Origin of the sequence: Paenibacillus sp. FSL P4-0127, assembly GCF_038007325.1 — a bacterium.
Classification (GTDB): Bacteria; Bacillota; Bacilli; order Paenibacillales; family Paenibacillaceae; genus Fontibacillus; species Fontibacillus macerans.
The window spans coordinates 5,678,751-5,735,134 of the sequence record NZ_JBBOWY010000001.1; the positions used below are offsets into that span (position 1 = coordinate 5,678,751).

The following is a 56,384-nucleotide window of genomic DNA, read 5'->3' on the forward strand; positions in this document are numbered from 1 at the left end:
CCGCTCCCTGGCCGATTTCTCCGTCATCCCTACCGAGGCCAGCTCCGGTCTCGTGTAGACGCAATACGGGATCGTGCGGAAATCGATGTCCGCAGGCGCGCCCATGATCGCTTCTGCGGCAATCATCCCCTCGGCGGAGGCGACATGCGCGAGCATGACTCCACCGGTGCAATCGCCGATCGCATAGATGTGCGCAAGGTTCGTCTGCATGCGCCGGTTAACCTTGATTCCGTTTCTGTCCGCATCGACTCCGATGCGCTCCAGCCCCAATCCGTCGGTAACCGGCCTCCGCCCGGTCGAAATCAGCACCTTGTCGGCCTCAATCGTGCGGCTGCCTGCGGACGACGCCGTACTTACGACCAATCCTCCGCCCGTTTTCTCGATACTCTCCACTCTTGTCTCTGTATGGATTTGTATTCCCTCTTTGGCAAACTGCTTCTTCAGGCAGCTTACCGCATCCTGATCCATGGCCGCGATCAGTTCGGGCAACATTTCGACGATCGTCACCCGGCACCCGAGGCTGCTGTATACGCTGGCGAATTCGCAGCCGATCACCCCGCCGCCAATGATGCACAGCCTGCCCGGCACTTCGGGCAGGGAAAGCGCCTCATCGCTGGTGATCACCCCGTCCAAATCCGCGCCCGGAATCGGAATTTGCGCCGGCTCGGAGCCGGTGGCGATAATCGCCCGGTCAAAATGCCTCGTTTGCTTGCTTCCATCCGCCGCTGTCACCTGCAGCTCATGCTCGCCGGTAAAGGTTGCGCTGCCCATCACTTTGGCGATTCTGTGCTTTTTCAGCAGAGCGTCGATGCCCCCTGCGTTCAGTTTGATCATGTGATCCTTTCTTTTTTGAAGCTGCGGCCAATTGAACGAAATGTCCCCCGCCTCCAGCCCGAGTTCTTTTCCGTCCCGTTTGAGCTGCGCGTAAAGCTCCGCCGTGTGCAGCAGCACCTTGGTCGGGATGCAGCCGACATTCAGGCAGGTCCCTCCGAGCGCTTTTCTCTCCACCAGCGTTACGTCCGCGCCAAGCTGTGCCGCCCGGATCGCCGCTACGTAGCCGCCGGGACCGCCTCCTAGCACCACGATCTTCATTTTTTCTCCCCCCGTTTATAGTAGAAGCAGTGCCGGCGTTTCGACATACTGTTTCAACTTTTGCATAAAAGCGGCCGCCACCGCGCCGTCCACCGCTCTGTGGTCGGCGGTGAGGCTCAGGTTCATCAGCGGCTTCACGGCGACTTGGCCGTTGACGGCCACCGGCGTCTCAAGGATCGCGTTAACGCCCAGAATCGCCACTTCGGGCTGATTAATGATCGGAGTAAATGATTCCATCCCGTACATCCCCAAGTTGGTAATCGTAAACGTGCCGCCCGACATATCGCTTGAAGCAAGCCCGTTATTTCTCGCTTTGCCAACCAGTGCCCGCGCTTCCTCCGCGATTTCCCGCAGGCCTTTGCGGTCGGCGTTTTTGATGACCGGTACGACCAAGCCGTCCTCCAGCCCGACGGCAACGCCGATATTGGCATAGCTTCTTAGCACCAATTCATCATTTTCTATGGAGCAGTTTAACAACGGATGTTCGATCAGCGCTTTCGCGGCGATTTTTACCAGCAGATCGGTGTAAGTTACTTTGCAGCTGTCTTTCAATTGCTCCCGGAGCAGCCCCAAATTCGTCGTATCCACCTTCAGATTGTAGGTAACCGCAGGCGAAATCTCCTGGCTTTCCCGCATTCGCTTGGCGATGACTTTCCGCATGGCGTTCATCGGCACGCGGCGCGTCATTTCTGCCGGCTCCGAACCGGCATCGCCCGGTTGGGCGTTTGCCTTGGCGAAGTGGGCCTGCACATCGGACTTCATAATTCTCCCATCTTTCTGGATGCCGGAGATATCCACGCCTAAAGCGGCAGCGGTTTTTACGGCGGCAGGCGATGCCTTCGCCTTCTTTTCGCCTGTTAAAACCGACGTAAACCGCTGAACGTCCGCTGCGGTGATCCGTCCTCCCGGACCGGTTCCCGGAATACGCGTCAGATCCGCGCCAAGTTCGGCCGCCGTTTTTTTGGCGAGCGGCGAAGCTTTGATTCTGCCTTCCACCGCCGCCGCTTCGACCGCATCAGAGAGCGGGGCGTCCCCCGCCTCCGCCCCTTCCGGCCGGTTCAGCTCGCCGGTCCCGGCTTGCGGTACGCTGCCGCCGGCTTCGGCCAACAATGCGGAAATATCCTCATCCTCCGTACCGACGATCGCGACCGGACGAAGCACTTCGACCTCGCCGTCGCGAACGAGGATTTTTCGCAGCACTCCGCTTACTTTTGCCTCGATTTCATTGGACAATTTGTCGGTCTCCACGTCGAACAGGATGTCCCCCTGCTCGATGCGGTCTCCCTCCGCTTTGCGCCAGTTGGACAGGTTTCCTTCCGTCATGGTCAGTCCCAGCTTGGGCATCACGATAATTTCGGCCATTTTCGTCCCTCCATGTTTGAGCTCGTTCTACAGGATCGCTTTGTTCAACCCCATGCTTTTGACTCCGTTGACGATGTCCGCGGCATTCGGAAGCACAACCGTTTCCAGATCGGGAGCATACGGAACCGGGGTATTCAGCGCGCCTATCCTTACCACCGGGGCATCAAGCTCATCGAACATTTCCTCGGAAATCATCGCGGAAAGCTCCCCGCCATATCCGCCCCGCTTCACTTCTTCCGTAACGACGACCGCCCGGTGGGTCTTGGCTACAGTAGCGCGGATCATATCCTTATCGAGCGGATACAGCGATCTTAAGTCGATCACCTCGGCTTCGATCCCCTCCCGCGCAAGCTGCTCCGCCGCCGTCAACGCATCGTGGACCTGCTTTCCGTAAGTGATCACCGAAACATCGCGGCCTTCCCGTTTTACTTTGGCCACTCCGAAAGGAATCGGGGCGACATGGTCCGGCACCTCGCTCTTGCGCGCATACAACGCCTTGCTCTCCAAATAACAGACCGGGTTATTGTCTTCGATCGCGGTCAGCATCAACCCCCAGGCATCCTCCGCATTGGATGGAAACACCACTTTCAGGCCGGGGATATGGGTCACCCAGGCTTCAAGCGATTGGGAATGCTGCGCGCCCGCGTTCATCCCGCCGCCCGTCGGCAGGCGCAGGACCATCGGGACGGAGATTTTGCCGCCGAACATATATCTCATCTTGGCCGCCTGATTGACCAGACTGTCCATCCCGAACGCCAGAAAGTCCATGAACATCAGCTCGGGAACAGGGCGCAGTCCCGTCGCGGCCGCCCCGACCGACGCACCGACAATGATGCCTTCGGAGATCGGGGTGTCGCGGACCCGCTTCTCGCCGAATTCCTCCCACAGCCCTTTGGTCACGCCAAACGTGCCGCCGTACGGCCCTACATCTTCTCCCAGCAGCACGACGTTCGGGTCTTCCAGCATTTTGATGCGCAGTGCTTCCCGGATTCCTTCGCCATAAGTCATTTTTTTCATCGTACGCGCGCCTCCTCGATCAAGTCAGAGTAAATATTCTCAACCGATGTCCCGATCGCCGGCACCTGGCTGCCGGAGGCAAAATCGAGCGCCTCCTGAAGTTCGGCATCCACTTCCGAGCGGATTTTTTCCAATCCTTGCGCATCGGCTATTTTTTGGTCCAGCAGGTATCGTTCCAGCTTCGGAATCGGATCTCTCTTAAGCCACTCCTCGACCTCTTCCGCCGGTCTGTATGCGGCCGGGTCCCCTTCAAAATGGCCCCGGTGACGGTAGGTTTTAAATTCCAGCAAGCTGGGGCCCAGGCCGGATCTTGCCCTTTCAACGGCCGCTTTCACATGCTCATACACCGCGAAGACATCGTTGCCGTCTGCGGTTACGGCAGGAATGTTGTACCCCGCCGCGCGCAGCGAGATATCCTTAATCGCCTGATGCCTTTCCTGGCTAACCGAGATGCCGTAAAGATTGTTTTCGCACACGAAGATAACCGGCAGCTTCCACACGCTGGCCAGATTCAGCGCCTCATGAAATGAACCGATATTCGTGGAAGCGTCTCCAAAAAAGCAAACGCTAACCTGGTCAGTCCCCCTGTACTGCGCGCTCCAGCCCGCGCCAACCGCAATATTGTGGCCTGCCCCGACGATGCCGTTCGCCCCCAGAATGCCAAGCTCCGCATCCGCAATATGCATCGAGCCGCCTTTGCCTTTGCAGTATCCGGTTTCTCTGCCGAACAGCTCCGCCATCATTAGCTTCAGATTGCCGCCTTTGGCAACGATATGCCCATGGCCGCGATGCGTGCTCGTAATGAAATCGTCGTCTCTTAAATTTGCGCAGGCCCCTACGGCTATCGCTTCCTCGCCGATATACAAGTGCACGAATCCCGGTATCTTCCCTTCGGAAAAAAACGCCCCCGCCGTTTCTTCAAACTTGCGGATCCGCTGCATTTTTGTATACATCTCTATCACAAGTTCATTCGGAATATTTAATGCCTTCCCGCTCAAAACAATCCCCTCCCGGTTCGCTTCGTTTGGACAATACCGCTTGTCATACCGGGCCCAGCCGTCCCCGGATTCACAGCCCCCCTCCCTTCCCCGGCCGCGTCTTCCCCACAAGAAAAGCTTCTGTACGACGAAAATTAAAGGGAAACAAACCGCAATTTAGCGGCAGCTTTTCTTACGCGATTATTGAACGCTTCTGCTCGGCCGAAAAATGATGCATTTTAAAATCTAACAACAAGCGGTTCACCTTTATAACAAGCAATTTCCGTGCCAACATGCCACGGCGGGCAGAAATTTTTGAGTTTTCCGCGCCAACAGGAACATTTCGCACGGCTGCCCTACCGGCGCGCAATCAACCGGGTGCAAAAAAATTCCCAAAACGGGAATCTCGAGTGCGAGAATCGTCCCATTTTGGGAATTCTAAAATGGCGAACTTAACACATAAACCGAACTGAACCGAATAATTAATGATTTCCGTGATTGCCTTTGGACGGGTTGGTGATGACGAAGCCTTCCTCCGGAAAATACAAGTAATCGATCTTCACGCCGTCAAGCAGCGGATCGGTACCTTCCACGAGCACGTCGATCTCCTTGTCCGTTTTTACGATTTGTCCCTTCTCGTCCGGTTTCACCAGATCCAGGCCATAGTGGGCGTGATCGCCATGCGAGTGGGTGATGAATACTTTAAGCACCAGGCCTTGGTTTTCTTCCTTTTCCAATTCTTTTTTTATCACTTTCGCCGCGTTGCGGGTAATTTTCACGTTCATACGATCGCTCCTATATCAAGTTAATGGGTAGACATCCAACATTCCTATTGTAAAGAAACCCAGCTAAACAAGCAAGGCTGTCTACTAAAAATTGCCCGCTGCAAACTGTCTGCTATAAATCCGCCTTGCACCATCAGTTCATCAAATCTGATCTAACAAGATACATTTCTAAACACGAAATTATTCTAACGGTTGCCACAGCACCGATAATCTCCCAGCAACACCGCCGGGAAGACTTAACCGAAAAAAGCCCCCCGGCGTACGCCGGGCGAGGCCATAGCTAAACTCCCGGATATTTCCGTTCGGCCCGGGTGACGAACCAATTCATCAACAGCATCGTCACGGCCATATCGTCGATCGGGATAAACGGCAGCACGTCCGGCAGAAACCAATACAACAGTGCCGGCGCGACCAGCAGCAGTTTGTCGGTGAACGGCACGTTCCCGGAGGTCAGGAGCGGCAGAGTACGGCGAAAAATATGGGACCAATGCCGAAGCGATAACATTTTCGTCCATCTCATATGACTTCCCCCTCCTCTTTGAATCCTTATTTCCTACTATATAGTTTATCCCAAATCGTTGATTTCAGCATCCGGAACCTTCCCGGCGCAAAATTTATAGCTCGGGTGACTTCGATAAACCGGCGGATGTCGTAACCTGCGACAGTTGCTTGGCCTTCTCCGGATTGTTTTGATTCAAGATCAAGCCAAATACGAGCGAATGAACGCGGCGGCCGTTTCCCGGCACGAACCGGCCGCCGTTTATTAACGCGGGCACGGGGGAGCCTCCTCCCCCGTGCTGTTCGGTTTTTTCCGTTATATCCTTAAAATATACACCACCACCGCCAAAACAGCCAGATGCGCCGGATAAAAAGCCCGCCATACCCAGCGCGGCAGCGTCCAGGACTCCAATCTTCTCCACAGCCCGGGCCCGTACGCAATCACCAGGGTCGGAACGATGCTGGCCAGTTGAATCACCCAGCCGTAGGCGAAAAGATAGGCCAAGTTCAGGAGCAGATGCATCACGACCATCCTGCCCTGGCCCGCATACTTGAAAATCAGCACGAGAAGCAGTCCGTAGGCGCCGTAGTCGAACGGCAGAACCTCCATAATGACGCAGGCCGCCGCGATCGTGAGAGCGGATACAATCCCCGGTTTGACCGAATCCAGCAGCCTGAGTATCAGAGAAGAGACGAATAACGTGGCGACGACGTTCAGGCCGTTGGTGTCGAAAGCGAGCTGATAGGGGATTTGCGACAAAACGGCGATGATAAACAAACGGCAAGCATATTTCCGGTAATTTGAAGTGTAGACGTGCCCCTGTACCAGCGCGTAGGCATAAAGGGGGAACGCGATTCGCCCGATGATCCGCCACAGCATTTCTCCGGGAAAAAACAGCAGCCCGACATGGTCGATCAACATTGTGATCATCGCTATGAATTGCATGGCCCACCTCTTTTCTTAGACAGTTTTGAAAAAAACCTTTGGCCGGGAGAACATCCCGCCAAAGGTTTCAAGGCATGATCAGATTGCGCTGAACACCTGCCACACGATGGGCGTCAGCTCGATCTGCTCCCCCAGCCATTGCCGGGCGATTTTGCGAAAGATCCCCGGATCGCCGCTGCAGAAAAACTGATGCACCGGAATTTCGTCCCTGTGCGCCAAGCAGCCTCTTTGATGCAAAACCGTGCTGATTTCCCTGGCCGTTTCATCCGCCGAACTGATCAGTTTGACTTTGGGACCCATGACTTGCTGAATCGGCCGTTTTAAAAAAGGATAATGAGTGCAGCCCAGAATCAGGCAATCGATCGGATGTTCCTTCATATCCCGCAGCGAGTCCTGGACGACGTACAAGGCCTCCGGATTTTCATAGAGCCCTCGCTCAACAAGGGGGACAAAGTCGGGACAAGCTTCGCTGACGATCTCGATTTGCGGGTTGAGTTCGCGGAGGGCCTTGTCGTAAGCGCCGCTGCAAATGGTGCCGATCGTGCCGATGACCCCGACTTTCCCCGTTTTGGTGGCGCTGATGGCTGCCCTGGAACCGGGATGAATCACGCCGATAACAGGAATTTTAACCTTCGCCTTAATATAATCCAGCGCAGCCGCCGTTGCCGTGTTACAGGCGATGACGATCATTTTCGGATCGAACTGAATGAGATAATCGACGATTTGCTCGGTAAACAAGCGGACTTCTTCGGGAGAACGGGGACCGTAGGGAGCTCTGGCCGTATCTCCGAAGTAAATAATTTTCTCTCTGGGAAGCTGCCGCATCACTTCCTTGCAGACGGTGAGGCCTCCCACTCCCGAGTCTAGTATAGCGATGGCTTGCTGCACGAACATACCGCATCCTTCATGTGTAGTTTACTTCTCTCCCGTTACTTTATGAAATTGGCGCACAAAGCGTACCTAAATATTAACTCAATTTAGAGGGCGGAACAAGGAATAAGCCGTGCCCCGGACATAGAAAAAGACCCGCAAATGGGGGTCCTCTTCGCTGGATTAGGATTCTTCTTTAGGCGCGGCGCCAGCCAGTAACGCGACCTTTTCCGCTTCGCCTGCGGTATCGTCCGCAAATCCCGACGCTTGTGCCGTCTGCGCTTCTTCCTCTTCCGGAACATGGCCGGCACGGCGCGCTTGAATTTCGCCGATGATTCCTTCGGCTTTGTCTTTAATTTTGCCGACCAAGGCAGCGCTCTGCTCCGTCACCTTGCCGGCGATCTCCTGCGTCTTCTCGCCGACCTGCCGGGCCCCGTCCGCGATATCCTTGCGCAGCTCGCGTCCGGGTTTCGGAGCGAACAACAGCGCGGCCACCGAACCGACGATCGTGCCGACAGCGGCCCCCCACAACCAACCTTTGTTTCCTTTGCTCACGGCTCATCTCTCCCTTGCCGGCATCTCCCTGCCCACACGGGGGCGGCGCGGAGCCGCTTTACGGACTTCCGGTCAACCATGGATCAGGGCGAATGCCTATATAGTTAATTTATATATAAGCAGCTGCGCCCAAATTGGTCACACCGGACGAGTCTCAATTTTTGCCGGCTTGTCAATGATTAGCCCGTTTGCTTCAGGAAGTAATGTCCTCACGGGTCAAATAGTCCCGTACGCTATCCGCAAAAGCGGCGAGAACGCCGGGAAGCCGGTCCGCCAGCCCGCGAACCTGCGAACGGTCCCAGGCATAATAATCCTGTACCAGCGGTTTTCGGAGGCGTACCAATTCCGTTAACACCGCATGCTGTCCGGAATCGATCACCTTCTCGTCAAAAATGATGTCCACGATGTCCTCATAGCTGCTGGCGTCGCGCATAATAAAGCCGTCGATCAAGTAGCTGCCGACGTCGGTGACGATTTCCACCGCCAAGTGCAGGGCGCGTTCCTCCGCGTAACGCTCCAGCAAAGAAGGCTGCGGCGCCTTGGCCGCCCCCCGCAACACCTTGGTCAGTTCCGGCAAAAGTTCCAGCCTGCGTTCGATTTGTTCCCGGTTTACGTAATACACGGCGATCCCTCCTTCAGCCGTAGCGACTGTTTTTGTATAGACGAACGGTTCGGTTCCCCTGTGGAGACGCTAAAATTCAAAATCGACGGCCACTTGGCTTTCCCGGACCTGGGTTATATGTTCAATTACTTTTTTATGCTCCGGATGAACCTGATATCCTTCCAGATCCTCCAGCGAATCGAAGGTGGCGATCAGCGCGATGTCATAGGAACGCTGGGAGCGGACCACGTCAATGCCGACCTCAAGCCCCCGCAGCTGTTCCACCTTGCCTTCCAATCCGCGCAGCACCGCGGCCGTACGCTCCACGCTTTGCGGCGACGCGTCTTTTAATTTAAACAAAACGATATGCTTTATCATCTTTAAACGTCTCTCCCTATGCTCAAATTCGGTATCTGTACAAAATATAACATAACCGCTATCCGCAGGAAAGACGAGCACCCGCACGCTATGAATCTATCAACATACTATATATTGTCTCTTTTGATAGAGACCATATTTGATAGAGGAGGTGACACCTAATGAGCCTTCTTCGCTTCTTTCTTAACGGCCCGCTGCGCAGACGGATTCGCAGGCTTCAGGCGCAGTTGGAACTGCTGACCGGCCGCGTCGAGCGGCTGGAGGAAAGCATCGCCGCCGCCTCTTTTCCCGATCCCGGCACGCAGCAAAAACTGTCGCAATCGGTGGGCCAAAACATTTCGATCGAAACGTCAAACTCGGCCCTGCGCGGAATTTTAATCTCCGTGCAAAGCGATTCCCTGGACCTGAGCGACGAGCTTGGGCAGCGCGTAATCGTGCCCGCCGCCAGAATTACGGCGATTCGGTTGAGAGAGAACTGATCTTTTTCACCTTTTGCTTCCGGCTAATCATTGCCGGATTTTTTTTGCGAGAATACAAAACAATTCAGGCCACTGCCCTTTGCCCCAAATTTGGTGCCGCATCGTTATCCTATCGAGCCGTCCGCGATGCTCGGCGATCTTGCCGTCCACAACGCGATATTGACAATATAACGTAACATATTGATCATCGTCCGACAAAAAACGATTCGCACAATCCAGCTCGCTTTAATTTTCATAGAATATTTTTTTTAAAAATAGCTTGACACCCAGCACTCACTTTTATATAATAAAATAGTCGCTCACGGGGCCATAGCTCAGCTGGGAGAGCGCATCGCTGGCAGCGATTCCGCTAGAATTACGTAATTTTTACGTTAATTATGCGGTGACTGTAGGCGTTGACTGTCCGTTGACATATACGGATATCTGCTATAAATTAACGGTGATATACGCGCAACAATTCGGCTTCTTTCCGTAATCTATCGGAAAGGGGCTTTTTGATTTGAGCGAAAATAAGCGTAAGGGCCGCGCGGTTAAAAACGACCGAACCTCGGACCGGTTGCGCTACTCCCTCGACTATTTGTTCGAATACTACTATCAAGCAAAAAAGTCGGAGGGGCGCGCAGCCAACACGCTTAAAACGTATGCGGAGAACTATAAGTATTTTTGCGAGTACCTGGACCTGCGCGGCATTGCGCGAGACATCCGAAATATTAACGTTGAGCTCGGGCGCGAGTATGTTATTTGGCTCCGCGACGAAAAGGTTAAGTTTAGCGACAACTGCAACGTGCCGGAGTACGTGCGCACCATCGGGTTGGAGCCAAAATCGATCAACACTCGCATTAAAAACTTAAAAACGATGTTTAAATTTTTGCACGAGGAGGGGGTTATCGATTCGAACCCTTTCGCGTACTTAAAAAACGTCCAAGACATCGGGCGCGATATTAAGGTTCTGGCCGCAGAGGAATTGAAGCGGCTGCTCGACGCGCCAAACCAACGGAAATATAGCGGTTTTCGCGATTTTGTAGTGCTAAACCTTCTTATTGACGGGATGTTGAGGGTTGACGAAGCTTTGACTCTCCGCCGCGAAGACGTAGACCTGTCGTCCTGTTGCGTGTTTCTGCGCCGAGACGTAACGAAATCACGAAAGTCGCGTATCGTCCCCATAACGAAAAGGACTGCGAAACTGCTGCAAGAGTTGATGCGCGAAACAGACGAGTTCGATAATGAGTACATCTTTTTAAGCAATTATGGGGAAAAACTCACGCCGAACCACTTCCGCCACCAAATAAAAAAATACGCGGACAAGGCCGGAATAGATAAGCGCACATACCCGCACTTGCTGCGTCACTCCGGGGCAACGCTTTACCTTGAGGAGGGCGGATCGCAGCGACATTTACAAGCCATCCTCGGGCACGCAGACGGGCGGATGACGGCTCACTATACGCACCTTTCGGATAAAAACGTGAAGAAAAACCACGAAGAATTTTCGCCCATGAACGCGGTTGTGGGGAAGTTAGAGCGTAGCAGAAAGATAAAGAGATAAACGCAAAAATGCGCAGGCTTGCGGAATAACTCCGTTGAGCCTGCGCTTATTTTATCGTACCGCCCCTCCCTTCCGCCAGTATCCCGCGTAATATTTACCATTTATTACCTCCCGAGTTCATTTTGCTATGCGTCTTGTGCGGGGTCCAGATTTGGCCGCCGGCGGAGGGGGCCTTGGGGGTCTGGCGCTTTAACGCAATGAATCGTTAAATAATCGTACTGAATACGATATACATCGTTATGCAAAGACATGTTCACAAAACACGGCTTTTATGCACATGTCTCGCCCGAGAACCCGCGCCACTACTGCGTTTGTGGATTCGTGCATAAACACGCTTTATGCATTGCATATACATTTCCAGTACAAACCGCACAACCACGCGGTTTTTCGGTGTTTCCGCTGGGAATTTATACATTGCGGTCATTCACCGTTCGTATACCGTTTATGCATACGGTATGCATAGAATATGCACCCATGACCGGCGCAAAATTACCGCCCGACCCCCGATTTTGCGAGCGGGCACGCGCCGGGAGCGCGCAGCAGGAAATCCGCACCTAGTCCGAATAAATCCGAAATAAAAACGCCTGTAATCCGCATGGTTACACGCGAACACAGGCGCAAACGTTCCGGACTCTTCCGATTATTTACCGTTAACCATCGCGTCCAGTTCCTCGATCTCCGCGCGAATCTCCTCGTCTGTCTTACGGCGCGCCTCGACCGTATCGCGCATATCCTCGACGACGGTCCGGTCGGTAAGCAACCCGTAGCGGCGCATAAACAGGTCGAGCGCTTTAACGGAAGGAATCCCGTTCGCTCCGCCACGGATCGCGCGCATGAGCTGAACGTAAACCTCCGATCGCATAGCGTCAAGGTTGCGCTCGGCCAGATAGTTCACGTATGCCGCAAAATGCTCCTGCGATTTCCACTCAAAAAGCGTACTGCGCGCGATTCCGATTTCGTCCGCTAGTTCCTGCATGGTCTTTTTCTTGCCGTCATCGCCGAGCAACTCGCCCCATTCGTTCGCGACCAAAAGCTCCGCAGCCTTCCGTTGTTGCGGCGTTAATTGCGCTTCAAGCGCTTTCCGTTGTTTGCTCATCAATATCGTCCTCCTCTAGTTTCCTCTTCGCTGCATCAACCGCAGCCCGCAGCGCGTCCGGATTGGATAATAGGTGCTCGGCTTCTTTCCGCGCGTCCATATCGTATTTGCCGTGTTGGTCAAAAAGGTCGTGGCGGAGCCCCTCGTCCTTCGTCATACACTCGATACAATAATGAACTCCGCGCATTTCCTTATTCGTATTAATTTCGTCTGATCTTCCCGCGTCAATCAGCGCGTTTATGCGCTTCATAGCCGCAAGGACTCCGTTAGCCCCGAGCGCATGAAGACTGCAGAAGAAACCGACCGAGCGATTCAGTACGCGCGCCATTTCCGCGTATTCGGCGAGTTTGTCCATATCAATCCTCGCAACTTGGCCGGCCGCAAGGATCGACGCGTATCTGACCGCAATCGCCCGAAACGGCTGCAGGCGCTCAACCAACGCGAGCGATAGCGGAATCTCTACGAAATCCTCTCGCTCTGGCGGGTCCGGCGGGAGCCCCTCCTCAATACGGATTTGGCGCAAGCGCTCCGTTAATCCCGCGACGTCGAGGCGTATTTCATCGTTGGTCATATTTCTCATTCGCAAGTCTCCTTTCGTATCAAAATGTGCGGAGCCCCAGCGCAACTATAACGCCGTGACTCCGCCATGAAACCGTTATTGCGCTTATGCGTACGCAAGTGCTTTCGCAATTTTTGCGCACATTGCGTCAACGTCCGTGTCGTTATTGATTGTTACGCCGCCGAGGTTGACTACGACTTGACGACCGCCGCCGCCGTTTCCGCCGGATTCGCGGTAAGCCTGCGCCTCGCCGCGCGTAAGGACCATTTCATCCTTGTGCAACCGAGCTGCATAGCCGTTAAACGGCACTCTATCAAGGCCGGCGGAATGGCTTTTTGCGTCACCAAAAGAGCCGCTTGTCCCCGAGTAGTTGTGGCCTCCTGGCGTCGTGCCTGTCGGCGGCTTAACGTACTTTTGAGGCTTGCCGTTCTCGTCGTAGTAGATGCCCGTTTTACTGGCGTAATAGCCTTCGCCGTAAACACTATCCCAAAATTTCGCCAGCTGACGGTCGAGAGGGTTATCGGCGTGATACAGATTGAACGACTCGACCATCCCTTTAAAAAAGGACCCAATGGCATCTTTGCCGATAGTCGCCATTAAATCAGAGATACGCGGCCCGTAGGTTTCCAGCGAGTTCAGTATAAGGTTCGTAACGGCCTCCCCGGCTGCCTTAATTTGCTCACTCCCCCCGCTGTCTAGCCACTGCTTAAGTGAGGTGTTAAACTCATCAAACACAAACTTGACCTTTCCCTCAATGGTGGGGATCTTCTGGAACTCTGGATTGCTAAAAAAGTGCGAATCCAGATAGTTCGCGGCTTTTCTGACGCTCTTTGCCGCACCGTCGAACAGTCCCGTAAAGGCCTTAACGCCGGCATCCCTAAACCGCTTAAAGTCCGCACTCTCCAACCACTTGTTAAAATCTCGCAACAAAGGCGTAATCTTTTCAAGACCGGCTGTGCCCATTTCGCGCAGCGCCTTCGCCGTCTTGGCGGTGGATTTACGCCATTCGCCCATCGCAGTAGAGGATTGCGCTTCAATAAGTTCGTTGGTTGCTCCGATTTTATTAAGGTATTTATCAAGCTCTTTTAACTGCTGATCGAGCGAGAGATTTTTGATGTCGTTCATTACTTTACGCGGCAATTCGAAACGCTCGACGAGTGACACGGCATCGCCGGAGAAGAACTCTTTTAATGCGTAGGCCGCGCCTTCAAGCCCTTGTTCCGGATCAATCGCCCCGAGCCGCTCGGCCAGGTTAACCATCTTTTCGAGTTGCGAATTGTCCTTCGAGGTCGGTATGAACGATTTGCCCGCCGTTAGAAACTCGTCCATCGAAAACTGCGAAACGGCAGCGCGCTCCTCAACGAAATCGAGGTATTTCTGCGCGTTTTTTGAATATTCATCGCTGAACATCGCTTTTACGGTAACTTCCCGCATCTCGTAGTTTGCTGCTGCGCCTATCGTTTTGTCGAATAGACTCACCGCAGCCTTAGCGGAGAGGAAGGCCGCAGCAATACCGCCTACTGCAGCGGTTGCGGACGCAGCTTTGGCCCCAAGTGCGCCAAATGAGCCCATCGCCTTACGGAGCGGTCTGGATGCCTCGTCTAACAAGCGCAATTTTGCGACTATATCAATTGCCAACGTCCACCACCGCCTCGGTGATTAGGCGCGAAGTTAACTTCTTCCCCGCGCTCACCAGCGTTTTAGTAGCCTGATCCAGAGCCGCCACTTTGCGCCGTACCCGCCGCACGTCACCGCTTGCAGCCGCCTCGTCTACCTCTCTTAAATAGCGCGTGACATCCGCCATTGATCGGCCGAGGGCCCGCACATCTTTAACGCCGGATCGCCGGAAGATAGTGACGATCTCCGTCCAAGCCGCGTATTCTGCTAGAAAATCGGCCGCAAAATGATACTGGCCCGGCCGTCGATACAATACGATTTGCTCAAGTAACCGCAGGATCGGAACGGCGCGCTCGGCTGCTGTAATTTTTGCGTCTGTGATCTTGATATTCATGACCCCCTTTATAATGAAAGAAGCCGGCGCAATTACGCACCAGCCTCATCTAAAAGCGTCTCATAGTCGTAAAGGATGTTTTGGTACTGGTCCCCAAGCGCAGACGTCAGCCCAAGCGTAATCATCGAGTTAACCGGCGGCATGTTGCGCAACCTCTCGACAGTTTCCAAAGCTTCGCGGGCCTGGGCGCGGCTGTCCGTTTCGGCGATCCTCCTCAAACCGTCGTATGCTGCACGCACGAGCATCCCATCGGTAACGTGGCCGTTAAGTGCCGGTCCAATGGCAGCAAGGTCGTCGAGGATTAACCGCGCCAGATACGGGTCGTCCGTCTCTCGCATAAGATCGAGCATTTTGCCGGCGGAACTGCGGTCGCTGAATACGAACAACTCCGTTTTAAGTGTGTCGTACCGCTCTGTAAAATCGCGAATGACCTCGTCGGCCGGTTTGGCGGCGGTTTGGTCGATGGCGGCCCGGGCGCTTTTTTCGGCGGCGTCCAGTTCTTTACCAACCTCGCTTTTAGCTGCCTGGATAATCTTCGCGACCTCGACCGCACCCTGTTTCCGGATTTCATTTTGCTTTTGGATAATCCCGGTATTTGACAGCGACTTGTCTTTATAGACCTCCCCGGCTTCTTTTTTAACCCGTTGGAAGATTACCCCGGCGGCCTGCAACGATGAATCACCGTAAATCAAGGCTTTTGCGTTTTGGATGTGCTGTTGATATGACATTAATTGGACCTCTCCTTGTTATTCGATTTCGCGACCCTCGGCGACGCTGGTGTGCAATATTTTACCGTGGCGTAATGCGCGGTTGACCTCGGTTTCGGACACGCCGTGAACCTGTCGAGCCCCCCCACGCCAATGAACCGCAAGCTCTGCAAAATAGGGCCGTCCTATTTGCTCGGCGCGTACCGGGTTTGTTTCGTCTGCCGCAGTACGGTAAATGTCGTATGCCTCGCGCTCCAACGCGTGTAGACCGACCAACGCACTAAGGTACGCGTATTTAGCGTCCTCAACCGCTTTGAGCCTCGCGTCGTAATGCTCCTTATGGTAGCTGACGGCCTCCTCCCGGCCGGCCTGAATCGCCGCGTCTGCTAGTTCCGCTAACCGCCGACTCTCTCCGCTAAAAGCGCGGCTTTTCCGGTCTTCTGCGGCTCTTTTGTCCATACTAAGCTCCGCCAGTCTGCGTTGCAGCTCCGTTTCGCGAGCGATATTCGCCGACGTAGGCTCTTCAAGTGCGGCGTCTGATGCAGCGGCAAGTCCCGCCTGAACCTTCGCGATTTCGGCGGCGAGTTCGTCTGCGCGCTGTTGGTGCGCCTCTTTTAGCGCGGCGCCCTTTGCCTGCAACGCTTTATATGCGTCGATTGCCTCTTGTACTCTTTTGGGGATTTTAACCATTTACTTAGCTCCTTTACTTGATAATCCGGCCCGCGCCTGTAATGATGTCAAAAAGCAGCCGCCACTTCCCGCGAACAGTCCGTGCTCCCTCAAGCGCAGCGATACAGTCGTCAAAGGCTGCGGCCTCTTCTGGCGACAACTCTTCGTTATCCTTCTTCATCGCAGCAAGCTCGCACTTGTTAAACCGTTTCATGATGCGCTTTGTTGTTCGGCACAACGCTGGATAAAGCGGCGGATTAATGTCCAACAACTCAAACGCGACGTCTACAATGTTTTCGTCGAGCATAACGGTTAAGTCAACGACGCCCTCCGCACTCTTGGCCGCCGCACGTAACGCCCGCTGCAGCGCAACATGTCCGCAAAACGATTCGTCGAACTTGCGTTTGCCGACCGTCAAATACGTACCCTGCGCGACTACTGATTTATAGTCGGCCAGAACATACGTGTACGCGATCCGGTGGTCATCGGAGGCCGCCGCGAGGTATAACGTATATTTCACGCTAGCCGAACCTCCTTCGCGCACAGACGGCCGCACTTATCCTCTCCGACATCAAACGTTACGCGATCCCCCCGCATCAGGCGCGCCCCATTCGCGGCCGAAACGTGAAAAAATACGTCATCCGCGCCGTAAAGCGAGATGAAGCCGAACCCCTTCTCTGCGTTAATGTGCTTGATCCGGCCTTGCTTACGGCTGGACTCCGCTTTCTTGCGTCTTTGCCTCGGCGGTGCAACTGGTGATTTAGCGATGCTCGGGCCGATCCGCGAATAAACCTCCTCCATACCCTCACCCAGCCCCTGCCACGTTTTTACTGCTGAATACAACATTGTCATTCCTCCGATTCTTCTTTGTCTTCTTCCGGTTCCTCCGGCGCTGGCTCCGCCCATTGCAGGCGCGGCCCCTTAACGTCACCAAAGCGCGGATGCCAAACCAGTTCGCCTTTAAATCCACCGCCCGGCGTCGCTGTGTATTCGACGCGGCCTCGCACGTTGCAGTCAATAATCACCTTTTCAGCGTCCAGGCTGCAGCCGATTACACGGAGCAAGTGGCGCGCGTGCTCGTCAGCGATTTGCTTGAGCGGGTATGGTTCGTAACCGCAAAATCTGCGATCGAGTACCGCGCCGGACCCGTCTACGATTGTTACGTGAACTCGCGTTTTGTCCCGGTCCGCAAAAACTTGCTGATAAACGGTGATGGTCATTCCGCGTCATCCCCTTTTGCAAACTTGAGTATCCAAGTAACGGCAGCGAACCGACTCGGCCCCACGATAAACCTTGCAACGGACGTCCGCCTTGTTCATCGCTTTGAATAAAACGCACGTACAATCTCCGCAAAAATAAGGACAGTGACGCTTTGCATCCTCTCGTTTCTCATCCAATGTCCGGCCTCCTTCCGTCGATTTCTCGCTAATTTAACCACGCCAAAAAGCCCGGCAAGGTGGTCCACCTCCGAGCGATAGGAGCGCTTATTTCGCGCATTATTTACGTTATTTGCCGGCACCGTTACGGACGAACGTTTCGCTAGTAATCTCGTACGCCTCCGGCCAAACGCCCGCAGCGATGGCGGCCCTCAACGTAAACAGAACGATCCCGCGAATTTGTGCCTTGCTCACGCCCCAGGTCGCGGCCGGCGAGAACCGACGGCAAACCATGACGGACAGGCGCTCGACCAACGCGTAAAACTTCGATTCCTCCATTTTTGCGAGGTGCTGCGGCGCGTTTGCGTTGGCTTCGACAAAAAAGATAACGTCCCACATGGCGTCGTAGTCGCCCGGGTTCGTGAGGACAAACGGCTCGATCTTGAGCGGGCGCTTGTCTTCCGCATACATTACGATTGTGACGTGCTCGTCCTGGCTTATGGTAACAGCCATGTATTTCATCCATTCAGCGGCCTAGCAGTTTTGCCGTGGATTTTTCCTGCGTGTTGCCCGAGGATTTGCCGCCTCGTACGGCTTAATTAAAAAGCACCGCGAGCGCTCTACATGCCTGCAATCCCTCATAGTTGCCCGCGAAAATGATGCGCGGATTAACGACGATACGACGCTTACGGCTGTTGTGAATATCCTCAACAAAAGCGAATACCGGCTGCTCGTTTATTTCAATCGCCCGTAAAGCCCCCTTAAATTTGGTCGCGTTCTGATAGCCAAGAAGCAGCGCCAATTTGTCCAGCGTGATCGGTTTTATATCTTCGTCGTGCTTTTCAAGTGGATTGTAACAAACGATATTCATATTCCGGTGCACAAACGGAATCACCGAATACACTATGCCTAGCTGGCGAACCGATCGCCCCTTGCCGTATTTTTCATATAGGCTGCGCACCGTATCGCGGTAAACCCGAATGCGGTCGGCGTATTCACCTTTCGCAATTTTGCCGCGTTGGAAAACGTCCGGGCTCATGTAGATAGCGCCGTCTTCCGGAACTTTGATAATTGACGCGGCGAGCAGCTTCGAGAAAAACTCGTCAAATTTCGTCCGATGCAGGCCGATTAGCTCCGACATGGATTCGCGCGTTATCGGTCGGCCGTTAGGATGACGCAAAACTCCCTCGTAATCCGTATAGGTTCCGATGAACATGAGGCGCGCGAGGTCCGATTGAGTTAAGCCGTATTCCGCCCACTGCGCTTCCATCGTTACGCTCGACTTAAACAGGCCCCATACGTAGCCGCCATTTTCCGCCGAAAACTCGCCGATCGCCGAGCGGTTCCGTGCATAACGCTGCGCACTCTCCGCCTTAACCGGTAAAATCTCGAACCGGTGCGACATATCGACGCCGTCGGGCGAGATAACGCGGCCGTTACGGATTGATCCCCCGTTTAAAGTTGCGTTGATACGGCGGCCGTGGCGCTTTTCGATGCGGCGTGCGATCTGTTTTTCGAGGCGACGGTCGCGCCGCGCTTGTTCGCTCATAAGATACCTCCCTTTCGGGTCAGATTCGCAATATTTCATAGCCCTTTCAGGTCAAACATAAAACGACGAAAACCCCCGCCAAATAAAGCATCGCAGCATTTTGCTGGTTGTCTTGTGCTTATTATCTATTCTTTAATTTCTATTTCTTCGACGCGCACAGAATCTATTACGCCACCATGAGTTACTTCGGTGATTTCGCATCATGAATATTGTGGGACGAATCAAAGACGTGTCGCCGTCGCCTGTCGGCTCCGTCGGCCTTGTTGCTTACGCACCTGCGGCACCATATCCATTTCAACCGCGATTAAATTATCTATAAACTTCTGACGCGGCAGAAGATATGATGATTCCACAAGGCCCGGTTTTGGCCGCAGTGGTGAGGAGCGCAGCGACTCAAGCCTGTTCACGCTCGTTCATTGTGAACGTACGGGAACATACGCAATAGCCCGGCTTTTGCAGCGTCTTACCGCGCAAGTACAACGAGCTTCCGCCGCGCAAGTTCTTTCGCGGTATCTGCCGCATCGTACGCCGCAATGAGGGACGCAAGCCTTTCCGGCGTAAGGCCGATTTCGCGAATCAACAACGCAATTTGTTCGCCTCTTAGTGGGCGGCTTCCCTTTTCGATGTAATGCAGATGCGGGCCGGATACGTTCATGAGCGCGCCCATTTCGTCCAACGTCAATCCAAGTGCTTTCCGGATTTTGTGCAGCCCTTTGTGATCGATCCCCACTATCGTCTTCTCCTTTCGTGTTAATAAATTTTCTTACTATATGAACAAATAAAAAGAACCGCTCCCGTACCGCCGAGCATCCGGCGCGGTTGCGATTTTGCTTTAAATAGTACGTTCGTTATTTTTCTCGTAACATTTAATTAATACGTCAATGTTTAGCAGTTCTAATACCACGCAAGGCCCGGCTCAAGCTCGCCTCATGCATACCGAGACGCCCCGCAATATGGCGGTTCTTTATTCGATAGCCGCCGCGCAGGTCAACGGCGTATTCTTCCGTCCGTCCTCCCGCGAAATCCTCCTCTATGATCGCGCAAATCCGGCCAACGAGCGCCCGCTGCCTGCTCGACAAGTGGTTCATACCGGGATTAGCCCGGCCAAATAACGCGTAGAGCGGTCCGTAGTACCTCGGCGTCACGTATCGCGTTTCCCCGCCCCTTCTGACGCGGCGCATCCCGTCAAACTGATTTCGGTAATAGGCCGTCTTTGTGGCGCGATTGATGTAGCGGACGACCTCCCGCTCGGATCGGCAAGTGTCGACGCGGTTGAGTGCGTATTCTAGTGCCGCCTGCAACGCCGGCCAGTTCTCATTGACGACTTCCTCCGTCAGTAACTGCCACAGCGTAGGCCGCACGCCAATAATCCGCTCATAGGCCCGGCGCAACTCGTAGAACGTCGGAAGGTAGCCCGCGAGGTACTTCTCGTGTTTCGGGAAGTTTTCGACGGTTAATTTAATGCCGGTCCATTCTTCGATTGTAATCGCGAACTCCGAAAAGATGTACTCCGGCGTGTCCCGGCGCGTATGTAATCCGTGTTCCGCGAGTGTGTATTTGATTGTCGCCAGGCGGCCTCCGATGAGCCGCAAGCACCGAAACGCCACGTACATTTCCGGTTTCCCGAACGCCATGCCGGCCGGAGAACGAAGATAATCGTAGCTCATTGCTTCGCGTATCATACCAAAAATGCCCCGGTCCCCGGCCTCCTGGAACTTTTTGATCGCGTCGATAAAATTCAAGGCGATCCCCCCTCACTTTTAATTTAATACCGAGTCCCTGTTTTGTTAACGTCGGTATAAAAAATTTTTGAAACCACGCGAACGCACATTCGTATTATACCATATAAAACGCAAGCAAGCGGTGCCCGAACCGGATTGAACCGGCCGCCCGCTTGCGCAGCTTATATCGAAAACGCGGTGTTACCACCGAAATTAGCGTTGCCGGCCGGAACTGTTGGCGCAGAACCGACCGGAGAGGTACGGAACGAGATTCCGCCCCTTTTTGCCGAGCATTTGGCGCTACTCGGCTCTCTAAGTTGAACTTGGGTCGTCGCAAATTGCGACAAACGTCCCGCATGGCGTTGTATCACGCGTTTGGCTTCGCGGACACTACGGGCCTGAAACAATGGCCTGGCTGGGCCTTTACACTGTATATCCCCTCCGCTCATCAGCCGTTGGCGCGGCTGGCATCATCGGAGAGCGGTGGTTCGTTCGGCCAGGATTTGCCGCGTTACTGCTGCCTTGTACGCCATCAAGCGCTTGAAGCGGAGGGCCGGCGGCCTCTTGGCGGAGCGACCGCGTAGGAAGTCGAAACGCAACGCCCCGTACTGGTTCGCCTTTCGCGTGAAATAGGCGATGCGGTCAATAGCTGATTTTTGCATGTGCAAGCACCTCCAATAATTCGAGCGCGGACATGGCGGCGATTTCCTGGATCGTTAGTTTTTGCGGTAGATTGGCGTCAAACAATACGCTACCGGGATCGCTGACCGTCCGCAGCCCGCTCTCCGTTTCAATGACTCTCTCAACAACGAGATACGTGCCTGTGCCGGATCGATCCACGTAGACCGCGATATTTCCGTTTAATCTAATCCCGTCGTGGACAAGCACAAACGGTTCGCCAAAAACGTCGAGGTCTTCGCAAATCTCCGTGATTTTTACGAGGTTCACTCTAATCATCCCTCCAATGCCGCGATTAATATGTCTAGCTCGTTGTCGGCGGTGTAGATTTTATGGAGCGCCTTTAAACTAATTGGACTTTCCAGGCAAAGGCCGTCAGGGTCCGGCCCACTCTCCGACAACCGCGAAATAACCGCACACTCGGCCTCAAGATCGATCAATACTGCCAGGTCATCCCTAATCAAAAAAGCGTCGCATCCGTCAATTTTAATTTTCCGCATAGTTACGTCCTCCTTAAATTTGAAATAATAACCGTAATTCAATCCAATTCCCGCCTCGTGTACGGACGTATAGCCGCCTGTTGATAACTTTACCGACGCGGAACCTCATAGGCCCACGTCCTCTATCGTGAGTGTGACGTTCAAGGTTCGGCGAATCTCTTCGGATTTCTCCACACGCTTTCGGTAGTCTTCGCGCAGCGCATCAGTATGGTCGTTCAGGAACCGATGGAGCGGGGACATGCGTGCAACTTCGTCTTTGACAACGCGCCGCTGGCGGAGCACTTCTTGCAGACAAACGGCAGCCGCGTACCCCGAATCACTATCGAGGTCGTGCGCTTCAATGTCGTGGTAAATGGCAGTGACTTGACGGTCAAGTTCGGACTGTTTGCGGCTCAAGATCGAGAATGCCGAGTTTACTTCTTCCTGGAGAGTGAGCAGCGCGTCGAAATAAGTCTTGGAGTTGGACATTTTTGAAACCTCCTATACTTATATACGTATATTCGTTTATCTGAATCAAAGTATATACGCCTTTTAGTATAGAGTCAACAACTAATTTACGGATATACGGATATTCGGTTATAATTACAAAGAGGAGGCATGAACGTGCGAAAAATAACGATCCGATTAAATGAGGTTATGCAAGAGCGGGGATTAACTCAAACAAGACTCGCGGAGATGACAGGAGTACGCCAAGCGGCAATATCTGAAATGTCCCGGAATATTCGTGAACAAATCAATCTAAAAACATTGGAGAGGATTGCCGACGCGCTTGAGATAGACGACATATCGGAGTTGCTTTCGATCGATAAGCACTAGACTCTGTTTAAATAATCTCAAAGCGGTAAATTTAATCAATGGGGACGGGTACATACCGGCCGCCGACCGTTGAGGTTTGCGGCTATTTTTTTTTTACGGGGATGCCCTAACGGACCAGGAGGTCATCGATTCACTCGGCCGGCAAAACGAAAAGGAGAACGGGAAATGACGCAGCAGGTTTCTCATCTCTCCTCCGACCTACCAACAATAACGGCCGAAATCAACGCCTATAAGCGCGTCGCTGGCGAAGCAATTTTCGAGATTGGTCGTCGGCTCAAATCTGTTCGCGACGCTAAATCGGACAGCGCCAAGGCCGACGTAAGAAATCTCGCCCGACAACGTGAAGAGGCCGGCGGCTGGATTCGATGGCTTGAGGAGAGCGTTGATTTCAAACGAACGCAGGCGCACAGATTTATAACCGTCTACGAGGAGCTTGGTTGCGATGTTCCCACGTGGGAACACGTTAGCCTGCGGGTTCTTGACGAAATAGCAACGCTCCCTCCCGAAGAACGAACCCGGGGCCATACGCTTAAATCCGGGGAAACGAAAACCCCGGACGAAATGACCGTACGCGAGTTGCGCGAAGTCAAAGCGGCATTGAAAGAAGAACGCGAACGATGTGAGCGAGAACGGGAGGCGCGAGAACAAGCGGAATCTCACGCACAAAAAGCGGAGGCGGATTACGAAACGGTGCGCGATTTCACCGCACGTTTCCCGTGGAATTTACGGCGATATGGGCATTTTGGACGTGGAGGAGTACTAGCGGAAGGGTAAGCGATCGAGGGCGGTATTTTGACGCAAGAAAAACGCCAGCTTACGGAGAGTGTCCGTATGTGCTGGCGTTTAAAATTACGATGAAATTCGAATGAAGAAGCCGTTCAGGAATCCGATAAACTTGGCGGAAAGCGGGCCGTCCGTTATGGTAAACGTTGAGAAGATTACGTAGTTATCGCGCTCTGTCGCCGCTTCAATGTACGCCTTTCCTAACGTGTTTACGATCCCCTTTTCTAACGCGTTATCACCGTCGGCTGACATTCCCTTTGCCATGTGTTCGCTAAAATCAGCAGTCGACGGATTTGTCACAGCAAAGAGTATCGCAACTAATAATATAACGACAATCGCGCCGACGCGTCCTTTGCCGCTTTTTCGCGTTACCTGCGGCCCTGGCAACATATTCTCTTCCAAATTTTGGCCTCCTCTTAATTATTGGTTATATTTTACTATACTTCCACCGCGAATTGAACGAGAAAAAAAAGAAAAAAGCCCCCTGACGCAGTCCCTACGTATGTTACGCAAGAACCCGCCAGAGGGCTTCATATTATTTCGTTTTGAACGTACTATACACGCCAGTCCCGATCAGCGCGTACGTCGCAATATCCACGCCGATTTGCCACATGCCGAAGTCAGGCGCAACGCCGTATTTTTCGAGGATTTGGTACGCAAGACCGACGACAGCCGCGATAAACAGCGGATTTGTTAAACGCTCCTTCATCGTATTATTTCGCCTCCTTAAAGATTCCAGCGCGATCCAGCACCGTAATCATGCGGTAGAAATCGTAACTTCCGTCAGCGGTTGTGTCCAATACGCCGGCCTTCTTCGCATTCTCACACGCGGCCAGATTACGCGAAATTAGCGTCTTATTGCGTCGACCTAACGTTACCCCTCGGTCTGGAATAGAGCGGCTGATTTCGCGTAAAAGACACGGAATACGGGCGGGAGCCGGCCACCCCCGAAGAGACGCGCGGCTTTGAAAAAATTTCGCAGATATCAGCTTTTGGTACTTGCAGCGATGCGCTCCCGTGTGGTATATTATTTGGGCGGGAAGAAATTGTCGAAATGACTGTGCGGTGACAAACCGTTGATATAGCTGGTTTTACGATGACTGTGCGTCGACATTTCGGAATAAATTTGCGGGGCCATAGCTCAGCTGGGAGAGCGCATCGCTGGCAGCGATGAGGTCAGGGGTTCGATCCCCCTTGGCTCCACCATAATTACACCTTAAGGATCGTTAGCTCAGTTGGTAGAGCAGTTGACTCTTAATCATCTGGTCCAGGGTTCGAGTCCCTGACGATCCATAGAGTAAAACGGCAGAGATGCCGTTTTTTATTTATCTCGTGTTTTGCGGTGGTCACGGAAATAACGGTAATAAAGGTCCCTATTTAGACCAAAGAAGAAAGTTAACTTCTGCTCAAGTTTTCCCGCAGGCAGCGTCCCGAAATCTAACGGTTGTGATCGTCGTTATTTGCCTGGATCTAAGCAAAAAAGCCGGATTTTAGCGAAATAAGCGCCATGGCAACCGTTACGATTTGAAATCAACGTTCTTGGGACAAATAGCGGCCATGGCATCCGTTAGCATATTTGTGCGACTAGACGATGCAACGCTAGTAAAAAGAAGCCCCCTTATAACGGTTGCTTACCGCTTCCGCCTAAGGGGGCTTCTTTTTTTCATATATTAATCGATAAACCCAAGGTATTCCAGCATACGCTTCAGCAAAACGGCGCTTTGGGCGCGGGTAGCGAATTCGCCGGGAGCAAACGCGTTGTTTTTCGCGCCTTCGATCATCCCTGCCGCAAGCAGTTGCTTGACGGGTTCCTGAGCCCAGCCCGCGATGCCGGAATGGTCGAAAAAGCGCTCGAGCGAAAGGGGATCCGTTCCCGGCAATTCCCCGGCGAAGCTTACGGCGCGGGCGATCATGACCGCCATTTGTTCGCGGGTGATCGGCGAGTTCGGCTTAAACGATCCGTTCGGATACCCGTTAATGAGCCCGCCAGCAACGGCAGCTTCCACCGCCCCTGCATACCAGGCCCCCTCCGGAACGTCGTTAAAAGCGGATGGGCCCGTTTTTTCAAGAAGCCCTAAGGACCGTACGAGCATCGCTGAAAATTCGGCGCGGGTGACTTGACCGTCGGGCGTAAAACGCCCGTCAAAGCCGCCGGTCAGGACAAGCTTGTTCGCGAGCAGCTCAATTTCGGATTTCGCCCAGTGCCCATCCTGGACATCCGAAAAAGTGCGTTCCGATTGAACCACGGTGTACGTGCCGTTATGCGGCGCATAGATGAAAGCTTCGGTTCCGTCCCCTGCCGCTTGAAATACCGAAGGGACAAAATGCGCCCACCCGTTTGCATCGACCCGCACCGCGGTGGACTTGGCGGAATTAACCCCGGCGTCAAGCCTGATCGAGCGTTCCGTGTAAACCGCTCCCGTATCGGCCAGCTCCTTGCCGTCTAAGGAAAGCGAGAAATCTACCGGTGCCGCAAGCATTTGGCAGCCTTGTCCGGCCAGCGCTTCTTGCAGTTCCCCGGCTGCGGCATCCGTCTGTTTGCCGATGGCGGCGCTTAGGACCAAACCGCCCGGTATGCTGTCCATGACGTGCAGCGGCAAGCCGTAACTCGCCCCATTGGCGCGTATCCGCAGCATTCCCTCGGGCTGCCTCAGGAGCGACTCCCGCAGCGCTTCCGCGGGAAAATCGGTCACCATGATCGGATCCGAGCCGTTAACGGTTATGATAACTTCGCGTTCTGCACCAAATGCGGCGCTTAAGAGAGGGCCGTCCAGGATAAACCGCGTGACGGCTCTGCCGTCGCCCGCCGTTTCTTTTACGATAGCTGTCTGAACTTCCTTGCCGTTTATATAAATCCGTTCCCCCGCACTCTCCCCCGGAGCATTTACCGTTTTATCCGCCACGCCTGAAGAACCGTCGCGATGCGATCCCGAGGAGCCGGAACTCCCCGGGGTGCCCGGATCTGCAGGATCGGTCGGGTCAGTCGGATTATCCGGATCATCGGGGCCGCCCGGATTTTCCGCTGTGTCTTCGACCGTCATCACGATACGGCCCGTATCCGTGATCTCGCCCGCAGTTACATTAACGGTCAGGGAATAAGGTTTATAGCCTGAAGCCGTAAATGAAACGGTTTGCTTGCCTTCGGGAATGTTAAACAACGTAAAATTCCCTTGGCTGTCGGTCGTGGCGCTGCTGCCGTACACGGCAGCCGTGACCCCGGGAAGCGGGGCGTCCCCCGTTCCGTAAACGGTTCCCGTCACCGTTCCGGCGGTGGCCGGAGGCGGCGTTACGGTCACCTTTGCAGCTGCCGCAAAGGAGCCGTCCACGGTCGTGACCGTGATGTCGGCTTCGCCGGCCGCCACAGGAGCGACTTCGCCGTTTTGGCTAACCTCGGCCACCCCCGGAGCGCTGGAGCTCCAAATTACCGCAGGCTCGGTCGCGCCTTCGGGTTCGACGATAGCCGCAAGCTTCTGCGGCCCCTCGCCTAAGACAAACGTCAGCCGGTCCGGCTCCAGCCTTACGCCGGTGACGCGAACCACCGCCTGAATATCTTCGGCCGCAAGCCGGACGCTGCTCAAGGCCCGGATCAAGCCATGCAAATCCGCCTCATATACGTTTAAATACTGTCCTGCGGCAACGTTCGGAATGTCCTCCTCCAACCGGTACGCCGCCGCAGCGGCCGGAAGCTCGGCGCCAAGCAGCGGCCGAACATCCGCGGAATCAGTAAGCGTATAAGCAAACGTATGATCCGCCCCTTGGGGCTCTGCCGCTGCCTTGACGGATTTATAAACGGCGCCGGGGCCGACGCGGAAGGCGGCTAACTCGGGCGCTTGCTCTTTAACCGTCAACTGGAGCGTCGTACGATCGGTGGCGCCCCCGGCATCCGTTGCCGTGATATCGATGCTGTAGGTGCCGGGCTGCGCTGGCGTGCCCTGAAGTACCGCCGTATGCACCCCCGTACCGATTAGGCTCAGGCCGGCGGGAAGGCCGGTCGCGCTCCAGGTGATTCCGCCTCTTGCACCGTCAAATCCCGCAAGCGAAACCGAATAAGAGACAGCTTTGACCGCATCCGGCAATTCCACGGTCAGAATCGCCGGCCTGAGGTAAGGATACCCGCCGTTCACGTTCGGATTGATCGCCCACGTATTCGTAAAATCCCAGCCCGCATCCGTATATGTGGATTGCCGCTGCATCTCGCTCGTCTCGCGGGCGTTCGCTCCGCTTGGATCGCTGCCGGCCGTTACCCCGGTAGTAACAATGTCGAAAAAGGAGTCCGCAACGAAAGTACCTGCGAAATCGGCTAGGCCCACCAAGCCGGCGATCAACGAAGAGGATGTCCCCGCTAAATTGGACTGGTCGACATGACCTGCCGCATAAGTACGCTGAACGCTGCCATAAACGATATGAGGCACAAGGCCGGCAGATAAGAGATAATAATTATCGCCGGTCTGGTTCGATACGTTTCCTGACGCATACGAATCGCTGATCCCGCCCCTGCCTTGAGCGCCGACCAACCCGCCGACATAAATGTTGGGGGCCGTACCGCTAACGACGGATGCCAAAGAAAAGGAGCGAGTGATTTCACCTATGGCCCCTCCTGCCAATCCGCCGGTAACCGCAGCCGGATCAGCGTTCGTCCCTCCCTTGACGCTGCCCGTTGCATAAGCGCGGTCGATGCTGCCATCGCTCATCAGACCGACCAGTCCGCCGGTATAGGCGCCTCCCTCGATATGAACATCTACCCCCAGGTTTTTAATCACACCGGTGGAGCTGCCGAAAAATCCGACATTTTCCCGCTCATCGTCGATGACCCTGACCCCGGTGATCAAATGGCCCCTTCCGTCAAAAACGCCGCTAAATGCGGCATGCTCGTTGCCGCCGAAAGGAATCCAGCCATACCCGGCCAAATCAATATCGCCCAGCAGCAACAGGTTTCGGTTTAAATATGCCTCTTGATTCCGGTCGATATAAATCAACTGTTCCGCCGTGGATATTTGAACCCAGCCATCCGCTTCAGGCGAAGCCAGGCCGGCTTCGGCACGGACGGCTTCGGCACGGACGGCACGGATTCCCCACGGTTCAAATATCGTAAACATCATTAGTAAGGCTAAGAAAGCAGATAAGCGTTTTGTCATATTGGCTCCCTCCACATTTTGCAAACTCCCGTTTTTTCACAAATAACGGCTCTGGTGTCCCTTAGCCCACCAGGTCCAGTCCCTCTTCCCCCCTCTCTACCTACGAATTTATAGATTCTATAAGGGCTCAAGACCAAAAACAGTGCTTGACAAAATAAATGATGACGGAGGTGGAGGTAGGCTCTCCAAACCACTTTGCACCTTTATTCCTTTGGTTCAGGAAGCCAAGTCACCTGGTCAAACGGGATAATCGTGCAAAGCCTCCGGATAGCGAGTCTCGTTCCAGGCCACGGTCTGTTGCCGGCTTGACTGCCAAGCCCTGATGATTAGGTTGAATCTCTATAATCTTAAAAAATACGATTTTTTATTTTTAATAGTCGCATTTCATAGTGTAATATAGTGGCATGATCGTGATGTTTCATTTTTGTTTCAGATTTTAAATACAGAAGGAAGATGGGGAATGGAGTCATTATCGACAGAAAAAAATGAAATTGCCCGCCGTCAAGTGATCGGCTTTTCCCGGGAAATGAACAGTCTGGAGCACTGGTTGGCGGACCCCGGCAGGGAGCTGCGGTTATTTTCGGTTTCCGGCATCGGCGGCATCGGCAAAACAACGCTGCTGACGGAAATGTTTCATAAGGCCAAGCAAGCTTCGCTGCTGACGGTATGGCTGGACGGTCAGTCCGAGCTAACGACTTCCGGAGTTTTTTTATCCAGTCTGGAAATGAGTCTGCAAAGCGAATACGGCAGATTCAGGGACCCGGAGGTTCCCCTTCTGCCTTACCTGATTGCGGAGCTGTCCAAGCAGCGGTCCGTTTTGGTGATGGATAACTGCGAACGTCTGGACCTGATTGAAAGCTGGCTGCTTTCCAGCTTTTTGCCGAGGCTGAAAGACGCGGGGGCATTGCTCGTTATCGCCTCGCGAAACGGCCTTCCCCTTAAATGGCGTACGAATCCGCTTTGGGCCGGCCGCATTCAAACGTTCCCCCTCAAGCTTTTTTCGCGTGAAGAGATCCATGAGTATTTGCAAGATAGCGACCTGGAAGAGGCCGTGCAGAAGGAAATTGCCCAAAAAACGGAAGGTCTTCCCCTGCTGCTGGCGACAATCGTGGACTGGCGGCGTTCCCGGGAAGGGGATGTCCGGGAAATCCCCAGCATGCTTAGCGCCGAATTTTTAAAAGAGGCCGCTTCCCCTTCCCTGTACCAGGCGTTAACCGTCCTATCGCTGCTGCCGGCAGCCGATCAGCCCGCCATCAACTTATTGCTGGACGAACCGCTCAGCGCTTCCGGCTATTTTGAACTCGGCAAGCTGTCCTTTATCCGCAGCACCCCATACGGCCTGGCCCTGCACCATGTCGTCGCCCGCCTTTTGCGGGAGGAGCACGCCCGAAGAAACCCCAGCCAGTTTCAGCAGCTGCGCCTTGATGTGTTCAAGCTGCTCGCCGAACAATTCCGGCTGGCGGATAAGCGCCGGCAAATGCAGATTGCCGCCCATGTGCTGGAGCTTTACCGGGAGTTTCTGCCGGCTGCCCATGCTTACGCCGATTTTTCCTCCACCCTGAAGCCGCAGGAACACAGCCCTTATCGTGCGGAGGATTTGCCCCACCTCCAGCGGTTTCTGGCCTGGTCGATTTCCCACTCCGATTGGCAATCCGAGCTGGTCGATCCGCAAAAATATCACGAATTGCTGGAAACCATCGCCGCCAAACATCCCGAGGGGGTTTTTGTCGTGCGTGATCCGGGCGGAGTCCCGCTGGCGTTTTGCGCCGGCTTCTGGCTGCATGCCGGGACGATGCCGCTCATGGAACGTTGCGCTCCCCGGCTTCTGTCCATCCTTGGCGAGGAGGCCCCCGCGCTGCGCCGTCTTCCCGCGGAAGCGGCCGATACGATCTGCGTGCTGCTCGCCGCGGTGAACAGCCGGCACCCGCTGTACGGCCCAGAGGAGCTGGGCGCGTTGCTAATGCGGCAATGGCTGATTTTTATGACCCGCGGATTTAAGGGCATCAATATTACCGCAGATCCGCATTTAAGCAGCTTGTTTTCCCTGCTGGGCTTCAAGGAAACCGGCCGGATCAAACCCGAAGGGCCCGCGGAAACGGGAGAACTGACCCGCTGGGAACTCGATTTCCGGCAAGCTGCGTTTGAGGAGTGGGTGCAAAATGTGATCAGGCAGACCGGTCCCGCTGACAACGCGCCAAACGTGCCTCTGCCCGAAGCTGGGCAAAGCGCTTCCGTGGCGATTGACGGCAGAGCCGTAAAGCAAATGCTGGAGCATCTGTACGATACGGAGCAGTTGGAGCGGATACCGGCCGTTCGTGCGCTGCGTCTGCCCGCTGCCGCCGCGCAAAAATACGCGCTCGATCTTCTGACCGCCGAGCCGCCCGCCTACCCGTTAACGAAAACGGAACAGCAAATCCTTATGGCAAGTTATTTACAGAAAGAATGGAACAAAAACGAGCTCGCCGCCCGTTTCCATATGAGCCGGGCGACATTTTACCGCCATTCCCGGACTGCCCTGGAACATTTTGCGCTTGCTCTGACACGCCTGGTTTCAAACTAAAAGTCCGGTAATATACGCGGCCGATCCGTCCGGGGTCGGTCCGTTTTTTTCGCGCTGGGCCGGCGCTTCCTTCCCTTTTCTCCGCCAATCACCTCTATTCCCAACCCTGCATACCTATAAAGAACCATTCAAATTTAGAATAATTGTTCCGGCAGGAAAGTATGTTTTAATCAAAAGAGCTTGTAAACGGATACAATCCGGCAAGCTTTTTCGCTTCTCTATCCGCATACTTACTTTGGGAGGGAAAAAACATGGCCTTCATGAACCAGAAAGGTTGGCGGATTACGTCCGTCGTGTTGTGCATCGCGTTGTGCGGAGCTTTGCTGTTTGGCTGTTCGGGCAAAAGCAACGAAGGGGCCGGCGGGTCCGGAAAAACGACGATTACGGTCACGTACCGGGACGACGGCGCCGGGGAAAAGGGCACGTTTTACAAATGGATTAAAGAAGTTGCCGCTGGCTATCCGAACAAAAACGTGGAAATCAAGCCGACGCCGATTCAGGCGTCCGAAGGGGACTATTTTGCCAAAGTCGCTTTGGCTCTGAAATCGAAAGATACGGCGCCCGATATCGTCACGGAGGATACGTTTATCCTGAACTCCGATGCCAGCGCGGGGTACCTTGAACCGCTCGATGCACGGCTGAAGGAATGGGAGGATTGGACCAACGGCTCGTTTATCGAGGCGATGAAAAAAGGCGTGACCGCCAGCGACGGCAAGGTGTACGGGGTGCCTTACAATACCGATTCGCGCGGGCTTTGGTATAACAAGGAAATTTTCAAGCGGGCCGGACTTCCCGAGGACTGGCGGCCCAAAAACTGGGACGAGGTGCTGGACGCGGCCCGGACGATCAAAGAGAAGGAGCCGGACGTCGTGCCGATCTGGATGAACATGGGCAAGGCGACGGGCGAAGCCACCTCGATGCAGACCTATGAAATGCTGCTGTACGGCACGGGCGAACGGCTATACGACGACGCCGGGGGGAAATGGATCGTACAGAGCCAAGGCATCCTCGACGCGCTCGGATTTATTGAAACCGTGAACAAGGAGCAGCTCGGGCCGCCACTCTCCAAAGTGCTGAACGGCCAGGCCGGCAACACCGCTTCACGCGAATATTTGCCCCAGGGCAAGCTGGCGATTTCGCTCGACGGTTCCTGGATTACCGGCAATTATCTGGACACCGGGGCCGCCCCTTGGCCCGAATATAAAGACGTGCTCGGCTTTGCCCCGATGCCGACGAGTCAAGGCCAGGATCCCGGCACGATCACGCTGGCCGGCGGTTGGGCGTTGTCCATCCCAAGCAATGCCAAACATAAAGACGAAGCTTGGGAGTTCATCAAATATGCGTTAAGTAAAGAAAACAGCCAAAAACTCGTCATGTCCTCCGGCAACATTACGGTCCGGGCCGACGTGGCCAAAGATCCGGAATACACGAAAATGCCGTTTAACGAAATCGCCACGGAATATCTGCAAAACGCCGAGTTCAGACCGGCCCAGGAAAAGTACCCCGAGGTGTCCACGCAAATCCAAACGATGGTCGAATCCGTGGCAACGGGAACCTCTCCGGCCGACGCCGCCAAAAAATACGCTCAAGACGTCACCCGCATCGTCGGCGAAGATCATGTGATGCAAAAATAGCGGAGAGCGCTTTGCCTACCGGGGGAGGAGAACGATATGAGCAGCATAACGGCCGAACCGTATCGGCAAAAAAGAAACTCAATAACGTGGCTCTACTTTTTGCTTCCGTCCGTCCTCATCATGCTGATTTTCTTTATATATCCGGTGTTCCTGACCTTTTTCTATTCGTTCACGAACCTGGCCTTAACCGGAGAGTCCGCGAAGGAGCTGAAGTTTGTCGGGATCGATAACTATATCCATATGTTCAAGGACCCGACGGTTCGCATCAGCATCTGGAATACGCTGATTTTCCTGTTTGGCTCGGCGGTGATCGGCCAGCAGGTGCTCGGCTTTGTCATCGCTTTATTGATGAAGCATAAAAACAAGCTGTTCCGCCGCGTCATCGGCACGATCGTGCTGGCCGGCTGGGTAACTCCGGAAATCGTCTGCGCCTTGTGCCTGTACAGTTTTTTCGGGGACGAAGGCACGTTAAACTCAGGTCTCGCTTTTTTCGGCATCCCGACGGTCACCTGGCTGTTCACCATGCCGATGCTAACGATTATCCTAGCCAACATCTGGCACGGAACCGCCTTCTCCATGCTCGTGTTTCAAGCGGCGCTGGACGATGTGCCAAGCGAGGTCGAAGAGGCCGCCGTCGTCGACGGGGCCTCGAGATGGCAGGTGCTCACCCGGATCATCCTGCCCTATATTAAGGAAAGCTTTGTCACCAATATGATGCTCGTTACCTTGCAGACGCTTGGGGTTTTCGGGCTGATCTACGCCATGACCGGCGGAGGGCCGGGCACTTCGACGACGACGCTGCCGATCTTTATGTACAATCAGGCCTTTGTCAATTACCAGCTTGGATACGGAACCGCGATTTCCCTGCTGCTCCTGCTGATCGGAGTGGTGCTCAGCCTGTTCTATATCCGCTCGTTGAAATAACCTTTTGACAAGGAGACTTCGTATGAACGCCAAACAACGCAAAATCGTCTACAGGATGTTGCCGTACGCCATTCTTACCTTTATCGGCATCTGTTTCGTGCTGCCGCTGCTTTGGGTCATCGTCGCCTCGATCGACTCGAACGCGATGCAGACGCTTAAGCTGCCGCACCGGGTCACGGCGGAGAACTACATCGAGGTGATCACCAGCCGGGAAAATCAGCGCGCCTTCCTGATCGGGCTCATCATGTCGCTCGGCCAGGCGGTGCTCGTCGTCATCCTGGCCCTGCTTGCGGCCTATCCCTTATCGCGGTACCAAATGAAATACAAAAAGCCGTTCATGCTGACCATTTTATTTATGACCTCCCTGCCGATTACGGCGGTGATGGTCCCGGTGTACCAATTGTTCCTTACCTTGAATTTGTATGACCAAATTTACGGGGTGATTCTGTTTTACGTCGCTTCCTCGATGCCTTATGGAATTTGGATGCTGAAAAACTTTATGGATTCCGTGCCGCAGGACCTGGAAGAGGCGGCATGGGTCGACGGAGCGTCGGTGTTTACGGGCATCCGCAAAGTGGTTGCTCCTCTGATGATCCCCGGCATTTGCACGGTGGCCATCTTTACGTTCTCGGGAAGCTGGGGCAATTTCTTCGTTCCGTACATTCTGCTGCAGAATCCCGAAAATTTCCCGGCTTCCTTAAAACTGTACCAGTTCTTCGGACAATACGGGATGGTCGAGTACGGGAACCTGGCTGCTTTCTCCATTCTGTATGCGATCCCTTCCATCGTATTGTATATCCTTTCGCAGCGCTTTATGTCCAAAGGGTTTGGCCTTCAGGGCGGAACGAAAGGCTAAAAATGAAGCAGGGCTGCGTCCTCGAACGCGGCCTCCTTATTATTCAAATTCCATGTTCATTCCCTCGTAGTGTGCGGCCATGTCCGCGCAGATCTCCGCCATCCGCCGCACAAGCCGGTGGGGTTCGCGAATCTTCAGCGCTTTGCCGTAAGGCAGCAAATAGTACGGCACATAGGTATGCAAGGCGGAAGCATCCATTTTGAATTCCGCCTCCCCTTCACTCCGCCGCACCAGCGTGTGCCCGAACATCCAATGGTTTTGCAGTTCATTTAAGATCCGGTCATGTCCGGCAATGCGAACGGTAACCAGGGACTTCTCCTGCAGCGAAGGCGGGAGCAAACCGCCCAGCAAAAAATCTTTCGCGGAGAAATCCGCCGGCCGTTCAAACCGGTGATCCGAAGGCTCCAGGCGGACGATGCGGTCTACCCGGAAGCTGCGCAGCCCCTGGCGCAGGCGGCAAAATCCGACCGTATACCAGGTCCCCTTCCAGTGGATGATGCCATAGCAATCAAACACGCGGCACTCCATAGCCGAATCCTTGCCCCGCGCATACTCCATAACAAGCTACCGCCCGCTCCAGCGCGGCGGAAAACGGATATCCCGCCTCCCTGGCGAATATCGAAGCGTGCACCAGCGCTTTCTGCTCGTCTGCGTCAAACAGCAACGGCGACTCCATAAAATCGCCGAGAATCCGATAGCCTCCGTTAGGTCCGGAATCGGCGGTAATCGGCACGCCGCTGGCGCATAGAGAGTCAATGCAGCGGTATACGGTTCGAATGTGGATTTCCAACTCGTCCGCCAGCTGCCGGGCGGTCATTTTCCTTCCCGACCGGAGCAGCCAAAGAATGGATAGCATGTTATCGACTTTGGACATAATGACAGCTCGCTTGCGGGGCCGCGTCTTAAATTGAAGCGTACTTCGAACTTTGAATATCGGACTTCGGACTTCGGATGGGCCAAGCGCCGTTTTCGGTTCGCCCAGTTTCGTTTAAACATGACCATCGCTTTCATTTGCAGCATATGATGAAGCAAGTTGACTTCAAAGCAGGTGGTGTGCTTGACAAAAAGAAAACGAAAGACGAAAAAAACGGACGATGGGATAATTACCGCTAGTGACCTGGCCATTATCGGAGCCGGATTCGCCGCCTTGGGCAACTTTTTCGAATTGCTGTCCCTGCTGAAGCTGCGCGAGGAAGAGGCAGCCGACGGGACGGCGGCGAAGGACCCTAAGCCGAAAGGATCATAACAATTTCAAAATGTTCATAAAGGGATCAATAAGAAAAAAAGGCGCGGGATCACCTGCCCAGGGCGCCTTTAAGTGCGTGTGAACTATCTCTTCAAGAGTTTCGCGATAGCTTGGCCACTTTCAACCGCCATTTTCTCCACTTCATATATACAATCACCAGCAGCAGAGCCCCAAGGCCCATAAAGAAATATTTCAGATATTTCTCCACCAGCCCGATCGCGTATTGCCACTGCTCGCCGAACACGAATCCGATGCCTACAAAAGCGGTGACCCATATAGCTGCCCCGGTATAGGCATAGAGGGCAAACGTGCGGTAAGGGATGCGAATGATGCCTACGAAATATCCGAAAAACTGTCTGACCCCCGGCACAAAAAAATTGATCAACAGCATTTTGTTTCCATATTTCTCATAAATGCGCCTGGTTTTCTCCAAGTGGGAAGGTTTCAAAAATATCCATTTGCCGTAGCGCTCAACGAGCGGCGCCCCGATCCGGCGGCCAAGCCAGTACGTAATCGTTACGCCAATCACCGATCCTGCGTAACCGGCCAGCAAAGCCGGAACGAATTGGAGTACCCCTTTATAGGCCAAATAACCGGTATATGTCAGCGTCGTTTGCCCCGGCGGCAACGGCAGCGCGATAAAATCCACCGGCAGTCCGAGCAGCAGTACAAAGTAACCGTAATGCTCGAACATCCGCTCAATCCAAGCCAGCACGTTCATGATCGTTCTCCTTTTATGAGTTCAAGGCGCCGCCATCAATTCGCCCTATTCTTTTTTATGTTAACAGTATACGCGGAGAATTTCCAATCCAAAATGGCCCTAGGGCGGGTTCCATCCTGGACCGGGGGCCGGGGGAAGGGAAAGCTCGAATCCGTAAAATAGACGCCGCTCTAACGGACCCACGTGACTCTTGGCTCAAAACCAGTGCATCCGGGCCGATTTAAAGTAAATAAGATCATCTGTGTCCGTCCTTCGTGTTTTATATGTTACAAACCTCCGTTTTTTCGAAAATAACGGCTCTGGTGTCCCTTAGCCCCCTGAACCCTCTTCTCCTCCCCTCTCTACCTGCGCATCGCCCTCTACCACGCCGGAATTTTATAACTCAACTTTCGCAGAGCAAAAATCAGCTTGAGTCCTTGAGCTGAAGGTGTTCAAAGATTTAAGATACGCGGACAGAAGAGGTGCCTGGCTCAACCTTATAATCCTTGCTTGCCTTGCCAGTCAAGTCGAAAACCGATCTCGGCTAGAAACGCGGAGGGGCGTTGAAAGCTTGAGGATAGGGAAGTGGGGTGGGCGGCAGATCAACACTCGCTGTCCGGACACTTTGCACGATTATCCCCTTTGATCAGGTAGCAGAGAGAAAGACAAGCTCGGAGAAAAAATATTTGGTGGAGAAGCAGATAGGTTCGAGATAATTTAAACGGGCATAGAAGAAGGAATCAGGTTTAGGGGAGGTAAAACAGACCGGACAGGAGACCAAGACAGGAGATCAAGGACAAAACGCGAAGGAAACGAAAAGACCGTGATTTTGCTGTAGCCTGAACCCTTCCGTCTGCAGCAAAGCCCGCACTGTTCATGCTAACCCCTACCCATTAAGTTGTACTGCATCAAGTAACTCCCACCGTTCTAGCGTCTCGATCAGGCCGCAGCTGCAAGAGGCTGGTTCGGTTGGCGTGCGATCAGCCGGCGGTAAGGGATCGCGGGAATCGCCACACACATTTGCAGTAACTGCTGCCGCATCGTTTCTTCCGCTCCGGGCCGTCCTCCTTGCAGGCGCAGCCGGCGGCGTCCGGTGTATTCGTTTAGGTACGCCTGCAGATGCTTCAGTCCCAAGGCTCCATACGTACTCTTCAACGATTCCCACGCCTCTCTCACCACTTTCCGCAAGGGCGCATACAGCCGAAAGGCCTGAGGGAACAACTGCACCTCCGATGTACAGACATCCACATGCCCATTGATAAACGTGTTTAGATCGTGACGGTTTGCCCTTTTTTCGCCTCCCCGCTTATACGGCACCAGGCGGATCTTGACCTGTTCCGGCTCGCCCGACTCCGTGACCGTGCAGCCCGCTACGACCGCCGAGGCGTACGGATGCGAAAGCTGACACCGGGACGGATTACGCCCGTACTGATCGCTATTCACCTTCACGTCTCCGGAGAGCAGCTCCCGGGCATCGAACTCCCCCACGGCATGACGTATTTTGTGCAGCACCGACCAGGCGGTCTTGTAGGTGACCCGGATCACCTTGCTCAGCCGCAGCGCCGAGATGCCGCCTTCAAGCAGGAATAAATCCAGGGCCTCGAACCACTTGAGCAAGGGCAGATGCGTTCCTTCAAAAATCGTACCGACCAAAGGCGATGTTTGATGCTTGCACTTTACGCACTCGAACAAGGGGATATGCCGGGAAGTCAGACGGCTGCACCGGGTGTAAGTGCAACGCGGGCAGACGAAGCCGTTTGGCCACTTCATCGCGATTAGCGCCTCCATGCAGGCCTGCTCGCTGTTAAAACGACTGCTGAATGGTTGAAGTTCCGTTTCCGTATTGACTTCCATGCCCGCTCGCCCCCGAATCAAGAATACACGAACATAAATTCCATTTATTTCATTATACCAAACCTACGTTCCCTAATCAAGCCAAAAATCTCACCTGCACCGCCTCATTTTTTCCTCATCTTTTTTTGTTTTTTCTTCTCTCTTTTTTGGAATCCTTGCTCTAGCCCCCATCCCCTGTTCCCTGAGCGAAAGGAATAATCGTGCAAAGGCAGGCAGCATGCAGGAACATCAAGAGTTTAATAATCTTAAGGGGCAAAAACCGAGCCTGAGAAGGCAGTCTCCCCTGGCTCGGTCCTATAAAGCAACCGGTTTATCCAAACCGGCCGGAAATATAATCATCCGTCCGTTTTTCCGACGGATTCGTAAAGATCTTGCTGGTGTCGTCATATTCGACCAGTTCCCCCATGAGGAAAAACGCGGTTTTTTCCGATACCCGCGCAGCCTGATGCATGTTGTGGGTTACGATAATAATGCAGTATTCGAGTTTTAATTCGGCGATCAGTTCCTCGATTTTGGCGCTCGAAATCGGATCCAGCGCGGATGCCGGTTCGTCCATCAAAATGATGCTCGGATTAACGGCGATCGAACGGGCGATGCAAAGCCGCTGCTGCTGGCCGCCGGACAACGCGAGCGCCGAGCTGTGCAGCCGGTCCTTCGTCTCGTTCCAGAGCGCGGCTTTGATGAGCGACTCCTCTACGATCTGATCCAGCTTTTTCTTGTCGCGAATCCCGTGGTAACGCGGTCCAAAAGCGATATTTTCATAAATCGATTTGTGAAACGGGTTCGGCTTCTGCCATACCATGCCGATCTTTTGCCGCAGCAGCACGACGTCGGTTTTCGGATCGTTGATATTGTCGTCCCCGATCCAGATGTCCCCGGTGATCCGCGCGCCGGAAATCAAATCGTTCATCCGGTTCAAGCTGCGCAGGAACGTCGATTTCCCGCAGCCGGACGGGCCGATTAACGCCGTCACCTGCCGTGAGGCGAAGTCGAGTGAGATTTCTTTCACGGCCTGCTTTTCTCCGTAAAACACGCTCAAGTTTTTGGTGGATAATGCGGTATTTTGCACCTCGGAGCCCTCCTATTTCGTAGCCGTAAATTTCTTGTACATCAGGCGGCCGACCCAACGTGCGAGCAGGTTGAACAGAAGCACCGTGATGATAAGCACGGCCGAAGCGCCTGCGGCGATTTCGGGAGCATCCGGAGCCAGCCCTTCGGAATTGATCTTCCAGATGTGGACGGCCAGCGTCTCCGCCGGGCGAAACGGATTCAGCGGCGACGTTGGACTGAGCGGGTTCCAGTTCCCGAAATCGAGCCTCGGGCTGCTCATGCCGGCCGTAAACAGCAGCGCCGCCGCTTCGCCAAACACGCGGCCCGCGGCCAGAATTGTCCCGGTCAAGATCACCGGCATCGCGATCGGCAGCATAATCGATTTGATCGTTTTCCATTTGGACAGGCCCAGCGCCAGACTTGCTTCCTTCTGCGCTTGCGGCACGCTGGCCATGCCCTGTTCGGTAATCCGCACCATCAGCGGCAGGTTGAACACGGTTAACGCCAACGCCCCGGAGAACAGGGAGAAGCCGAAGCCAAACACGTTAACGATCACGAGCAGACCGAACAAGCCGACGACAATCGACGGAAAAGAGGACAGCACCTCAACGATCAGCCGGATAAAAGACGTCAGTTTGCCCGGTTTCGCATATTCGCTCATATAAATGCCCGCCCCGAGTCCAAGCGGAATCGTGATAATCAGCGTCAGAACAAGCAGGAACAGGGAATTGAACAATTGCGGACCGATCCCCCCGCCCGCCTTGATCGTTTCCGGCGGAGAGGTCAGAAAATCAAAGCTGACATGCCCGAGCCCGCGGATTAAAATAAATCCGAGCAGCCCGGCCATGATCAGCACAATAACGCCTGCCAGCGTAACAATGACGGCAGTGGCGATTTTATCTGCGGTTTTTGCACTCATCGCTTTGCTCTCCTTTCCAGCCCACGTACAATAAAGACGAAGACGAAGGTCATCAGCATCAAAATCAAGGCAAGCGTCCACAGCACGTTGTTCTGCGTCGTTCCCATGGCCGTATTGCCCATGCTGAGCGTGATGACGCTGGTCAGCGTGGAGGTGGATTCAAACAGCGAGCGCGGAATGTGCGGCGCGTTCCCGATGACCATCTGTACGGCGAGCGCTTCCCCGAAGGCCCGGGCCATCCCCAGCACGACCCCGGTGAGCAGCGACGGCATCGTGGTCGGCAGGACGGTCCGCCACAACGTTTGCCACCGCGTGGCCCCAAGTGCATAAGAACCTTCTTTCAATCCGGGAGGAAGAGCGGTGAGCGCATCCGTGGCGATGGAAGTAATCGTAGGCAAAATCATAATCGACAATACCGTCGCCCCCGCAAAAATGCCCAGGCCCTGTCCGGGAAAAATATCCCGGTAAAACGGGACGATCACGCTCAGGCCGACAAAACCGTAAACGACCGAAGGAATCCCGGCCAACAGCTCGATTACCGGCAGCAGAAATTTTTTGCCGAATTTAGGCATAATTTCGACCATGAACAGGGCTGCGCAGATGCTGAGCGGCGCCGCAATGACGGCCGCAAGGATCGAAGTGCTGAACGATCCCAAAATGAATGGGAGCGCTCCGAACACCGGAGGAACTCCGTCCGGTCTCCACTCCGTGCTTCCGAAAATTTGGCCGATCGAAATCCCGTCCTGAAAAAAGGTGCTTAGACCTCTGGTTGAGACAAAATACACCATCGAAAATATCGTCACAACCAGCAGCACGATGCAAAATGACGTAAATATTTTACCGGTCCATTCCTCTATAATGTGCGGCTGTACTTTTTTGTTTCCGCCGGATTGAGCCATGAAACCTCTCCCTTTACACAGCACAGAAAGAGGCAGAAATGTCCGCCTCTTCTCTCTGCCGATATGATGTTATCGAATATAGTGTTGTTTATTTGGTAATGTTGCCGTCCACATCGCGTTTAACTTGCATTTTGCTGATCGGGATATAGCCGAGTTCCACAACATCGCCGTTATCGCCTTGTACTTCAGGGGAGACCATATAGTCCAGGAACGCCTTAACGACTTCGTTCGGCTCGCCCTTCGTGTACATATGCTCGTAAGCCCATACCGGATAAGTGCCGTTAGCCACATTGTCCACTGTTGCTTCCACGCCTTCGTATTTCACAGCTTTTACGGTTTCATCCAGGTAGGAAAGCGCAAGATAACCGATGGCTCCCGGCGTTTCGCCGACAAGCTTCTTAACCGTACCGGAGGAATCCTCTTGGATCGAACCTTGCAGGTCTTCCGTCTTCGTGCCAAGCGCGTATTTCTCAAAGGTGGCGCGCGTACCGGAGCTCGAAGGACGGTTTACGATTTGAATCTTTTGATCCGGGCCGCCCAGGTCTTTCCAGTTCGTTACTTTACCCGTAAAAATTTGCACCAGTTGATCTTTCGTAAGGTTGTCGACCGTTACATCCGGATTTACTACAGCGGCCATAGCGACAACCGCTACTTGGTGGTCAACCAGTTCGGAAGCTTGAGCGGCTTCCAGCTTCTCTTCAGCGAACACGTCGGAGTTGCCGATGTCAGCCTGTCCGCCGGAAACTTGCGTCAGCCCCGTGCCGCTGCCTCCGCCTTGAACCTGAATGGATACGTTCGGATTTTGCTCCATGAATTTTTTCGAAACTTGATCTACCAGCGGTTGAAGCGCCGAGGAACCTACAGACAGGACCGAACCGGACAAATCCGAAGTCGCCTTGTTCCCGCCATTGTTTGCCGCTGCCTCGCTCGTCGCACCTCCATTACCGCCTTCAGCACCCGAGGTGTTAGTTTTCGCGTTGCCGCCCTGACCGCAAGCCGCCAAGGTCAAGCTTAATACCAAAGTCAAAACCATAAGCATACTCTTTTTCATTGTCTCAGGTTTCCCCCTTATTTGTTTTACAACCTGATTATAGGCGGCGAAGATCAATCCCGTGTTTTCGTAATGTAAACTTTGTGTAAAATGCACCTGGCGGTTATCCCTTAATTTCGACAATGGCAAACAAAAATAAACACTCCCTTAATTAAATACAGGGAGTGTTTATTCAAATCCGGCTATTCGAGTTCTCTCGTATTTTTGGACAGCAGCCCGGTCAGTTCCTTCATAAACATATTGATATCTTTAAACTGGCGGTACACCGAAGCAAAACGAACATAAGCCACTTCGTCCACGGGATACAATTGCTCCATCACCAGTTCGCCGATCTCGCGGCTTTCCACTTCGGCATTGGCCGAATGGCGCACGGACCGCTCCACCTCGGACACGATGCTTTCCAGCCGCTCCACGGAAACGGGGCGTTTCTCGCAAGCCCGGATCAACCCGCGCAGCATTTTCTCGCGGCTGAACTCCTCGCGGCTTCCATCCTTCTTGATGACGATCAGCGGCATTTCTTCCACCATTTCAAAGGTCGTAAACCGCCGGCTGCATTGCTCGCATTCCCGCCGGCGGCGGATCGACCTGTTTTCGTTGGCCGGCCTTGAATCCAGCACCTTTGTCCCCAAATAATCGCAATACGGACATTTCAACGCAAGTTCCCTCCTTTCCAAAAAATGCAATTTACATTAATGCCAATAAATAACTTCAAAAAAAAGTAATGAAGTTGATAGTCCCGGCACATAATACTGTTACCAACCACAAGGAGGTGAACATCATGGCACAAAATAATAACTCTTCGAACGACCTGGTGGTTAGACAAGCTTCCGGAGCATTGGATCAAATGAAATATGAAATCGCTCAGGAACTTGGCATCTCTTTCCCACAAGACGGATATGCTGGTAACCTGACTTCTTACGAAAACGGTTCGATCGGTGGTTTCATTACGAAACGCTTGGTTACCATCGCTGAGCAACAGCTGGCTGGCCAAGCTGGCCAATTCAGATAAGCCGATCACCCCGAAGCATTGACAGGCGAATTGACGCCCGTCAGTGCTTCTTTATTATCGTACCAGCGATCAAAACTCGTTGTAAATGTCGGAATACTGTTTATAGTAATGCGTTACCCGTTGCACATAATGGCGGGTTTCGCCAAACGGAATGTTCTTGGACGTTTCCAGACGGCCGTCCCATTTCCCGCTTTTGATCCAGTTTTTCACATTGGTCGGCCCGGCGTTGTAAGCGGCGATCATGGCGATCGCATTGCCGTCAAACTGCTCCGACAGCGACTTTAAATACCAAGTCCCGATTTCGATGTTGGTCCCGATCTCATTTTGCACCTGATCGAGCGACGTATCGGGCAAGCCCGCCTTCGCAATGACCCAATTCGCGGTGTCCGGCATGATTTGCATAACCCCTAAAGCTCCCTTTTTGGACTGGGCTCCGGGCTTGTAATTGGTTTCCACTTTTATAATAGCCGCCACGATAAACGGATCGATGCCGTTGTTTTTCGCGTGATAACGAATTTCTTCTTTATAATAAATCGGATAAAACAACGAGAGCCAAGCGGAATTAAAAAAGATCAGAACGATAAACCCCAGGAATAACAAAAGCAGCACTCTTTTTTTGCGAAGCCACCTCATAGCATTCCCTGATCCCGCCAAAACTCGTCAATCTGACGTTCCGTCTCATCCAGTCCACGGCTGTTGTCAATCAAGATATCCGCCCTTTCTTTTTTCAGTTCGATATCCATTTGCGCATTCAGCCTGCGTTCCGCCTCATCCCGGCTTAGGCCGTCCCGCTCCATCAATCTGGCCAGCTGCAGATCCCGCGGCACGTAGACTACCATAATCCGTTCGTAAAACCGCTCCAGTCCCGATTCGTACAGCAGCGGAATATCCGCGACGACAAGGCGGCGGGGAGCTGCGGCTTCAAGCGCGTCCAGGCGCTGTTTCATTTCGGCGCGAATCGCCGGATGCGTCAGGCTTTCCAGCGCTTTTCGCCGCTCGGGGTCCGCGAACACGATTTCGCCCAGCTTTTTGCGGTCGAGCGTCCCGTCCGGGTGCAGTACGGCTTGTCCGAAGCGCTTCGCTACCGCGGCCAGCACCGGATGCCCGGGCTCCATGATTTCCCTGGCGATGACGTCCGCGTCGATCAGGGCGGCTCCCCTCTGAACCAGCATGCGGGATACCGTGCTTTTGCCGGTGGCGATGCCGCCGGTCAGGCCGATGTTCATCCTTTCAACACCTCACTGTTTTCGCTTACGCGGGAAGCGGGCCGTCCGGGTTTAACTTTGCTTTGCTCGCGGCCGGGGCGGTATGGCTTTTGGCATTTGGGGCAAAAATGGGTTCCCCGGCCGCCTACGACCGTTTTTTCCACCGGATGCCCGCATTCGAGACAAGCCTCGCCGGTTCGTCCGTAGATGCGCAAGGCATGCTGGAACATGCCCATCTCCCCTTGACCGTTCACATACGATTTAATCGAGGAGCCGCCGGCGTTCACCGCTTCGTTCAGCGTGGCCACAATCGCATCGTGCAAACGGTCAAGCTTAAGGCCGCTAAGCTTGTCCGCCGGATGCTCCGGATGGATGCCGGCCCGGAACAAGGCTTCATCCACATAAATATTCCCCAAACCGACAACATATTCCTGGTTCAGCAGCACGGGTTTGATTTTCGTCTTCCGCCGCGACATCAGCTGCCGGAACACCTCCGGCGTAAAGGAAGGGTCCAGCGGTTCCAGTCCCAGTTTGGCCAAAGGCTGATTCGTAAATTCCTCCCCCGGCGGAAACAAATGCATCGTGCCGAACTGCCTTACATCCTTATACCTCAGCTCCGTGCCGTCCGTAAATTTGAAAATCACGTGCGTATGCTTTTCGACGGGCTCACCCTCGCCATACAATCCGTATCTGCCTTCCATACGCAAATGGGAAACGAGCACAAGCCCGTCCATCACGATCCGCAAAAACTTGCCCCTGCGGCCGATTTCCACGATTCTATGGCCGGCAAGCTCCGTCTCAAACCGCTGTACATCGTCCGGCCGCTGGATGATTCGCGGCAGGGACACCTTGACGGAGCGGATCGTTTTCCCCACGATCAATTCGGTCAGCGTTCTTCTGACCGTTTCCACTTCCGGCAATTCCGGCATACCAAGTCACCTCTTAACTCGTTTTACTTCGCTTCGTACCAGTTGACCCCGCTGCTAACCTCCGCCTTCAGCGGCACGGACAGCTTGATCGCGTTCTCCATCGTTTCCGGCACGAGCTTCTTCATGATGTCCAGCTCCTCCGGAGGGACTTCGAATACCAATTCGTCATGCACCTGCAGCAGCATCCGGCTCTTCAGGCCGTGCTCGTACAGAGCTTTGTCCATTTTCACCATCGCCAGTTTGATGATATCCGCCGCCGTTCCCTGGATTGGCGTATTCATCGCGGTGCGTTCGGCGAACGAACGCAAATTGAAGTTCGACGCGTTGATTTCCGGCAAATAACGCCGCCGTTCCAGCAAAGTTTTAACGTAACCGTCGCGTTTGGCGTCTTTGACGATGTCGTCCATATACCGGCGGACGCCCTGGAACGCGTCAAAATATTGCTCGATAAAGCGAGCCGCTTCCTTCCGCGTAATGTTCAGGTTCTGGGATAATCCGTAGTCGCTGATCCCGTACACGATGCCGAAGTTGACCGCCTTCGCCGAACGGCGCATATTCGCGTCCACCTCGTCCGGCCCGACGCCAAAGACGTCCATCGCCGTCTTCGTGTGGATGTCCATATCGTGCAGGAAGGCCTCCTGCAGTCCCTTGTCGCCGGAAATATGGGCCAGGACGCGAAGCTCGATCTGGGAGTAGTCGGCGGCGAGAATAAACCACCCTTCCTCCGAAGGAACGAACACTTTGCGGATTTTGCGGCCTTCCTCCAGGCGGATCGGAATATTTTGCAGGTTCGGATATTGGCTGCTTAAGCGCCCGGTGGCGGCGACCGTCTGCCGGAAATACGTGTGCACCTTGCCCGTCCGCGGCATGATTTCCTTCAGCAACCCTTCCACATAGGTGGACTGCAGCTTGGCCAGCTGGCGGTATTCCAGAATAAACTGAACGATCTCGTGATACGGCGCCAGCTTCTCCAGCACCTCCGCGTCGGTGGAATAACCTGTTTTGGTCTTTTTGATGACCGGCAGCCCCAGTTTATCGAACAGAATTTCTCCTAATTGTTTAGGTGAATTCAGGTTGAATTCCTGCCCGGCGATTTCATAAATTTGCGCCACCAGCTTGTTGATCTGCGCTTCGAACTCAACTCCGAGCTCTTTCAGGTCTTCCCGGTTGACGGCTACGCCCTGCTTCTCCATATCGGCGAGAATCCGCGACAGCGGCATCTCCAGGTCGTAGAACAGCCCGTGCATCTCGTATTTCTCCAGATCGGCGCGCTGGAGCGGAACGATGCGCAGCAGGGCGTCCCCTTTGCGGGCCAAATGCCGGCCGAGCGTCTCGGGATCGGGCACCTTGAATTTCGCGCCTTTGCCGTATACGTCTTCATCCGCAGGCATGTGCGGAAGCCCGTATTTTGCGGCCAGCCCGCTGATCGTCTGGTCGTTTTCCGTCGGATCGAGCAAGTAAGCGGCAAGCTGGACGTCATGTTCGGCCCCGGCAAAAGCGATCCCCTGCCAAAACAAGGCGAGGTCGGCGCGGTGCAAATCGTACCCCCGTTTAGGCACGTTTTCGTCCGCCAGCCAGGACAGCACGTCCGCCGCTTCCTCCCGCTTCAACAATTCAAAGGGCAGGAAGAAATGCCGCTTCGGCGTCGACAGCAGCAGTCCCATCAGCGTAGCATGGTGCGGATTATCCCCGTAAGATTCGATGATGATCCCTTCGACTTCCGCAAGCTGCGCGGATACTTCCGGCAAGGTGTCCACGTCCACCATCGTCACGCTGACGTCCTCCGCCGCCTGCGCCGCCTCCCCATCCGCCGCGGCGTTCCCGCCCGCTCCCGCGGTAAAGGACAAGCGCTCCAGCAAAGATTTGAATTCCAGCTTGCGCAGCATCGGCACCGCTTTGTCCTCTTCGATGCCGGAGAACTTCATATCCTCCCAGGACCGCTCTACCGGCACCTCGCGGAAAATCGTCGCCAACTGCTTGCTCAGCCGCGCATCCTCGGCATGGTTCACGAGATTTTCCTTCATTTTGCCCTTGAGCTCATCGGTATGGGCCAAGACTTCCTCCACGGAGCCGAATTGATGCAGCAGCTTCAGCGCCGTCTTCTCCCCGATGCCCGGCACGCCCGGGATATTGTCGGACGCATCGCCCATCAGCCCCTTCAAGTCGATGATCTGCAGCGGCTTAAGCCCGTAGCGCTCCTCGATTTCCTTCGGCCCGTAAGGCTCCACTTCGCTAACGCCCTTGCGCGTTAGCGCCACCTTGACCCGGTCCGTGACCACCTGCAGCATGTCCTTGTCGCCGGTGACGACAAGCACTTCGCGGCCCGAATCCTCGGCCTGCTTGCTGATCGTGCCGATAATGTCGTCGGCTTCGTACCCGGGGAGTTCAAACCAGGAGATGCCGAAGCTTTCCAGCAGATCCCGCATCAGCGGGAACTGTTCCGACAGCTCCGGAGGCGTCTTGTCGCGCCCGCCTTTATACTCCTGGTAGCCTTCGTGGCGAAACGTCGTTTTGCCCGCGTCAAACGCCACAAGTATATGGGTCGGCTGCTCCTCCTGAATGAGCCGGAGCAGCATATTGGTAAAACCGTAAACGGCATTCGTATGCAGCCCGCCGGAGTTCGTCAGCGGCGGCATCGCAAAAAATGCCCGGTAAATAATGCTGTTGCCATCTATAAGGATCAATTTATCCATACGACACCTCGTCCCGAGTGTTTTGTTCCTGTTACCTATGATAACACAGCGCGCCCCCGGTTAACACCGCGATGCCCCGCAAATAGCGCAAAAACGATAAAACCGGCAGCGGCCTGCATCTTATGCAAGCAACTGCCGGTTGATCAACCGGTATATAACGTGTTTTTGGCACAATCTTACTGATTCAGGTCCGGGCGGTGTCCGGTGACGAGATACACCGCGCTTTCGCCGATGTTCGTGGCATGGTCGGCGATCCGCTCGATATACCGTCCGACCAAGGTAAGCAGCATCGCCTGCTGCAGGGAATCCGGATTTTCGATCATAAACGTATACAGCTCCTGGATCATCTGGCTGTACAGATGGTCGACCTCGTCGTCGTCCTTGGCCATCTTATAGGCCAGATCCGTATTTTCGTCCAAGTAAGACTGCAGCGACTCCCGCAGCATCAGGATGACCAGGTCCGACATTTTCGGGATATCGATCAGCGGTTTGATCAGCTTCTGGCCTTCCAGGCGCATCGTCACCTTCGCGATATCGACGGCCAAATCGCCCATCCGTTCAAGATCGCTGGAAATTCTGAACGCGACGATAATCCGCCGCAGGTCCTTGGCCACCGGCTGCTGCGTCACAATCAGCCGTGAGCCGATTTCCATCACCTGCTCTTCCATCTGGTTCAGCTCGATATCGCGCTCGACGATTTGTTTGGCTTTCTGCGAATCCATGGTCCGCAGGGCTTCGATAGCTCCCGCAAGCCCTTGTTCGACATGCTCGCCCATCTGCCCGAGCAATTGCCGTAGTTCCTCCAGGTTCTGATCGAATTCTTTTCTTTGAATCATTCAGCAGCAGCCTCCTTGTTATCCGAAACGACCGGAAATATAATCTTCTGTGCGCGAATCCTGCGGGGTGGAAAACAGCTTCTGCGTATCGTCGGCCTCTACGATTTCCCCGTTCAGGAAAAAGACAGTCCGGCCGGAAATTCGCGCCGCCTGGTGCATGTTATGCGTGACCATCACGATCGTATACCTGTCTTTGAGCTGCTGGACCAACTCTTCGATTTTCAAAGTGGAAATCGGGTCCAGCGCCGAAGTCGCTTCATCCATCAGCAGAATGTCAGGCTGCACCGCGATTGCCCGCGCAATGCAAAGCCGCTGCTGCTGCCCGCCCGACAGGCTGAGCGCCGAGCGCTTGAGGAAATCCTTCACCTCGTCCCAAAGAACGGCCTGGCGCAGGCTTTGCTCCACAATTTCGTCGAGGGCGGCTTTGTTTTTGATCCCGTGCAGGCGAGGACCGTAAGCCACGTTATCGTAAATCGATTTCGGGAACGGATTGGGCTGTTGAAACACCATCCCCACCCGTTTTCGCAGCTCCTCCACTTCCACCTCATCGCCGTAGATGTCGTCCCCCGCGATTTCCACGGAACCTTCGATCCGCGTGCCGGGAATCATGTCGTTCATCCGGTTCAACGTGCGCAGCAGCGTCGATTTGCCGCAGCCGGACGGTCCGATGAAGGCGGTAATCGTTCTCTCGGGGATATCCAAAGAAACGTCCTTTAACGCATGAAATTGCTCATAGTATAAGTTTAAATGCTGAATCCGGATCGCGGTTTCCATGTCAGATCTCCTTAGTTAAAATAGCGCACACTTATAAACTCGAAGCACGCACCCGCGTCAAAACGAAAGTCCGTGCTAGAAGCAGCCTTGGCTTATATCAATTGCATGTATAGTTCTATTATGATCAAATACTTATCTATTTTAGCTTCCTTATGTAAAAGAAAATGAATCAAAATGTAAACGCAATGTAAAATATGTTTACGCGTTCGTAAATTGGTCCAGCTCCCGCAGCACGGTTTCCGTTCTTCGCGCAGCGACATCCGCGGCATCGCGCATCTCCCGCTCCCTGGCCTCCACCGACCGGACCGACCGGACCAAGGCTTCGAACGTTGCATCCGCTTTGCCCACCCGCCTATGGCCGGCTTCCATCTCCGCGGCCGTCAGGCCGGACGTCGCAGCCGCTTGCTGCACATGACGGTTGACGATATCCAGCGTTTCCCCGATATCCCCCGACAATTTTTGCGTCTGCAGGGCGAGCTTGCGGATTTCGCTTGCAACGACGGCAAAACCGCGTCCATGTTCTCCGGCGTGCGCCGCTTCGATCGAAGCGTTAAGCGCCAGGATCCCGCTCAGATTAGCCAGCTCCTGAATGCTGGCGGTGATCGACGAAATTTGCTGCGTCCGTTCAAGCAGCTCCGCCATTTGCGCGGCCTGGCTGCGGGACGTCACCAGCACTCTGTCGAAGGAGGCCTTCACTTCTTCGAGTTCGGCCCGGCCCGTTTCGGCTTGCCCGCTCATCAGTTCCGACTCCCGCAAGCTGCGTCCGGCCGATTCGGACACCTGCCGAACCGAACGTTCGATATCTTTGATCAGCGAACGGCTTTCGCGAACGACTTCTCCCCGGATTTGGTCCGCTTCCCGCTGCAGATCGCGCGACATCCGCATGAGATCCTGCACCGTCAGAATGCCGTAAAAACGCCCGTTTTCGCTAATAATCAAACTGTCGTAAAAATGGGCGTCCTCCCGGTTTAACGCCGCATCCACCACATCGCTGGCCGGAGTCAGCAAATCGCATACGAGCGGATGCTCGTCGGCAAAAACGGACGCCGGACGATCGTAGAACAAATCGGCCGCAAAACGCCCGGCCAAAAAGCGGTAAAACCGGTCCCGCATCAAAATCCCCAGCGGTTTGTTACTTTCATCACAAAGGACGATGCATGAAAGATCGGATTCGCGCTGGAACCGCCGCAGCACGCTGCGGCAGGACTCCTCCCGCCCGATGACCGGCACGCTTCGGCAGTACATGCGCACATCCACCTCGGCTTCCTCCCGCTCAGGCGCAACCGCCACCTCCGTCCCCGGTTCCCCGGCTATGGTTTGAACCGGCTCCGGACGTTCCAATTCCGCTACCGTCTGTGCTCCCACACGAACAACTCCCCTCAGATTGGTGCGTATTCATTAAAACAGCATAACCGGAAACTGTTTCCTTAATGTTTGCGGCATTTTGACCGTATGTAAAAAAACGTCCATCATCTTGCTTAAGTGATGGGCGTTTTTTTCTTGTTTACGACCAGCTTATATCCGACGCCGCGAATGGAATCGATATGCACCGATTGGGGATCGAGCTCCAGCTTTTTGCGCAGCGAACTGACATGAACGTCCACCGTACGTTGACCTCCGATGTAATCGAAGCCCCAGACCGCGTTCATCAGATCGTCGCGGGTCATCACGACCCCCGGTTTGCGCGCCAGATACAGCAGTACCTCAAATTCCTTCGGCCTTAGCGTAATGGCTTCCCCGTTTAAAGTAACCTCGTATTTCTCGGGGAAAATGGTCAATGCCCCCAGCGAAATCTGGGAGTTGTCCGGCACCGCGGATTCCCGCTCCTCCTGGCCGTTCGCTCTGCGGAGGACCGCCGCCACCCGGGCCAACAGTTCGGCAACGCCAAAAGGCTTGGTAATATAATCGTCAGCGCCCGATTTGAGGCCCTGCACCACTTCTTCCTCCGTATTTTTGGCGGTTAGAATAATTACCGGAGTCGTCACGCCTTCGCTTCTCAGCTTGGACATGATTTCAAACCCGTTCATGCCCGGAAGCATCAAATCCAGCAATATCAGGTCAAACTTCTGTTTGAGCGCCGTCTCGTATCCGGTCTGCCCATGATCTTCCACGACAACCTCATAGCCTTCGTTGGTAAGATTGTAAGACAGCAGCCTGGATAACGTCGGTTCATCTTCGATAACCAATAGACGTTGCGTCATAGAACCCCCTCATCTCTACATGTGATGATGACAAGCCCAGCATATCACGGGAATGTTAACGCGGTGTAAAAAATATAAAAATGGGTAAAATCGGTTCAACTTGTACTAACCCTCATCCAAAGTATGCATGAACGGGAGCTCGACTATGAATGAGGAGCCTTCGCCGACTTTGCTTTCCACGCTGATCGTGCCGTGGTGCAGATCGACGAGATGCTTCACGATGGACAGCCCCAAGCCGGTTCCTCCGGAACTGCGGGACCGCGCTTTGTCCACCCGGTAAAAACGCTCGAAAATGCGCGGCAGATCTTTTTTCGGGATGCCGATCCCCGTATCGCTGACGACGATGCGAACCTTCTCGTCTTCCCCGCCTTCGCCCAAAATTGCGACATCGACGCGGACTCTGCCGCCTTCCTGCGTGTAACTGATCGCATTGGACAGCAGGTTCATGAAAATTTGCCGCAGCCGGTCTTCATCCCCTTCCATAAACAGGTGGTCGGGAATGTCGTGGGCCATGGCAATCGACTTCTTCTTGGCCGCGGGCAGCAGCACCTCGTAGATGCTGTCGAACAATTCCTTCAGATTTACGGGAGCGTATTCGAGCGGCACGAGCTTGGATTCGATTTTGGACAGGTCGAGAATGTCGCCGATCAGACGGTTCAGCCTGTCCCCTTCATCGTAAATGATCTGCAGGAACGAACGGGCCGTCTCCTCGTCTTTGACGCCTCCGGCGAGCAGTGTTTCGGCAAAGCCTTTGACCGCGGCGATCGGCGTTTTTAACTCGTGGGACACATTGGCCACGAATTCGCTGCGCATTCTTTCCAGCCGGCGGATGTCGGTCACATCCCGGAGCAGAAACAGCATCCCCCGGTATTTCCCGTTATCCTCGAACATCGGCACGCTGTCGAACAGCAATATTTTTTCCTCGGGATCGTAAACGTTGCGTTCCTCCTGGACATTTTCCTGGCGGGAAATCCCTTCCTCGACGAACTTCGTAAATTCATAGTTGCGTTTGATGTCGCGGTACGGTCTTCCCAGGAGCTGATAGCCCTTGACGTGCAGGATGCGCTCCGCCTCCCGGTTGATCAGGGCGATAGCGCCCGAAGCGTCGACCATCACGATGCCGCCGGTCATGTTGGCCAGCACGCTTTGCAGCAAATCTTCGTTGTCATGAATCCGCTTGAGCTGCTGCTGCAGGCTGTCCGCCATCCCGTTGATCGCCTCGCCCAGCTGGCCGATTTCGTCCCGGCGGGCAAGCTTGACCCGGGCGTTGTAGTCCAGCTTGGAGATGCGATGCGCGACGCGCGTGATTTGCTCCAGAGGACGGGTCATTCCCGCGGCGATCCGGTAGCTGACGAAGCCGGCAACGAGGAACAAAATCAGCAGCCCGCCGGCCATCAGCAGCCATCCTTGGGTGAGGCCCTTTTCCACGGCGCCCAGGCTCATCGACAGGCGGATGTATCCGTCAAATCCGTCCGCGGAGGTGACGCGGCGGGCGACGTAAAGCATATTTTCGCCGACCGTATGGCTATAGCGGATCGCGCTGCCTGCACCCCCACCCTCCGCTGACTCGATTTCCTTCCGATGGGCGTGATTATCCATTCCCTCCGGATCCATTTCCGAATCGCCGACCACCTTTCCGTCCAGGGTAATGAAGGTGACCCGGGAATCGGTCATTTTTTCCAGGGCTTTGGCCTGTTCCGTGTAATAGGCTTCCGCGCTTGCGTTGCCCTGGACCGGGACAAACCGGAACGTGTCCTCCAGCAGGCTGATTTCCCGCTCCATGTTTTCCTCCAGGGCACGGATATGGGAATTTTTAAACAGCTGGGCCATCGTCAGGCCGGCAGCCAGCATCGAGATGCCGACCAGGCCCATCAAAATGAGGGAAAGCTTGGTTCTGAACGTCTTCATCTTATTTAAAAACCTGCTCTTTGAATGCGGACAACTTCGCGAGCGAGTCCTTTTCCACTCCTTCATGCAGGCTGTCTCCATGGGAATCCATCGTGACGATCGCGGCAAACCCGTCAACCTCAAGATGCCACATCGCTTCCGGTACGCCGAATTCCATAAAATCGACGCCGTTCACCTTCTTGATGCACTCCGCATAATATTGGGCGGCCCCGCCGATGGCGTTCAAGTATACCCCGCCGTGCTCCCGCAAAGCGGCAAGCGTCTTGGGGCCCATTCCGCCTTTGCCGATCACCGCGCGGATGCCGAACTTCTTCATGACATCGCCCTGATACGGCTCCTCCCGGATGCTGGTCGTCGGTCCCGCCGCCTTGACATGCCAGCCCGCCTCGTCCTTCAGCATGACCGGCCCGCAGTGGTAAATCACCGCGCCGTTCAAATCCACCGGGGCATCGTGATCCATCAAATATTTGTGCAAAGCGTCGCGGCCGGTGTGCAGTTCGCCTTTGAACACTACCACGTCGCCCACGCGAAGCTGCCGGATCTGCTCCTCGGTGACCGGCGTCTGCAGCACGATTTCCCGGCTTTGCCCCGCGGGCGCGGACGCCTCGGCGCCGGCGGCAATCCCTGCTGCGGCAATATCTTCGGCTCCTTGCTCCGCCGGTTCCTCGACGGAAACACCGCTGCCGCGCTCGTACAACCAATCGCTGATCGCGCCGGTGGCCGCGTCGATCGCCACCCCTTGCCGGCGGAAAGCCCAGCAGTTGTAAGCTACCGACACGAAAAAGCTGGCCGGCAGCCGGTTCTCGGCCCCCACTTTGCAGCCCAGCAGGGTAACTTCGCCGCCGAAGCCCATTGTGCCGATGCCCAATTGATTGGCCGTCTCCATAATATATTGTTCCAAACGATCCAGGTCCGGATTCGGGTTGACGTCGTCAACGGTGCGGAACAGCTGCCGTTTGGCCAGCTCGTAGCCCGTCGTCCGGTCACCGCCGATGCCGACGCCGATGAAGCCCGCGCTGCATCCCTGGCCTTGAGCCTGGTACACCGCGTGCAAAATGCACTTGCGGATCCCGTCCAGATCGCGGCCCGCGCGGCCCAGGCCTTCCAGTTCGGCGGGAAGGCTGTATTGAATATTTTTGTTCTCGCAGCCGCCGCCTTTCAGAATCAGGCGCATATCGATAAAGTCGTTTTCCCACTGTTCAAAATGAATGACCGGCGTGCCCGGCCCCAAATTGTCGCCGCTGTTCGCTCCGGTCAGCGAATCCACGGAGTTCGAGCGCAGCTTGCCTTCCTTGGTGGCCCGCTGTACCGCGCTTTTGATGGCCCGCTTCATTTCAATCTGGTTTGCCCCGACCGGAGTATGGATGATGAAAGTCGGCATTCCGGTATCCTGGCAGATCGGCGACACCTGCTCCTCCGCCATTTTAATGTTGCGGGAGATGGTCGACATCGCCAGTCCGGCCCGCGTGGCCCGGTTTTCCATGGAGCGGCCAAGGTTGATCGCCCGCCGCACGTCCCCCGGCAAATTGGTGGAGGTCTCCACGATTAATTGGTATACGCTTTCTTCAAACTGTCGCATGGTCCAAGAATCCCCTCTCTCGTCTTCTTGATAAGCACATAAGCCCGAAAAAGCCCGGCAAGCTTTTTCTTTATTAAATTGAAAATTGCATCGCAAATCATATCTTCTTCAACAAGTTTATAATAACATAAGAACTACTTTAAGATGACGATTTCTGTCCAAAATAAACTCCGAAAAAGAGAGGTTTATCACTGCACAAAAAAATCCCCGCCTCTCGATAAGCGGGAGAGGCAGGGGATATGCTATGATCACTATCCGCCCACAATTTCGCCACCGTTGACGTGCAGGACCTGGCCGCTCATGTAAGAGGAATCCTCCGAGCCGAGGAAGACGTAGGCCGGCGCGACCTCCTCCGGCTGGCCCGGGCGCTGCATCGGCGTCGTCCCGCCGAATTCCGCCACCTGCTTCGCGTCAAAGGTGGACGGAATGAGCGGCGTCCAGATTGGTCCGGGAGCGACGGCGTTGACCCGTATCCCCTTGCTGCCGGCCAGGTTCATCGACAATGAGCGCGTAAAGCTGACGATCGCGCCTTTGGTCGCCGAATAATCCAGCAGCTGCGGGTTTCCTTTATAAGCGGTCACCGATGCCGTATTGATAATGGCGCTGCCTTTTTTCAAATGGGGCAAGGCCGCTTTGGTCAAATAAAACATCGAAAAAATATTCGTGCGGAACGTCCTCTCCAGCTGCTCGGCCGTAATTCCTGAAATATCCTGCTGCGGGTGCTGCTCCGCCGCGTTGTTGATCAGAATATCAAGGCCGCCGAGCCCGTCCACCGCCCGCTTGACCGCTTCCCTTGCGAAAGATTCGTCGCCGATATCCCCGGAAATCAGCAGGCATTTGCTTCCTTCCTGCTC

General features: G+C 54.5%; 60 protein-coding genes, 2 tRNA genes and 1 pseudogene (2 of these 63 cut by a window edge). 13 read left to right on the forward strand and 50 right to left on the reverse strand.

What is annotated here, in order from left to right:
• The 12 genes from lpdA to NYE74_RS25510 all read right to left on the reverse strand — a co-directional run.
• A protein-coding gene (lpdA, locus tag NYE74_RS25455) for a dihydrolipoyl dehydrogenase (protein WP_036624326.1) crosses the window boundary here: on the reverse strand, positions 1 to 1,092 show its 5' portion. 297 nt of this gene lie to the left of the window's left edge; the window shows 1,092 of its 1,389 coding nt (coding positions 1–1,092); its start codon is at positions 1,090 to 1,092; its stop codon lies beyond the left edge, outside the window.
• 15 nt (positions 1,093 to 1,107) lie between these two features.
• Positions 1,108 to 2,454: a 2-oxo acid dehydrogenase subunit E2 gene (locus NYE74_RS25460; RefSeq protein WP_036624329.1), complete on the reverse strand. Its 1,347-nt coding sequence runs from the start codon at positions 2,452 to 2,454 to the stop codon at positions 1,108 to 1,110.
• Between the two features lie 27 nt (positions 2,455 to 2,481).
• Positions 2,482 to 3,471 carry an alpha-ketoacid dehydrogenase subunit beta gene (locus NYE74_RS25465; RefSeq protein WP_036624330.1) on the reverse strand — a complete coding sequence of 330 codons (990 nt, stop codon included), beginning with the start codon at positions 3,469 to 3,471 and terminating at the stop codon, positions 2,482 to 2,484.
• The gene (locus NYE74_RS25470; RefSeq protein ID WP_240534165.1) at positions 3,468 to 4,580 is read right to left on the reverse strand and encodes a thiamine pyrophosphate-dependent dehydrogenase E1 component subunit alpha; all 1,113 of its coding nucleotides are present in this window, start codon (positions 4,578 to 4,580) and stop codon (positions 3,468 to 3,470) included. Before NYE74_RS25470 ends, NYE74_RS25465 begins: the two co-directional genes overlap by 4 nt.
• A 350-nt stretch (positions 4,581 to 4,930) precedes the next feature.
• Entirely contained in the window at positions 4,931 to 5,233 is a 303-nt protein-coding gene (locus tag NYE74_RS25475) for an iron-sulfur cluster assembly accessory protein (protein ID WP_341005257.1), read from the reverse strand.
• 280 nt (positions 5,234 to 5,513) lie between these two features.
• Positions 5,514 to 5,753 carry a hypothetical protein gene (locus NYE74_RS25480; RefSeq protein WP_036624333.1) on the reverse strand — a complete coding sequence of 80 codons (240 nt, stop codon included), beginning with the start codon at positions 5,751 to 5,753 and terminating at the stop codon, positions 5,514 to 5,516.
• A 94-nt stretch (positions 5,754 to 5,847) separates the two neighbouring features.
• Entirely contained in the window at positions 5,848 to 6,009 is a 162-nt protein-coding gene (locus NYE74_RS25485) for a hypothetical protein (protein WP_164815245.1), read from the reverse strand.
• Between the two features lie 38 nt (positions 6,010 to 6,047).
• Positions 6,048 to 6,677 carry a TraX family protein gene (locus tag NYE74_RS25490; protein WP_124331621.1) on the reverse strand — a complete coding sequence of 210 codons (630 nt, stop codon included), beginning with the start codon at positions 6,675 to 6,677 and terminating at the stop codon, positions 6,048 to 6,050.
• A 78-nt stretch (positions 6,678 to 6,755) separates the two neighbouring features.
• Positions 6,756 to 7,571, reverse strand: a complete 816-nt coding sequence (racE, locus tag NYE74_RS25495) for a glutamate racemase (protein WP_155621068.1) — start codon at positions 7,569 to 7,571, stop codon at positions 6,756 to 6,758.
• A gap of 159 nt (positions 7,572 to 7,730) precedes the next feature.
• Positions 7,731 to 8,102, reverse strand: a complete 372-nt coding sequence (locus tag NYE74_RS25500; protein ID WP_124331622.1) for a YtxH domain-containing protein — start codon at positions 8,100 to 8,102, stop codon at positions 7,731 to 7,733.
• A gap of 193 nt (positions 8,103 to 8,295) precedes the next feature.
• Positions 8,296 to 8,724, reverse strand: a complete 429-nt coding sequence (locus tag NYE74_RS25505; protein WP_213509897.1) for a DUF86 domain-containing protein — start codon at positions 8,722 to 8,724, stop codon at positions 8,296 to 8,298.
• 69 nt (positions 8,725 to 8,793) lie between these two features.
• The gene (locus NYE74_RS25510) at positions 8,794 to 9,081 is read right to left on the reverse strand and encodes a Dabb family protein (RefSeq protein WP_124331624.1); all 288 of its coding nucleotides are present in this window, start codon (positions 9,079 to 9,081) and stop codon (positions 8,794 to 8,796) included.
• A 161-nt stretch (positions 9,082 to 9,242) separates the two neighbouring features.
• On the opposite strand from NYE74_RS25510, the gene NYE74_RS25515 reads away from it, so the two are divergent.
• Together NYE74_RS25515 and NYE74_RS25520 are read left to right on the forward strand one after the other, a co-directional pair.
• Complete coding sequence (locus tag NYE74_RS25515) at positions 9,243 to 9,560, forward strand: DUF2642 domain-containing protein (protein WP_036624339.1); 318 nt, start codon at positions 9,243 to 9,245, stop codon at positions 9,558 to 9,560.
• A 499-nt stretch (positions 9,561 to 10,059) separates the two neighbouring features.
• A complete protein-coding gene (locus tag NYE74_RS25520; RefSeq protein WP_341005258.1) occupies positions 10,060 to 11,103 on the forward strand; it encodes a tyrosine-type recombinase/integrase in 1,044 nt (347 codons plus the stop codon).
• Positions 11,104 to 11,743: 640 nt separating this feature from the next.
• On the opposite strand, the gene NYE74_RS25525 is transcribed toward NYE74_RS25520, so the two are convergent.
• The 13 genes from NYE74_RS25525 to NYE74_RS25585 all read right to left on the reverse strand — a co-directional run bounded on the left by NYE74_RS25525 (position 11,744) and on the right by NYE74_RS25585 (position 20,812).
• The gene (locus NYE74_RS25525; RefSeq protein WP_341005259.1) at positions 11,744 to 12,199 is read right to left on the reverse strand and encodes a phBC6A51 family helix-turn-helix protein; all 456 of its coding nucleotides are present in this window, start codon (positions 12,197 to 12,199) and stop codon (positions 11,744 to 11,746) included.
• Positions 12,174 to 12,779: a hypothetical protein gene (locus tag NYE74_RS25530; protein ID WP_341005260.1), complete on the reverse strand. Its 606-nt coding sequence runs from the start codon at positions 12,777 to 12,779 to the stop codon at positions 12,174 to 12,176. The genes NYE74_RS25525 and NYE74_RS25530 overlap by 26 nt, the downstream gene beginning before the upstream one ends.
• An 84-nt stretch (positions 12,780 to 12,863) precedes the next feature.
• Positions 12,864 to 14,396, reverse strand: a complete 1,533-nt coding sequence (locus NYE74_RS25535) for a hypothetical protein (RefSeq protein WP_341005261.1) — start codon at positions 14,394 to 14,396, stop codon at positions 12,864 to 12,866.
• Positions 14,386 to 14,769, reverse strand: a complete 384-nt coding sequence (locus NYE74_RS25540; protein ID WP_341005262.1) for a hypothetical protein — start codon at positions 14,767 to 14,769, stop codon at positions 14,386 to 14,388. The genes NYE74_RS25535 and NYE74_RS25540 overlap by 11 nt, the downstream gene beginning before the upstream one ends.
• A 32-nt stretch (positions 14,770 to 14,801) precedes the next feature.
• On the reverse strand, positions 14,802 to 15,497 hold the full coding sequence (locus tag NYE74_RS25545; RefSeq protein ID WP_341005263.1) for a hypothetical protein: 696 nt from the start codon (positions 15,495 to 15,497) through the stop codon (positions 14,802 to 14,804).
• 18 nt (positions 15,498 to 15,515) lie between these two features.
• Positions 15,516 to 16,166, reverse strand: coding sequence for a hypothetical protein (locus NYE74_RS25550; RefSeq protein WP_213511200.1), 651 nt, complete (start codon positions 16,164 to 16,166; stop codon positions 15,516 to 15,518).
• A gap of 13 nt (positions 16,167 to 16,179) precedes the next feature.
• On the reverse strand, positions 16,180 to 16,665 hold the full coding sequence (locus NYE74_RS25555; RefSeq protein ID WP_213511202.1) for a hypothetical protein: 486 nt from the start codon (positions 16,663 to 16,665) through the stop codon (positions 16,180 to 16,182).
• The gene (locus NYE74_RS25560; RefSeq protein WP_283776266.1) at positions 16,662 to 16,991 is read right to left on the reverse strand and encodes a cold-shock protein; all 330 of its coding nucleotides are present in this window, start codon (positions 16,989 to 16,991) and stop codon (positions 16,662 to 16,664) included. The genes NYE74_RS25555 and NYE74_RS25560 overlap by 4 nt, the downstream gene beginning before the upstream one ends.
• Before the next feature lie 2 nt (positions 16,992 to 16,993).
• Entirely contained in the window at positions 16,994 to 17,365 is a 372-nt protein-coding gene (locus tag NYE74_RS25565; RefSeq protein WP_213511204.1) for a hypothetical protein, read from the reverse strand.
• Positions 17,366 to 17,650: 285 nt separating this feature from the next.
• Entirely contained in the window at positions 17,651 to 18,034 is a 384-nt protein-coding gene (locus NYE74_RS25570) for a hypothetical protein (protein ID WP_213511206.1), read from the reverse strand.
• A gap of 82 nt (positions 18,035 to 18,116) precedes the next feature.
• The gene (locus NYE74_RS25575; RefSeq protein ID WP_341005264.1) at positions 18,117 to 19,070 is read right to left on the reverse strand and encodes a hypothetical protein; all 954 of its coding nucleotides are present in this window, start codon (positions 19,068 to 19,070) and stop codon (positions 18,117 to 18,119) included.
• Positions 19,071 to 19,533: 463 nt separating this feature from the next.
• Positions 19,534 to 19,800, reverse strand: a complete 267-nt coding sequence (locus NYE74_RS25580; RefSeq protein WP_341005265.1) for a helix-turn-helix domain-containing protein — start codon at positions 19,798 to 19,800, stop codon at positions 19,534 to 19,536.
• Between the two features lie 148 nt (positions 19,801 to 19,948).
• A complete protein-coding gene (locus NYE74_RS25585; protein ID WP_341005266.1) occupies positions 19,949 to 20,812 on the reverse strand; it encodes a hypothetical protein in 864 nt (287 codons plus the stop codon).
• Between the two features lie 317 nt (positions 20,813 to 21,129).
• Between NYE74_RS25585 and NYE74_RS25590 the strand changes: the two genes are divergently transcribed.
• Positions 21,130 to 21,375, forward strand: coding sequence for a hypothetical protein (locus tag NYE74_RS25590; RefSeq protein ID WP_213511214.1), 246 nt, complete (start codon positions 21,130 to 21,132; stop codon positions 21,373 to 21,375).
• Between the two features lie 58 nt (positions 21,376 to 21,433).
• On the opposite strand, the gene NYE74_RS25595 is transcribed toward NYE74_RS25590, so the two are convergent.
• The 3 genes from NYE74_RS25595 to NYE74_RS25605 form a co-directional block, all read right to left on the reverse strand.
• Positions 21,434 to 21,739: a hypothetical protein gene (locus NYE74_RS25595; protein WP_213511216.1), complete on the reverse strand. Its 306-nt coding sequence runs from the start codon at positions 21,737 to 21,739 to the stop codon at positions 21,434 to 21,436.
• 5 nt (positions 21,740 to 21,744) lie between these two features.
• Positions 21,745 to 21,969, reverse strand: coding sequence for a hypothetical protein (locus NYE74_RS25600; RefSeq protein WP_213511217.1), 225 nt, complete (start codon positions 21,967 to 21,969; stop codon positions 21,745 to 21,747).
• Positions 21,970 to 22,074: 105 nt separating this feature from the next.
• Positions 22,075 to 22,437 carry a hypothetical protein gene (locus NYE74_RS25605; RefSeq protein WP_341005267.1) on the reverse strand — a complete coding sequence of 121 codons (363 nt, stop codon included), beginning with the start codon at positions 22,435 to 22,437 and terminating at the stop codon, positions 22,075 to 22,077.
• A gap of 135 nt (positions 22,438 to 22,572) precedes the next feature.
• Here NYE74_RS25605 and NYE74_RS25610 point away from each other — a divergent pair, with 135 nt between their 5' ends.
• The gene (locus NYE74_RS25610) at positions 22,573 to 22,785 is read left to right on the forward strand and encodes a helix-turn-helix domain-containing protein (RefSeq protein WP_341005268.1); all 213 of its coding nucleotides are present in this window, start codon (positions 22,573 to 22,575) and stop codon (positions 22,783 to 22,785) included.
• A gap of 165 nt (positions 22,786 to 22,950) precedes the next feature.
• Positions 22,951 to 23,559 carry a DUF3102 domain-containing protein gene (locus NYE74_RS25615; protein ID WP_341005269.1) on the forward strand — a complete coding sequence of 203 codons (609 nt, stop codon included), beginning with the start codon at positions 22,951 to 22,953 and terminating at the stop codon, positions 23,557 to 23,559.
• 75 nt (positions 23,560 to 23,634) lie between these two features.
• On the opposite strand, the gene NYE74_RS25620 is transcribed toward NYE74_RS25615, so the two are convergent.
• Positions 23,635 to 23,970, reverse strand: coding sequence for a hypothetical protein (locus tag NYE74_RS25620; RefSeq protein ID WP_341005270.1), 336 nt, complete (start codon positions 23,968 to 23,970; stop codon positions 23,635 to 23,637).
• A 133-nt stretch (positions 23,971 to 24,103) separates the two neighbouring features.
• Positions 24,104 to 24,277: a hypothetical protein gene (locus NYE74_RS25625; protein ID WP_341005271.1), complete on the reverse strand. Its 174-nt coding sequence runs from the start codon at positions 24,275 to 24,277 to the stop codon at positions 24,104 to 24,106.
• Positions 24,278 to 24,698: 421 nt separating this feature from the next.
• Here NYE74_RS25625 and NYE74_RS25630 point away from each other — a divergent pair.
• A tRNA-Ala gene (locus NYE74_RS25630) sits at positions 24,699 to 24,774 on the forward strand.
• 14 nt (positions 24,775 to 24,788) lie between these two features.
• Positions 24,789 to 24,861, forward strand: a tRNA-Lys gene (locus tag NYE74_RS25635).
• 377 nt (positions 24,862 to 25,238) lie between these two features.
• On the opposite strand, the gene NYE74_RS25640 is transcribed toward NYE74_RS25635, so the two are convergent.
• Positions 25,239 to 28,703: an S-layer homology domain-containing protein gene (locus NYE74_RS25640; protein ID WP_341005272.1), complete on the reverse strand. Its 3,465-nt coding sequence runs from the start codon at positions 28,701 to 28,703 to the stop codon at positions 25,239 to 25,241.
• A 460-nt stretch (positions 28,704 to 29,163) separates the two neighbouring features.
• On the opposite strand from NYE74_RS25640, the gene NYE74_RS25645 reads away from it, so the two are divergent.
• From NYE74_RS25645 to NYE74_RS25660, 4 genes are all read left to right on the forward strand, one after another.
• Positions 29,164 to 31,263 (forward strand): ATP-binding protein, encoded by a 2,100-nt coding sequence (locus NYE74_RS25645; RefSeq protein WP_124331626.1) that lies wholly within the window; start codon positions 29,164 to 29,166, stop codon positions 31,261 to 31,263.
• 260 nt (positions 31,264 to 31,523) lie between these two features.
• Complete coding sequence (locus NYE74_RS25650) at positions 31,524 to 32,897, forward strand: ABC transporter substrate-binding protein (protein WP_373281389.1); 1,374 nt, start codon at positions 31,524 to 31,526, stop codon at positions 32,895 to 32,897.
• A gap of 36 nt (positions 32,898 to 32,933) precedes the next feature.
• Positions 32,934 to 33,821, forward strand: coding sequence for a carbohydrate ABC transporter permease (locus tag NYE74_RS25655; protein WP_036624347.1), 888 nt, complete (start codon positions 32,934 to 32,936; stop codon positions 33,819 to 33,821).
• A gap of 22 nt (positions 33,822 to 33,843) precedes the next feature.
• Positions 33,844 to 34,677 (forward strand): carbohydrate ABC transporter permease, encoded by an 834-nt coding sequence (locus NYE74_RS25660; RefSeq protein WP_036624349.1) that lies wholly within the window; start codon positions 33,844 to 33,846, stop codon positions 34,675 to 34,677.
• A 39-nt stretch (positions 34,678 to 34,716) separates the two neighbouring features.
• Here NYE74_RS25660 and NYE74_RS25665 read toward each other — a convergent pair.
• Positions 34,717 to 35,551 (reverse strand): annotated as a pseudogene (locus NYE74_RS25665) (helix-turn-helix transcriptional regulator).
• Between the two features lie 183 nt (positions 35,552 to 35,734).
• Between NYE74_RS25665 and NYE74_RS25670 the strand changes: the two are divergent.
• Complete coding sequence (locus NYE74_RS25670; RefSeq protein ID WP_036624350.1) at positions 35,735 to 35,923, forward strand: hypothetical protein; 189 nt, start codon at positions 35,735 to 35,737, stop codon at positions 35,921 to 35,923.
• 91 nt (positions 35,924 to 36,014) lie between these two features.
• Here the strand turns inward: NYE74_RS25670 and NYE74_RS25675 are convergent, their stop codons facing one another.
• The 7 genes from NYE74_RS25675 to nrdR form a co-directional block, all read right to left on the reverse strand.
• Entirely contained in the window at positions 36,015 to 36,644 is a 630-nt protein-coding gene (locus NYE74_RS25675) for a DedA family protein (protein WP_036624352.1), read from the reverse strand.
• 918 nt (positions 36,645 to 37,562) lie between these two features.
• On the reverse strand, positions 37,563 to 38,477 hold the full coding sequence (locus tag NYE74_RS25680) for a transposase (protein WP_124331628.1): 915 nt from the start codon (positions 38,475 to 38,477) through the stop codon (positions 37,563 to 37,565).
• A 310-nt stretch (positions 38,478 to 38,787) separates the two neighbouring features.
• On the reverse strand, positions 38,788 to 39,546 hold the full coding sequence (gene pstB / locus NYE74_RS25685) for a phosphate ABC transporter ATP-binding protein PstB (protein ID WP_341005273.1): 759 nt from the start codon (positions 39,544 to 39,546) through the stop codon (positions 38,788 to 38,790).
• A gap of 12 nt (positions 39,547 to 39,558) precedes the next feature.
• Positions 39,559 to 40,446: a phosphate ABC transporter permease PstA gene (pstA, locus tag NYE74_RS25690; protein WP_036624356.1), complete on the reverse strand. Its 888-nt coding sequence runs from the start codon at positions 40,444 to 40,446 to the stop codon at positions 39,559 to 39,561.
• The gene (gene pstC, locus NYE74_RS25695; RefSeq protein ID WP_341005274.1) at positions 40,443 to 41,345 is read right to left on the reverse strand and encodes a phosphate ABC transporter permease subunit PstC; all 903 of its coding nucleotides are present in this window, start codon (positions 41,343 to 41,345) and stop codon (positions 40,443 to 40,445) included. Before pstC ends, pstA begins: the two co-directional genes overlap by 4 nt.
• Positions 41,346 to 41,433: 88 nt before the next feature.
• A complete protein-coding gene (locus NYE74_RS25700) occupies positions 41,434 to 42,396 on the reverse strand; it encodes a phosphate ABC transporter substrate-binding protein (protein WP_036624359.1) in 963 nt (320 codons plus the stop codon).
• Between the two features lie 182 nt (positions 42,397 to 42,578).
• Positions 42,579 to 43,049 (reverse strand): transcriptional regulator NrdR, encoded by a 471-nt coding sequence (gene nrdR / locus NYE74_RS25705; protein WP_036624360.1) that lies wholly within the window; start codon positions 43,047 to 43,049, stop codon positions 42,579 to 42,581.
• A gap of 125 nt (positions 43,050 to 43,174) precedes the next feature.
• On the opposite strand from nrdR, the gene NYE74_RS25710 reads away from it, so the two are divergent.
• Positions 43,175 to 43,405 (forward strand): alpha/beta-type small acid-soluble spore protein, encoded by a 231-nt coding sequence (locus tag NYE74_RS25710; protein ID WP_036624362.1) that lies wholly within the window; start codon positions 43,175 to 43,177, stop codon positions 43,403 to 43,405.
• Positions 43,406 to 43,474: 69 nt separating this feature from the next.
• Here NYE74_RS25710 and NYE74_RS25715 read toward each other — a convergent pair whose 3' ends face one another.
• The 11 genes from NYE74_RS25715 to NYE74_RS25765 all read right to left on the reverse strand — a co-directional run.
• Positions 43,475 to 44,038, reverse strand: a complete 564-nt coding sequence (locus NYE74_RS25715) for a lytic transglycosylase domain-containing protein (protein WP_036624363.1) — start codon at positions 44,036 to 44,038, stop codon at positions 43,475 to 43,477.
• On the reverse strand, positions 44,035 to 44,631 hold the full coding sequence (gene coaE / locus NYE74_RS25720) for a dephospho-CoA kinase (protein ID WP_036624365.1): 597 nt from the start codon (positions 44,629 to 44,631) through the stop codon (positions 44,035 to 44,037). Before coaE ends, NYE74_RS25715 begins: the two co-directional genes overlap by 4 nt.
• Complete coding sequence (gene mutM / locus NYE74_RS25725; protein WP_051985594.1) at positions 44,628 to 45,539, reverse strand: DNA-formamidopyrimidine glycosylase; 912 nt, start codon at positions 45,537 to 45,539, stop codon at positions 44,628 to 44,630. The genes coaE and mutM overlap by 4 nt, the downstream gene beginning before the upstream one ends.
• 23 nt (positions 45,540 to 45,562) lie before the next feature.
• Positions 45,563 to 48,232, reverse strand: coding sequence for a DNA polymerase I (polA, locus tag NYE74_RS25730; RefSeq protein WP_036624367.1), 2,670 nt, complete (start codon positions 48,230 to 48,232; stop codon positions 45,563 to 45,565).
• A gap of 176 nt (positions 48,233 to 48,408) precedes the next feature.
• On the reverse strand, positions 48,409 to 49,068 hold the full coding sequence (phoU, locus tag NYE74_RS25735) for a phosphate signaling complex protein PhoU (protein ID WP_036624369.1): 660 nt from the start codon (positions 49,066 to 49,068) through the stop codon (positions 48,409 to 48,411).
• Positions 49,069 to 49,086: 18 nt separating this feature from the next.
• A complete protein-coding gene (pstB, locus tag NYE74_RS25740) occupies positions 49,087 to 49,842 on the reverse strand; it encodes a phosphate ABC transporter ATP-binding protein PstB (protein ID WP_036624370.1) in 756 nt (251 codons plus the stop codon).
• Between the two features lie 198 nt (positions 49,843 to 50,040).
• A complete protein-coding gene (locus NYE74_RS25745) occupies positions 50,041 to 51,207 on the reverse strand; it encodes a methyl-accepting chemotaxis protein (protein WP_036624371.1) in 1,167 nt (388 codons plus the stop codon).
• Positions 51,208 to 51,320: 113 nt separating this feature from the next.
• Entirely contained in the window at positions 51,321 to 52,043 is a 723-nt protein-coding gene (locus NYE74_RS25750; protein ID WP_036624373.1) for a response regulator transcription factor, read from the reverse strand.
• Between the two features lie 105 nt (positions 52,044 to 52,148).
• The gene (gene pnpS, locus NYE74_RS25755; RefSeq protein WP_124331631.1) at positions 52,149 to 53,951 is read right to left on the reverse strand and encodes a two-component system histidine kinase PnpS; all 1,803 of its coding nucleotides are present in this window, start codon (positions 53,949 to 53,951) and stop codon (positions 52,149 to 52,151) included.
• A gap of 1 nt (position 53,952) precedes the next feature.
• Positions 53,953 to 55,530 (reverse strand): fumarate hydratase, encoded by a 1,578-nt coding sequence (locus NYE74_RS25760; protein WP_124331632.1) that lies wholly within the window; start codon positions 55,528 to 55,530, stop codon positions 53,953 to 53,955.
• Positions 55,531 to 55,781: 251 nt separating this feature from the next.
• A protein-coding gene (locus NYE74_RS25765; protein ID WP_036624377.1) for an SDR family oxidoreductase crosses the window boundary here: on the reverse strand, positions 55,782 to 56,384 show its 3' portion. 264 nt of this gene lie beyond the right edge of the window; only the last 603 of its 867 coding nucleotides appear in the window; the start codon falls outside the window, past its right edge — the gene reads right to left on this strand; it ends in the stop codon at positions 55,782 to 55,784.

Excerpts from the sequence above, each read along its gene's own strand:
- NYE74_RS25570 (WP_213511206.1), bottom strand. The coding sequence starts at position 18,034 with ATGGCTGTTACCATAAGCCAGGACGAGCACGTCACAATCGTAATGTAT.
- mutM (WP_051985594.1), bottom strand. The coding sequence starts at position 45,539 with ATGCCGGAATTGCCGGAAGTGGAAACGGTCAGAAGAACGCTGACCGAA.
- NYE74_RS25645 (WP_124331626.1), top strand. The coding sequence starts at position 29,164 with ATGGAGTCATTATCGACAGAAAAAAATGAAATTGCCCGCCGTCAAGTG.
- NYE74_RS25460 (WP_036624329.1), bottom strand. The coding sequence starts at position 2,454 with ATGGCCGAAATTATCGTGATGCCCAAGCTGGGACTGACCATGACGGAA.
- NYE74_RS25600 (WP_213511217.1), bottom strand. The coding sequence starts at position 21,969 with ATGCGGAAAATTAAAATTGACGGATGCGACGCTTTTTTGATTAGGGAT.
- NYE74_RS25605 (WP_341005267.1), bottom strand. The coding sequence starts at position 22,437 with ATGTCCAACTCCAAGACTTATTTCGACGCGCTGCTCACTCTCCAGGAA.
- NYE74_RS25560 (WP_283776266.1), bottom strand. The coding sequence starts at position 16,991 with ATGTTGTATTCAGCAGTAAAAACGTGGCAGGGGCTGGGTGAGGGTATG.
- NYE74_RS25750 (WP_036624373.1), bottom strand. The coding sequence starts at position 52,043 with ATGACGCAACGTCTATTGGTTATCGAAGATGAACCGACGTTATCCAGG.
- NYE74_RS25660 (WP_036624349.1), top strand. The coding sequence starts at position 33,844 with ATGAACGCCAAACAACGCAAAATCGTCTACAGGATGTTGCCGTACGCC.
- NYE74_RS25625 (WP_341005271.1), bottom strand. The coding sequence starts at position 24,277 with ATGAAGGAGCGTTTAACAAATCCGCTGTTTATCGCGGCTGTCGTCGGT.
- NYE74_RS25575 (WP_341005264.1), bottom strand. The coding sequence starts at position 19,070 with ATGAGCGAACAAGCGCGGCGCGACCGTCGCCTCGAAAAACAGATCGCA.
- NYE74_RS25615 (WP_341005269.1), top strand. The coding sequence starts at position 22,951 with ATGACGCAGCAGGTTTCTCATCTCTCCTCCGACCTACCAACAATAACG.
- NYE74_RS25540 (WP_341005262.1), bottom strand. The coding sequence starts at position 14,769 with ATGAATATCAAGATCACAGACGCAAAAATTACAGCAGCCGAGCGCGCC.
- NYE74_RS25655 (WP_036624347.1), top strand. The coding sequence starts at position 32,934 with ATGAGCAGCATAACGGCCGAACCGTATCGGCAAAAAAGAAACTCAATA.
- NYE74_RS25760 (WP_124331632.1), bottom strand. The coding sequence starts at position 55,530 with ATGCGACAGTTTGAAGAAAGCGTATACCAATTAATCGTGGAGACCTCC.
- NYE74_RS25465 (WP_036624330.1), bottom strand. The coding sequence starts at position 3,471 with ATGAAAAAAATGACTTATGGCGAAGGAATCCGGGAAGCACTGCGCATC.
- NYE74_RS25680 (WP_124331628.1), bottom strand. The coding sequence starts at position 38,477 with ATGGAAGTCAATACGGAAACGGAACTTCAACCATTCAGCAGTCGTTTT.
- NYE74_RS25710 (WP_036624362.1), top strand. The coding sequence starts at position 43,175 with ATGGCACAAAATAATAACTCTTCGAACGACCTGGTGGTTAGACAAGCT.
- coaE (WP_036624365.1), bottom strand. The coding sequence starts at position 44,631 with ATGAACATCGGCCTGACCGGCGGCATCGCCACCGGCAAAAGCACGGTA.
- NYE74_RS25715 (WP_036624363.1), bottom strand. The coding sequence starts at position 44,038 with ATGAGGTGGCTTCGCAAAAAAAGAGTGCTGCTTTTGTTATTCCTGGGG.
- NYE74_RS25530 (WP_341005260.1), bottom strand. The coding sequence starts at position 12,779 with ATGAGAAATATGACCAACGATGAAATACGCCTCGACGTCGCGGGATTA.
- pnpS (WP_124331631.1), bottom strand. The coding sequence starts at position 53,951 with ATGAAGACGTTCAGAACCAAGCTTTCCCTCATTTTGATGGGCCTGGTC.
- pstC (WP_341005274.1), bottom strand. The coding sequence starts at position 41,345 with ATGGCTCAATCCGGCGGAAACAAAAAAGTACAGCCGCACATTATAGAG.
- NYE74_RS25675 (WP_036624352.1), bottom strand. The coding sequence starts at position 36,644 with ATGAACGTGCTGGCTTGGATTGAGCGGATGTTCGAGCATTACGGTTAC.
- phoU (WP_036624369.1), bottom strand. The coding sequence starts at position 49,068 with ATGATTCAAAGAAAAGAATTCGATCAGAACCTGGAGGAACTACGGCAA.
- NYE74_RS25650 (WP_373281389.1), top strand. The coding sequence starts at position 31,524 with ATGAACCAGAAAGGTTGGCGGATTACGTCCGTCGTGTTGTGCATCGCG.
- NYE74_RS25525 (WP_341005259.1), bottom strand. The coding sequence starts at position 12,199 with ATGAGCAAACAACGGAAAGCGCTTGAAGCGCAATTAACGCCGCAACAA.
- NYE74_RS25475 (WP_341005257.1), bottom strand. The coding sequence starts at position 5,233 with ATGAACGTGAAAATTACCCGCAACGCGGCGAAAGTGATAAAAAAAGAA.
- polA (WP_036624367.1), bottom strand. The coding sequence starts at position 48,232 with ATGGATAAATTGATCCTTATAGATGGCAACAGCATTATTTACCGGGCA.
- NYE74_RS25490 (WP_124331621.1), bottom strand. The coding sequence starts at position 6,677 with ATGCAATTCATAGCGATGATCACAATGTTGATCGACCATGTCGGGCTG.
- pstA (WP_036624356.1), bottom strand. The coding sequence starts at position 40,446 with ATGAGTGCAAAAACCGCAGATAAAATCGCCACTGCCGTCATTGTTACG.
- racE (WP_155621068.1), bottom strand. The coding sequence starts at position 7,571 with ATGTTCGTGCAGCAAGCCATCGCTATACTAGACTCGGGAGTGGGAGGC.
- NYE74_RS25515 (WP_036624339.1), top strand. The coding sequence starts at position 9,243 with ATGAGCCTTCTTCGCTTCTTTCTTAACGGCCCGCTGCGCAGACGGATT.
- NYE74_RS25700 (WP_036624359.1), bottom strand. The coding sequence starts at position 42,396 with ATGAAAAAGAGTATGCTTATGGTTTTGACTTTGGTATTAAGCTTGACC.
- NYE74_RS25545 (WP_341005263.1), bottom strand. The coding sequence starts at position 15,497 with ATGTCATATCAACAGCACATCCAAAACGCAAAAGCCTTGATTTACGGT.
- NYE74_RS25510 (WP_124331624.1), bottom strand. The coding sequence starts at position 9,081 with ATGATAAAGCATATCGTTTTGTTTAAATTAAAAGACGCGTCGCCGCAA.
- NYE74_RS25480 (WP_036624333.1), bottom strand. The coding sequence starts at position 5,753 with ATGAGATGGACGAAAATGTTATCGCTTCGGCATTGGTCCCATATTTTT.
- pstB (WP_036624370.1), bottom strand. The coding sequence starts at position 49,842 with ATGGAAACCGCGATCCGGATTCAGCATTTAAACTTATACTATGAGCAA.
- NYE74_RS25640 (WP_341005272.1), bottom strand. The coding sequence starts at position 28,703 with ATGACAAAACGCTTATCTGCTTTCTTAGCCTTACTAATGATGTTTACG.
- NYE74_RS25550 (WP_213511200.1), bottom strand. The coding sequence starts at position 16,166 with ATGGTTAAAATCCCCAAAAGAGTACAAGAGGCAATCGACGCATATAAA.
- NYE74_RS25565 (WP_213511204.1), bottom strand. The coding sequence starts at position 17,365 with ATGACCATCACCGTTTATCAGCAAGTTTTTGCGGACCGGGACAAAACG.